At 63.4% G+C, this 40,802-nt stretch carries 27 protein-coding genes; 9 read left to right on the top strand and 18 right to left on the bottom strand.

Going from position 1 to position 40,802, the window contains the following annotated elements; genetic code table 11:
* The 11 genes from RCH91_RS10325 to RCH91_RS10275 all read right to left on the bottom strand — a co-directional run.
* Positions 1-342, bottom strand: a 342-nt coding sequence (locus RCH91_RS10325) for a response regulator (protein ID WP_306534797.1), incomplete at its 3' end; no start/stop codon positions are given.
* Between the two features lie 17 nt (positions 343-359).
* On the bottom strand, positions 360-1,007 hold the full coding sequence (cheD, locus tag RCH91_RS10320) for a chemoreceptor glutamine deamidase CheD (RefSeq protein ID WP_306534795.1): 648 nt from the start codon (positions 1,005-1,007) through the stop codon (positions 360-362).
* A 2-nt stretch (positions 1,008-1,009) separates the two neighbouring features.
* Positions 1,010-1,879 carry a CheR family methyltransferase gene (locus RCH91_RS10315; protein ID WP_306534793.1) on the bottom strand — a complete coding sequence of 290 codons (870 nt, stop codon included), beginning with the start codon at positions 1,877-1,879 and terminating at the stop codon, positions 1,010-1,012.
* A 192-nt stretch (positions 1,880-2,071) separates the two neighbouring features.
* Positions 2,072-3,832, bottom strand: coding sequence for a methyl-accepting chemotaxis protein (locus RCH91_RS10310; protein ID WP_306534791.1), 1,761 nt, complete (start codon positions 3,830-3,832; stop codon positions 2,072-2,074).
* Between the two features lie 86 nt (positions 3,833-3,918).
* Positions 3,919-4,410, bottom strand: a complete 492-nt coding sequence (locus tag RCH91_RS10305; RefSeq protein WP_306534789.1) for a chemotaxis protein CheW — start codon at positions 4,408-4,410, stop codon at positions 3,919-3,921.
* A gap of 72 nt (positions 4,411-4,482) precedes the next feature.
* On the bottom strand, positions 4,483-6,561 hold the full coding sequence (locus RCH91_RS10300; protein ID WP_306534787.1) for a chemotaxis protein CheW: 2,079 nt from the start codon (positions 6,559-6,561) through the stop codon (positions 4,483-4,485).
* Positions 6,558-6,908, bottom strand: coding sequence for a lipid asymmetry maintenance protein MlaB (locus RCH91_RS10295; RefSeq protein ID WP_306534785.1), 351 nt, complete (start codon positions 6,906-6,908; stop codon positions 6,558-6,560). The genes RCH91_RS10300 and RCH91_RS10295 overlap by 4 nt, the downstream gene beginning before the upstream one ends.
* Before the next feature lie 315 nt (positions 6,909-7,223).
* A complete protein-coding gene (locus tag RCH91_RS10290) occupies positions 7,224-8,651 on the bottom strand; it encodes a sigma-54 dependent transcriptional regulator (protein ID WP_306534783.1) in 1,428 nt (475 codons plus the stop codon).
* Positions 8,644-11,604, bottom strand: coding sequence for a PAS domain S-box protein (locus RCH91_RS10285; RefSeq protein WP_306534781.1), 2,961 nt, complete (start codon positions 11,602-11,604; stop codon positions 8,644-8,646). The genes RCH91_RS10290 and RCH91_RS10285 overlap by 8 nt, the downstream gene beginning before the upstream one ends.
* A 110-nt stretch (positions 11,605-11,714) precedes the next feature.
* Entirely contained in the window at positions 11,715-13,085 is a 1,371-nt protein-coding gene (locus RCH91_RS10280) for a sigma-54 dependent transcriptional regulator (protein ID WP_306534779.1), read from the bottom strand.
* A gap of 9 nt (positions 13,086-13,094) precedes the next feature.
* Positions 13,095-13,988: a selenium metabolism-associated LysR family transcriptional regulator gene (locus RCH91_RS10275; RefSeq protein ID WP_306534777.1), complete on the bottom strand. Its 894-nt coding sequence runs from the start codon at positions 13,986-13,988 to the stop codon at positions 13,095-13,097.
* A 142-nt stretch (positions 13,989-14,130) separates the two neighbouring features.
* Between RCH91_RS10275 and yedF the strand changes: the two genes are divergently transcribed.
* The 4 genes from yedF to RCH91_RS10255 all read left to right on the top strand — a co-directional run bounded on the left by yedF (position 14,131) and on the right by RCH91_RS10255 (position 17,799).
* On the top strand, positions 14,131-14,721 hold the full coding sequence (gene yedF, locus RCH91_RS10270; protein WP_306534775.1) for a sulfurtransferase-like selenium metabolism protein YedF: 591 nt from the start codon (positions 14,131-14,133) through the stop codon (positions 14,719-14,721).
* Positions 14,722-14,803: 82 nt separating this feature from the next.
* Positions 14,804-15,565, top strand: a complete 762-nt coding sequence (locus RCH91_RS10265; RefSeq protein ID WP_306534773.1) for an acyl-CoA dehydratase activase — start codon at positions 14,804-14,806, stop codon at positions 15,563-15,565.
* A 29-nt stretch (positions 15,566-15,594) separates the two neighbouring features.
* The gene (locus RCH91_RS10260; RefSeq protein WP_373694381.1) at positions 15,595-16,761 is read left to right on the top strand and encodes a double-cubane-cluster-containing anaerobic reductase; all 1,167 of its coding nucleotides are present in this window, start codon (positions 15,595-15,597) and stop codon (positions 16,759-16,761) included.
* A 27-nt stretch (positions 16,762-16,788) separates the two neighbouring features.
* A complete protein-coding gene (locus RCH91_RS10255; protein WP_306534769.1) occupies positions 16,789-17,799 on the top strand; it encodes a transglutaminase family protein in 1,011 nt (336 codons plus the stop codon).
* Positions 17,800-17,884: 85 nt separating this feature from the next.
* On the opposite strand, the gene RCH91_RS10250 is transcribed toward RCH91_RS10255, so the two are convergent.
* A complete protein-coding gene (locus RCH91_RS10250) occupies positions 17,885-18,328 on the bottom strand; it encodes a c-type cytochrome (RefSeq protein ID WP_306534767.1) in 444 nt (147 codons plus the stop codon).
* Positions 18,329-18,963: 635 nt separating this feature from the next.
* On the opposite strand from RCH91_RS10250, the gene RCH91_RS10245 reads away from it, so the two are divergent.
* The 3 genes from RCH91_RS10245 to RCH91_RS10235 are packed head-to-tail and all read left to right on the top strand — an operon-like array spanning position 18,964 to position 30,631.
* Positions 18,964-23,694, top strand: coding sequence for a CxxxxCH/CxxCH domain-containing protein (locus RCH91_RS10245; protein WP_306534765.1), 4,731 nt, complete (start codon positions 18,964-18,966; stop codon positions 23,692-23,694).
* Between the two features lie 32 nt (positions 23,695-23,726).
* Entirely contained in the window at positions 23,727-29,765 is a 6,039-nt protein-coding gene (locus RCH91_RS10240) for a fibronectin type III domain-containing protein (RefSeq protein ID WP_306534763.1), read from the top strand.
* 44 nt (positions 29,766-29,809) lie between these two features.
* Positions 29,810-30,631, top strand: a complete 822-nt coding sequence (locus tag RCH91_RS10235) for a carboxypeptidase-like regulatory domain-containing protein (protein WP_306534761.1) — start codon at positions 29,810-29,812, stop codon at positions 30,629-30,631.
* Positions 30,632-30,715: 84 nt separating this feature from the next.
* Here RCH91_RS10235 and RCH91_RS10230 read toward each other — a convergent pair whose 3' ends face one another.
* From RCH91_RS10230 to RCH91_RS10205, 6 genes are all read right to left on the bottom strand, one after another.
* On the bottom strand, positions 30,716-31,393 hold the full coding sequence (locus RCH91_RS10230; protein ID WP_306534759.1) for a hypothetical protein: 678 nt from the start codon (positions 31,391-31,393) through the stop codon (positions 30,716-30,718).
* Positions 31,390-32,439 (bottom strand): ExeA family protein, encoded by a 1,050-nt coding sequence (locus tag RCH91_RS10225; protein ID WP_306534757.1) that lies wholly within the window; start codon positions 32,437-32,439, stop codon positions 31,390-31,392. Before RCH91_RS10225 ends, RCH91_RS10230 begins: the two co-directional genes overlap by 4 nt.
* A gap of 12 nt (positions 32,440-32,451) precedes the next feature.
* Positions 32,452-34,950: a PAS domain-containing sensor histidine kinase gene (locus tag RCH91_RS10220; RefSeq protein ID WP_306534755.1), complete on the bottom strand. Its 2,499-nt coding sequence runs from the start codon at positions 34,948-34,950 to the stop codon at positions 32,452-32,454.
* Positions 34,947-35,162 (bottom strand): hypothetical protein, encoded by a 216-nt coding sequence (locus RCH91_RS10215; RefSeq protein ID WP_306534754.1) that lies wholly within the window; start codon positions 35,160-35,162, stop codon positions 34,947-34,949. Before RCH91_RS10215 ends, RCH91_RS10220 begins: the two co-directional genes overlap by 4 nt.
* A 228-nt stretch (positions 35,163-35,390) precedes the next feature.
* A complete protein-coding gene (locus tag RCH91_RS10210) occupies positions 35,391-36,764 on the bottom strand; it encodes an OFA family MFS transporter (protein ID WP_306534752.1) in 1,374 nt (457 codons plus the stop codon).
* A gap of 393 nt (positions 36,765-37,157) precedes the next feature.
* A complete protein-coding gene (locus tag RCH91_RS10205; protein ID WP_306534750.1) occupies positions 37,158-38,546 on the bottom strand; it encodes a TatD family hydrolase in 1,389 nt (462 codons plus the stop codon).
* Between the two features lie 304 nt (positions 38,547-38,850).
* Between RCH91_RS10205 and RCH91_RS10200 the strand changes: the two genes are divergently transcribed.
* On the top strand, positions 38,851-40,239 hold the full coding sequence (locus RCH91_RS10200) for a L,D-transpeptidase family protein (RefSeq protein ID WP_306534748.1): 1,389 nt from the start codon (positions 38,851-38,853) through the stop codon (positions 40,237-40,239).
* Between the two features lie 371 nt (positions 40,240-40,610).
* Positions 40,611-40,802, top strand: a 192-nt coding sequence (locus RCH91_RS10195; protein ID WP_306534746.1) for a hypothetical protein, incomplete at its 3' end; no start/stop codon positions are given.

Raw genomic sequence — 40,802 nt, 5'->3', positions numbered from 1 at the left:
GCCGATGCGCGGCTTGGCCACGAAGTCGACCGCCCCGAGTTCCAGCGCGCGCAGCGTCACTTCGGCGCCGCGCTCGGTCTGGGTGCTGACCATCACCACCGGAGTCGGACGCAGCCGCATCAGACGCGCCAGGAAGTCGATGCCATCCATGCGCGGCATCTCGACGTCGAGCGTGATCACGTCGGGGTTGGCGGCGCGGATCAGTTCGCGCGCGGCCAGCGGATCGGACGCCGTGCCGACGCACTGCATGTCGTGCTGCCGATCGATGATCTCGGCCAGCAGCTTGCGCACCAGCGCCGAGTCGTCGACCACCACCACGCGGATCGGGGCTCTGCTGTCCATGCCTGTGGCTTCGGCCGTCAGAACAGATCGACCGTGCCGCCGCGGCGGGCGTGCGGCGCGGCCCTCTCGGCGGCTTCGCGCTCCTGTGCGGCGAGCGCGGCGGGGTTGGCCGGCGTCAGCCGCTTGACCAGCGCCTTGCCGCTGGCTGCCAGCAGGCAGACCTTGCGCACGCAACGGTCGAGCACGTCCTTGCTGACCAGCGGGATGCGCTCGGCGCTCAGGTAGTCGAACACGAACCGCGTGTTGCGCTCGCCGACGTTGAGGCTGGCCATCTCGGCGATCACCGCGCCGCCGCCGAACACCTTGGCCTCGAGGGTGGCGCGCGTCGCACCGCGCTTGAGCAGACTGTTGATCAGCATTTCCATCGCGTACGAGCCGTAGCGGCCGCCGTCGCCATCGGGCAGCATGAAGTGGTTCATGCCGCCGATGCGGCGCTCGCGGTCCCACAGGCACGCGGCGATGCACGAGCCGAGCGTGGTCACGATCAGCATGTCGTGCTGCGAGACGAAGAACTCGCCGGGCAGCACGCGCACGGCGTCGCGGCCGAAGTTCGCGTCCCAGTAGAAGAACGAGGCCTCGCCCGGTGTGCGCGGCGCGGCCCGCAGCTGCGCGAGCCGCGAGCCGGGCGGCGGCGCGGGTGCGGGTGCGTTCGCGGGCGACGACATCCTCAGGCCTTCGCGTAGATCGTCTTGCCGCGCAGCCGGAACCACTGGCGTGCCTGCACGAAGCTCTCCGCATGACCGGCGTACAGCAATCCGCCGGCCGCCAGCACGCCGTGCAGCCGCTGCAGCACCGCCTGCCGCGTGGCGCCATCGAAGTAGATCATCACGTTGCGGCAGAAGATGGCGTCGAACCGCTCCCGCATGGGCCACTCCGGGTCCAGGAGGTTCAGCTGCCGGAAGGTGATGAGCTTCCGCAGCTCGGGCCTCACCCGGGCCAGGCCGGCGTTGTTACCGTCGCCCCTGAGGAAGAAGCGCCGCAGCTGCTCCCGGGGGAGCCGGTCGGTCCGGTCGAGGCGGTAGACCCCCTGCCGGGCCCGGTCAAGGACGCTGGTGTCGATGTCCGTCGCCAAAATCCGCACCGGCGGGGTGAAGGTGTTGAACTGCTCCACCACGGTCATGGCGATGGAGTAGGGCTCTTCGCCGGTGGAGGCGGCGCAGCACCAGATGGAGAGGGGGCGCCGGCCGCCGAGCCCCTTCAGGTGATCCGCCAGGATCGGGAAGTGGTGGGGCTCCCGGAAGAAGGATGTGAGGTTCGTGGTGAGGGCGTTGACGAATTCCACCTGCTCCTGCCGGTCGCCGCTTTCCAGGATGCGGAGGTAGTCGGCGAAGGAGGAGAGCCCCCTGACCCGCAGGCGGCGGGCCAGGCGGCCGTAGACCAGGTCCCGCTTGACCGGGCTCAGGGCGATCCCCGCGGTGCGGTAGATGAGCTCCCGCACCCGGGCGAAGTCGCCGTCGGTGAAGCGGAACTCGCGGGTTTCCACGGTGGGGGAATCAGCGTCAGTTCCTGTCTGCTGGGCTGTGGCGTGGTCGGGCATGGGGGGCTCATTTCAGCTATTGCCGGTTCTTCTTTTGGATCTCTTATGTTTTTCCCCCTCCCTTGACGGGAGGGGGCCAGGGGGTGGGTGAAGTCGGAACTGCGGAGAATAGGTCAACTTCCCCCCCACCCCAGCCCTCCCCCGCAAGGGGGGAGGGAGAATTATGTCCTGTCGTATTGTGCCAATGAAGCCCTAGAATTCCTTCCAGTCATCGTCATACCCCACGGCCTTGGGAAGCTCGGCTTCGTGGTGCTCCGGGGGGGCCGGCTTGTGGTAGCCGTTGGCGGCCTTCACCTTGGTGGCGGGCTTTGTGGCCGGGGTGTTCCTGGCAATGGGGGCAACCTTGGCCGCGGGCTTCCGCTCCTTCTTCGGCGCGGGGGCGTCGGCGCGGCCGCCGTCGGCCAGCTTGAAACGGCTCACGGTGGAGACCATGGTGCGGGCCTGGTCCTCCAGGGCCTCGGCGGCCGCGGCGGCTTCCTCCACCAGGGCGGCGTTCTGCTGGGTCACGTCGTCCATCTGGGTGATGGCGGTGTTCACCTGCTCGATGCCGCTGGACTGCTCGATGGAGGCGGCGGAGATCTCGGCCATGATGTCGGCCACCCGCTTGATGCTGGTGACGATCTCCCGGGTGGTGTCGCCGGCCTCTTCCACCAGGCGGCTGCCATCCTCTACCTTGGTCACCGAGTCCTCGATGAGGCTCTTGATCTCCTTGGCCGCGGCTGCGCTCCGCTGGGCAAGGTTGCGCACCTCGCCGGCCACCACGGCGAAGCCGCGTCCCTGCTCGCCGGCCCGGGCCGCCTCCACCGCCGCGTTGAGGGCGAGGATGTTGGTCTGGAAGGCGATGCCGTCGATGACCCCGATGATGTCGGAAATCTTGCGGGAGCTCTGGGTGATGGCCCCCATGGTGTCCACCACCCGGCCGATGACGTCGCCGCCCCGCTCCGCCACTTCGCTGGCGGTCATGGCCAGCTTGTTGGCCTGCTGGGCGTTGTCGGCATTCTGCTTCACGGTGGAGGTGAGTTCCTCCATGCTGGATGCGGTCTCCTCCAGGGCCGAGGCCTGCTCCTCGGTCCGCTGAGAGAGGTCGGCGTTGCCGGCGGAGATCTGCTCGGTGGCGCTGGCGATGGAGTCGGCGCCGGTGCGGACTTCGGCCACGATGTGGGAGAGGCTGTCGTTCATCTCCCGCAGCGACCGGAGCAACTGGCCGGTCTCGTCCTCGCTGGCGACTTCGATGGCGCAGGTCAGGTCTCCGGCGGCGATATGCTCGGAGGCGGTGATGGCCTCACCCAGGGCCATCCTGATCCGGCGCGCCACGAAGTAGGCGAAGGCGAAGATCAGCAGGGCGCAGACCAGCGTGGCCGTGATGATCTGAATCTTCATGGCAATCATTTGTTTCTGCACGTCATCCACATAGATGCCGCTGCCGATGACCCATCCCCACTCCTTGACCAACTGGACACGGGAGATCTTGGGGCTCGGCGCCGTAGCTCCCGGTTTCGGCCACTGGTACTCAACATCCCCTTCGCCCTGGTCTCTGGCGACCTTCGCCATTTCCACAAAGAACGGCTTGCCTGTGGGGTCCTTGAGGTCGTCGAGTTTTTTCCCTTCCATTTCCGGCTTGATGGGGTGCATCACCATGACCGGATCGAGGGTGTTTATCCAGAAATATTCATTCCCCTGGTACCGGAGTTGGCGAATGTTGTCGATGGCCCGCTTCTTGGCCTCGGCTTCGGTCAGTTCCCCGCTCTTTACCCTCGCCAGGTACCCATCGATCAGGGTGGCGACGGTATCGACGGTGCTCCCCACGGTTTCCTTCTTTTCTGCCATGAGCTTCTTTTCCACCAGGGGGAGCACGTAGAACATGATGCCCGAGACGATGAGCGTGATGGTCACCACCGAGATGGTGAGTATCTTGGAGAGGATCTTCCAGTCTTTGAAGCCTTTGACTTTCATGGGTTTTCACCTTTCATTCGAGGATTGATTATGTGTACCTGTCGTAGGGGCGCGGTTGCCGCGCCCTGGGCGGGAAAACCCCGCCCCTACGCCGCGCTCTCCATGAGCTGCATCTCGTCGCTGCTCAGGAGTTTTTCTATGTCCATGAGGATGAGCATCTGGCCGTTCACGGTGCCGAGGCCGGTCAGGTAGCGGGTATCCAGGGCGGAGCCCAGTTCCGGGGCCGGCCTGATCTGTTCCGACTCCAGGGCCACCACGTCGGAGACGCCGTCCACCACCATGCCGATGACCCGGTTCAGCACGTTCATGATGATGACCACGGTGAACTCGTCGTAGTGGGGTGTGCCGAGGCGGAACCTGATCCGCATGTCCACGATGGGCACGATCACCCCCCGCAGGTTGATGACTCCCTTGAGGAATTCCGGCGCGTTGGCGATGCGGGTCACGGCGTCGTAGCCCCGGATCTCCTGTACCTTGAGGATGTCGATGCCGTACTCCTCTGCCCCGAGGGTGAAGGTGAGGTACTCATGGGGAGTGGTTGATATTCCATGTGCGGGTGGAACGTGGTGCATTTCCATGGCAGATGTCTCCTGTTGATGTTTCCGTAGGGGCACCGTTTCGGTGCCCTTTTGGGCGGGGAAACCCCGCCCCTACACAATTGGTGTCGTCGAACCGCCTGGCCTGTTCATTCGCATCACTGCGTGGACGTCCAGAATCAGAGCCACCCGCCCGTCCCCGAGGATCGTGGCGCCCGAGGTCCCCTCCACCTTGCGGTAGTTGGCCTCCAGGCTCTTGATGACCACCTGGTGCTCGTCCAGAAGGGCATCCACCAGAAGTGCCGCCTTCTCTCCCTCCACGTCCACCAGCACGACGATCCCCTCGTCGGCCCTCGTGACTGTCGTCTCCAGATTGAAGAGCGCGTGGAGCGGCAACAGGGGAAGGTACTCGCCCCGGACATGGACCACGCTCCTGCCGTTCACGGACTTGATTTCCTCTGGCTTTGGCTGGAGGGATTCGATGATGGCGTTCAGGGGGATGATGAACTTTTCTCCGCCAACTGCCACGGAGAGGCCGTCGAGGATCGCCAGGGTGAGGGGGAGGCTGATGGTTACCCGGGTCCCCGCGCCCGGCTCCGACGAGATATTCACCCTGCCGCTGAGGGCCTGCACGTTCCGCAGCACCACGTCCATGCCGACGCCGCGACCGGAGATGTCGGTGACGGTCTCGGCGGTGGAGAAACCGGGGGCGAAGATCAGCTGCCAAACTTCCTCGTCGGCCATGGCCGCGCTGGCCGGGATGCCCCGTTCGGCGGCCTTGCGGAGGATCTTCTCCCGGCTGAGCCCGGCGCCGTCGTCCATGACGTCGATGACGATCCTGCCCCCCGCCTGGGAGGCCCGCAGTGTGATGGTGCCGATGGGATCTTTGCCTGCGGCCATGCGCGCCTCGGGAGATTCCAGCCCGTGGTCGAGGCAGTTGCGCACCAGGTGGGTGAGGGGGTCGGCGATCTTCTCGATGAGCCCCTTGTCCAGTTCGGTGGCTTCTCCCAGGGTCCGCAACTCCACCTGCTTGCCGAGCTTGGCCGCCAGGTCGCGCACCAGGCGCGGGAAGCGGCTGAAGACGATGCTGATGGGCACCAGCCGGATCGACATGACGCTCTGCTGGAGGTCGCGGGTGTTGCGCTCCAGCTGCAGGAGCCCCCGGTGGATGTTCTCGAAGAGGACCGGGTCGAGTACCCCGGCCATCTGGGCAAGCATGGACTGGGTGATGACCAGTTCGCCCACCTGGTTGATGAGCTGGTCCACCTTGGTGACCCCCACCCTGATGGAAGACTCTGCCGCCTCGGGACCCCGGCGCCCGAAGGCCCCCGGCACCGTTTCGTCGCGGTCATAGGCGCGACGGCCCAGGGGGACGATGGCTGAGTCTGCCGGTGCGCTTGCGCTGTACGGCGCATCGTCCGTCATGGGTGCCGGCGCGGTTTCGTGCCCTTCTTTCGTGCTGATCGTCAGCTGTTCCCGCTCGGCCACGAACTCGAAGATCTCCCGGATCTCCTCCTCGCCGGCGGCGGTGTCGAGGGTGAAGATCCAACGGGCGTGACAGACCTCGGGATCAAACATTTCAAAAGGCGGCGCATCGGGAAGCTCGGCCTTCACTGAGAGTTCACCCAGGAGCGCCAGCTCGTTGAAGAGGTTCTCGAGCCGCACGCCCCGCTGAAAGATGTCGTTGTCGGGGCTGAAAAGGATCTCCAGCCGGCGGAAGGCGGGCGTGTTCTCGGGACCTGGAACGTGGCACTCGGGGGGATTTCCGGCAGGGGGGGCGCTTCCTTCAATCTGGTCCTGCAGCCGGCGGCAGACTTTCTCGATGACCGCCTGGTCCACGGGGGTGCCGTCCCGGTGTCCTGCCAACTGCATGGCGATGGCATCGCGGGCCTCCAGGAAGAGGTCTATCATTGACGCGGCGAGACGGATTTCGTTGCCGCGCACCCTGTCCAGCAGCGATTCAAGCTCGTGGGTCACCACGGTAAGGTCCGTGAAACCGAACAAACCGGCCCCCCCCTTGATGGAGTGGGCGGCGCGGAACAGGGCGTTCAGCTCCTCGCCGTCCGGATTCTCCGGGTCCAGGGCCACAAGAATTTGTTCCATTTCGGCCAGGTGCTCGCTGCACTCCTCGATGAAGACGCCGTTGAAACGCCCCAGATCGATGGTGGTGTTCTGGTGAGGAGAGACGGTCATGCGTGTCCCTTGCTGACGTCCCGCATCGTCTCGAACTCGTGGCCGAAACCGAGTAGCTCGATGCTGCCGCGGAATTCGTCAGGGATATTGGTCAGGACCGGAGTGAAACCAAGCAGTCTCAGATGGCGAATAACTATCGTCAGGAGCTGACAACCGCAGGCATCGAACAGGGCAACGTCTGCAAGGTCGATGACCGGCTGAGCCTCCACGGTGTCCGACTCCTGCGGAAGAGCGCGGGAGAGTGCCGCCAGATGTTCCGTCAGGGGTAAGAGCTGCTGTGTGACGCCGGTCATGGACCAGTCGCCGGTCAGCTTTATCGTCTGCTTCTCTGGTGCGTTCTCTGGCATGGGGGCCTCCATTGCATCGATGGCCGGCTGAAAAGGTGCCGGTTACGCAGAGGCTTATTGCAGACGGAATGCCAGAGTGTATACAGAAAATATTCAGCAATTACAGTGTGTTGCCGATGGCGTTGAATGCGGGGGGTGCGACGAAAGTTGCAGCTGGCGAGACGGCGAAGGGAAGATGGGCGGCTGGCGTGGGCTTGCGGAGTATGTGCGCCGTTAGTTGACGGTGCAAAAAATGTCGCAGGGGATTTTACGGGGGTAGCTAACCATTCAAACCCTGATGTAGGGGCGGGGTTCCCCCGCCCCGGATTGGGCGAGTCATGCCTCGCCCCTACCTTCATGTTTCCGGCTCAAACGCTTGTTGAGGGCCTGGCGGGTTATCCCCAGATGGGCTGAAGCTATCCCCTGGTTGCCGTTGGCCATCCGCAGGGCATGGGTGATAAGGGCGTCCTCCGCTTCCTTCAGGGTCGGCATGCGGCCGGCGTGTCCCGACTCTTCGCCCAGGCCTCCGAGGAAGGGAAGGGGAGACGTTTCCGCCGGGGAGCGAGGGGGGCCGATCACTTCCCGGAAGCTGGCCAGGGAGAGCACCCCCTTGTCGTGGCGCGCCATGGCATCGAAGACCATGGCCCGCAGCTCCCGGATGTTGCCCGGGAACGCGTAGATGCCGAGGTATCCGGCCAACTCCGCAGGGATGGTAGGCTTCTGCCGGGAGAGAGCGGTTGCCGCTTCTTCGAAAAAGTGCTCCACCAGGAGCGGGATATCCTCGCGCCGGTCCCGCAGGGGAGGGATCAGAACCTGATGGGCGCTCAGACGGTAGTAGAGATCTTTCCGGAAACTCCCTTCCGCCATCATTGCTTTCAGGTCCCGGTTCGTGGCGACCACGATCCGCGCGGTGGCCCGGGACGGTGTGTCGGCCCCGAGAGGGTAATACTCCTGCTCCTGAAGGAGCCTGAGCAGCTTTACCTGGGATGACGGCTGCAGGTCGCCGATTTCATCGAGAAAGAGGGTGCCTTTGGCCGCCTTGGCGATGAGTCCCTCCCGCGGCTGGTCGGCGCCGGTGAAGGCCCCCTTGCGGTGGCCGAAGAGGGTGTCGGAGAAGACCATGTCGTCGAGCCCGGCGATGTTGACCGCCACGAAGGGGCCGGTGCGTCCGCTTATGTCGTGAACGGTGCGGGCCACAAGCTCCTTGCCCACCCCTGTCTCGCCGGTGACCAGGAGCGGCTGGTCGCTGCCGGCTACCGCCTCCAGATACTGAAAGATGGCCCGCATCTTCTGGCTGCGGGTGATGATCGGGGCAAACACCCCTTCGTTATCGAGTCCGCCGGAGAGGAGGCGGCTGCTCAGGGAACTCACCTGGGAGCGGAGACAGTGCATCTCCAGCGCCCTCCTGACCGTTGCCAGAAGCCGTGGCTGCTCCACCGGCTTGACGAAATAGTCGAACGCCCCCGCCTTCATGCACTCCACGGCCATTTCCACTTCGTTTGCCGCCGTCAGCACGATGACCGGAATCTGCGGATGGTTCGCGGTGATCTTTTTCAGGAGCTCGTACCCTGGAAGATGGGGCATGTAGAGGTCCAGGAGGACGAGGGCCACCTCCTGCCGGGAAAGAATTTCCATGACCCTGCGGCTGTCGCTTTCCGTCAGCACCCGGGAAAAGCCGGCACTGCGCAGGGCGATGCTGGTTGTGAAGAGGATCTCCTCCTCATCGTCCACCAGCAGGATGGGGAAGGTATGTTTGTCAGTCATTGCTTCGCTCTCCCACGTGATAGGCGATCGGCAGGGTCACCGTGGCAGTGCTCCCCGTGCCGGGAGTCGATTCGAATTTCAGCGTGCCGTTGTGCTCCCTGATGATGGCGGCGGAGATGGAGAGCCCGAGGCCGGTGCCTCCCCGTTCCAGTTTGGTGGAGAAGAAGGGTTCCGTGAGGCGCTCCATCACCTCCCGCGACATCCCTTCCCCTTCGTCGCGGACGGTGATGGTGATGACGGATGCGGCGAGATCGGCGTCCGTGGAGACGGTGACGCCCGCCTCTTTGCCTGGCAACGCCTGCAGGGCATTCATGATCAGGTTGATGATCACCTGTTCGATCTGCTGGGATTTCCCCTGGCCAAACGGGAGGTTCTCTGCCAGCTCCACGCGGAAATGGTCGGTGTAGCGGTGAATCTGGTAGCTGAGGATGAGTTTCGCATCCTCCACGATCCGGTTGACGCTGATCGGCATGAAGGTCTTGGCGGTGTCTTCCCGGGCAAAGTCCCTGAGGTTGTTGACAATGGCGCTGATGCGGCGCGATCCCTCCTTGACTCCGTGGAGAAGGCGGGGAACGATCCGCTCCACCTCACCGATCGGCAGCCCCCCCAGGATAAAATCGCCATTCTCGGCGCGATGGCCGTCAAGGATCGGCACGGTGTCCGACCAGACATTCTCGATGAGTGCCGCGTTCCCCTGGATGAAGGTGTTGGGGTTGTTTATCTCGTGGGCGATGCCGGAGACGAGGACGCCGAGTGACGTCATCTTGTTGGTGTGGATGAGGCGGGACTGGGTGATCTGTGCCTCCTCTTCCATGCGTATCCTCTGGGTTATGTCGCGGATGGAGCAGTAGACCACCTCCGTGTCCCGCAGCCTGATGATCTTGCCCCAGATCGAGGTGATGAGGTGGGTTCCGTCGGATCGGACAGCGCCGATGCGGTCCAGGTGGAAGGGGGTCGTATCCCCGGAGGGGGGTATGGCCTCGATGAACGAGGTGTAGTCGTTGGGAGCGATGAACGAACAGGGGCCGAGCCAGTTGAGTGATTCCCGGTCACGACCGATCAGTGCTTCCATGGCTCTGTTGGCATCGATGATGTCCAGGGTTTTCCGCGCCAGCAGGATGATGGCGTCCTCGTTCTGTTCGAAGAGTTCCCTGAAACGGGCCTCGCTCTCCTGCAGTGCTTTCACGGCGAGGGTGCTCACCGTGATATCCTTGACGACCCCCTGCATCCGCACCGGAACTCCTTCCGTATTGAACTCCACTTCTCCCTGCTCCTGCACATGCCTGATCTCCCCGTCAGGACAGACGACGCGATGCGTTATGTCGTAGGGCGCCTGATTCTTCAGGGCAGCAGTGATGGCATCATCCACGGGTTGCCGGTCGTCGGGATGGACTGCGTTCAGGAATGCTTCGTACGTCATGCCGAATTGGTCTGGGGAGATACGGAAAATGCGGTAGATCTCCTTGGACCAGAGAACCGTGTTGTCGAGAATATCCCAGTCCCAGTTCCCCACGTGGGCAATCTGCTGGGCCTTTGCGAGGCGGGCCTCGTTCTCCCGCAGTCTCAGTTCGACCTCCCGCCGTTCCGAAATGTCCCTGGCAATGCCGGTGGTGCCGATGACCGTCCCCGATTCATCGAAGATGGGCATTTTTATGGTTTCGATCCATTTTCTGTTCCCATGGGCGTCAACGAGCGGTTCCTCGGTGCGGATCTGTTTTCCTGCCTTCATGACTCGGGCGTCGTCTTCTCGATAGAGCGTGGCAAGGTCAGTTGGCCATACGTCCAGGTCCGTTTTTCCGGGAAGGTCGGCGGGGAGGAAGCCGCATGCCTGGGCAAATGCCCCGTTGGCGGCGATAAATCTGCTTTCGGCATCCTTGAGCCAGACCAGATCGGGAATGTTGTCGAGCATGGCCTGCTGCTGCAGGCGGATCAGGCGCAGAGATTCCTCGGTCTGCTTCCGTTCCGTGACGTCCCGCACCACCGCCTGGAGCACCGCACGACCCTGGATGGTCAGTGACTTCAGGGAGACTTCGGTGTTTACCGTGGTGCCGTCCTGCCGCAGGTGCTGCCAGGGAAAGAAATGGGCTTCGCCGGCAAGGGCAGTGTCGATCAGCTTGCAGGCCCTGTCGGCGGACGGTGTGCCGTCGGGCTGGAGATCTGGCGAGAAGTGAAGGGGTGATCTCCCGATGATTTCACTGCGGCTGCTGCCAAACAGTCGACACACCTGTTCGTTGCAGTCAAAAATTATGTCGTCGAGAAGGAGAATTCCCTCGGCGGAACTCTCGAAGAGGGTCCGATACTTGGTTTCGTTCTCCTGGAGCGCCTCCAGATGGCGCTTCCTGTCTCTCAGCATGACAACGGCCAGCACGGAGAAAATCGTAGAAATGATCGCTGCGCCGGAGATGACGTTTGTCTTGTAGTGCTCGTACCGCGAATAGAATTCGTTTTTCCTGGCACCCACATAGAGAACGCCGATGATTTCGCCCCGGCTGTTCCTGATGGGGTCGTAGGCGGTGAAATACGGGATGCCGAGAATCATGGCCTCGCCGCGGTACGGAGTGTTGTGTCTGAAGATTGCGTTGTACGCAGTTTCGTTCAGTTTTGTACCGACCGCCCGGGTCCCGTCTTCCTTGCGGATGGTGGTGGAAACCCGGATGTCCCCCATGAAGACCGTCGCGGTGCCGCCGAAGATGGACTGGATCGTGTCAGGCAGCTCGACATTGCCGTTCAGGACGTAATCTCCCGCCATCAGTTTCCCGTCGGCGATCCTGAAATCCGTTCCCTTGGCCCTGAGCAGCCGCCAGAAGGTCTGAATCCCCTGTTCCTGCTCCACCTGCGCCAGCCGCTCCGATTCGCCACGGATTGCCGCCAGGAAGAGGAGCGTGGATATTATGGTTGCTCCGACCACGAAGAGTATGTTCAGGGCTATGACATTGACGGTGATTTTTCGCATGGGGCGTTGTCGCGGAATGTCCTGAATAATATTAGATAATTGAGTGCGTTGGAGGGGTCTGCAAGAGAAGTACCAAGAGGGTCGTACAGACCCGGAGGCTGAGGGGGGGATTACAGGCCGTGCCGCGCCATTTTGTAGCGCAGCGTGCCCCGGGGGATCATGAGGATCTGGGCCGCCTGGAGGACGTTGTTGTCGGTCATGTCAAGGGCCGCCTGGATGAGTTCCTTCTCGTAGCGGTCGGTGGCGGCCTCCAGTCCCAGGGGGAGATCGGCCATGACCGCCGCTGACTTGGCCTTCTCGGCCATGTCGAGGGGGTTGATCTCGCGGGGGAGGTGTTCGGGGAGGAGCGCAGGGCCGTCGTGCATGATGCAGGTCCGCTCGATGACGTTCTTCAGTTCGCGGATGTTGCCGGGCCACTGGTAGGCTTCCAGCATCCGCAGGGCCTCGGGAGAGATTTCCTGGAAGCTTCTGGAGAAGGCGCGGCTGAAGCGGTCCAGGTAGAATTTGGCCAGGACCGGGATGTCCTCGCGCCGCTCCCGCAGGGCCGGCAGGTGGATCGGCAGGACGTTGAGGCGGTAGTAGAGGTCTTCGCGGAAGGCTCCGTCGCTGATTGCATCGCGCAGATTCCGGTTGGTGGCGGCCACCACCCGCACGTCGATCTCGATGTTCCGGGTGCCGCCCACCCGGCGGATCTTCCGGTCCTCCAGCACCCGCAGCAGTTTTGCCTGGATGGTGAAGTCCATCTCGCCGATCTCGTCCAGGAAGATGGTCCCCTTGTTGGCTTCCTCGAAGAGGCCGGGCTTGCGTTGTCTGGCGTCGGTGAAGGCCCCTTTCTCATGGCCGAAGAGCTCGCTTTCCAGGAGATTCACCGGCATGGAGGCGCAGTTGATCTCGATGAAGGGGGCCTCGCGGCGCTCCGACAGGTGATGGATAATGCGGGCCACCAGCTCCTTGCCGGTCCCCGATTCGCCGGTGAGAAGCACCGTGGAGACCGGGTACTTCACGATCTCCTTCACCTGCCGGATGATCTCCTTGAGCCCCGAGCCGGCCCCCACCAGCGGCACCTTCTCGAAGAGCTCCAGATCCCCCTTGCGGAGGTTGCGGACCTCGCGCTTGAGGGTCTGAGTCTGGAGTGCCAGCTTCACGATGACCCGCAGGGCGTCGGCCTTGAAGGGCTTCTTCATGTAGTGGAAGGCCCCCAGCTTCAGGGCGTCCACGGCGCTCTCCACTGACCCGAAGCCGGTGATGATGATGACGAGAAGTTCCGGGTCGATCTTCTTGAGGGACTTGAGCACCTCTATGCCGTCCTCGGTCCCCAGGTTCAGGTCCAGGAGGACCAGGTCCACATCCTCCTCCGAGACTATTTCCAGCGCTTCCTTCCCGCCTGCGGCCGGGAGAACCTGGTATCCCTCGTCTCCCAGGACCCGCTCCACGTTCTCGCGGATGAATGCTTCGTCGTCTATGATGAGGATCTTTTCCATGGCTGCCCCCTACCGGTACTGCTCCATCATCAGGTCGGCGAAGGCGCAGGCCGCCGGGGAGAGCTCCCGTCCGTCCCGCTGCACAAGGTAAAACGTGCGGGAAACCTTCAGTCCGTCGACCGCAATCTCCACAAGGTCGCCGCGGGCCAGTTCTTTTCTCACCGAAATTTCCGACAGAAACGACAGTCCCAACCCGCTGGCCACGGCGTGCTTGACCGCCTCGTTGCTGCCAAGACTCGCCCGCACGGTGAGGGTGGCCGGTGCGACGCCGGCGCTGGTCAGGGCTTGCGCGACGGTCCGGGCCGTGCCGGAACCCGGTTCGCGCATGATGAATTCCTGGCTTGCCAAGGCGTCGAGGCTGATAGCTCCAGTGCCGGCCAGGGGGTGGGTGCTCCCGGCGATGAGCCTGATCTCGTCACGCCCCAAGGGGGAGAAGGAGATCCCCTCGTCGTCGAAGCGGCTCCCGACAATGCCAATCTCCACCTCTTCTCGCGCCACCTTGTCCAGAATTTCCCGGCTGTCTCCCTGGAGAAGCGTCAGCCGAACGCCGGGATGGCGCGCCAGGAAGAGGGGCAGCGCTTCGGGGACCATGTAGTCGCCGGGAATGTTGCTCCCCCCGATACGAAGCTCCGCCTCCTCCAGCCCCCGGAAGCGCCGCATGGCCGGCTCGATCTCGCGGGCGCCAGCCACCACCCGCCGGGCATGCTCCAGCAGGAGCTTTCCCCCCTCGGTCAGGAGCGCTCCCCGGCCCGTGCGGTCCAGGAGCTTAACCCCCAGCTCGTTTTCCAGGGCCGCGATGTGCTGGCTCACCGTTGACTGGGTGATGAAGGTGGCCTCGGCTCCCCGGGAGAAGCTGCCGCTTTCGGCCACGGCGAGAAATACTTCCAGTTGTTTGAGGTTCATGGGAATCTCTTGTTATTGAAATAAACGATAGGCGTAATTTGATTCATCAAAAATATCAATTTGACCTTACTCTGTCAAATGCTCAATAATCCGAAAAGTGGTATAAGAATACCTTAAATAGCTATGGATAGAGGAGGGTGTCGTGAAGGTCATCGACTGCAGAAATATGGCCTGTCCCGCGCCGGTGGTGACCACCAAGCGGGCGCTGGAGGAGGCGGGGGGCGAGACGGTGCAGGTGCTCGTGGACCAAGGAGCCCCACGGGAGAACGTGACCCGCTTTGCCGAAAACCGGGGTTTTGCCGTGAGCGAGGCCGAGACGGACGGGGGTTTTGCCCTCACCATCACCGCGTCGGGCAGCGCCGTGGCTGAGCCGGTGCGGACCGTGGCAGGGGAGGGGGGGAAGACAGTCATGCTCGTGGCCTCCGACCGACTCGGCGATGGCCCCGAGGAACTGGGGCGGCTCCTCATGAAGAACTTCATCATAACCCTCCTGGACCTTAAGGAGATTCCGGACCGGATGCTCTTCGTCAATACCGGGGTCCTTCTCACGACGGAAGGTTCCGATGTGCTGCAGGCCCTGGAGCAGCTGGGCAACCGCGGGGTGGAGGTCCTCTCCTGCGGTGTCTGTCTCGACTTCTTCCACCGCAAGGAGAAGCTTGTGGCCGGCACGGTCACCAACATGTTCACCATCGCCGAGAGCCTCATGGGGACAGGGTCGGTGGTCAGACTCTAAATCCACCGGGCTGGAGTGATGGACAGAATGACACACCGGGGTGCTTCCGTTGCCCCGGATTTTTTATTAATGGACGTAAAACATGATTGCTGCGGGTATCGATATCGGTTCAACGGCCACCAAGGCCGTTATCTTTGACGGCGAGGTGCGGGGGACCGCGGTGGTGCCGACCGGATGGGAGCCGCGGGAGGCGGGGCTCAGTGCCCTGCGCCAGGCGCTCGCTGCCGGCAGGGTGAGCGAAGGGCGCCTGGAGCGGGTCATCGGCACCGGTTACGGGCGGATTTCGCTTCCGATCTTCGACCGGAAAGTGACGGAGATTACCTGTCACGCCCGGGGCGCCCACCACCTGAACGGCGCGACGCGCACCGTCATCGACATCGGGGGACAGGACAGCAAGGTGATCGCCCTGGATGCCGCCGGGGGGGTGTCCGATTTCATCATGAACGACAAGTGCGCCGCCGGCACCGGCCGCTTCCTGCAGGTCATGGCCGGGATCCTCGACGTGACCCTCGACGGGCTGGGTGAGTTGGCTGCCTCCGCCGCGCCGGCCCCCCTGTCGAGCATGTGCACGGTCTTTGCCGAGTCGGAGATCATCGGCCTTCTGGCCCAGGGGGTTCCCAAGGGGGCCATTGCTGCCGGCATCCTCGACTCCATCGCCCGGCGGGTACAGGGCCTGGCCGGCCGTCTCCCCCTCACGGGTGTGGTGACCTTCACGGGGGGCACGGCCCGCAATCGCGCCATCTGCCAGGCCATCGCGCAGCGGCTTGGGGTCTCGCTCCACGTTCCCCATGAGCCGCAGCTGGTGGGGGCCCTGGGTGCGGCGCTCATAGGCCGGGATTCCTGAACATAACGATAGAGAAAGAGACCATGGAAATGACGAAAGCGGAAACATTTAGCGAGATTGCCACGTTGCGGGAGCGGAACGCTCTCGCCCTCAAGGATGCGAAGGAGGCGGGGGCGCGGGTGGTGGGGACCTACTGTCTCTATTCGCCGGCGGAACTGGTCGTTGCGGCCGGGGCGATTCCGGTTTCCCTCTGCGGCACGAGCCCGAACCCGATCCCTGCTGCGGAGAAGGTCCTTCCCCGTAACCTCTGCCCCCTCATCAAATCGAGTTACGGCTTCGCTGCAACCGACACCTGCCCCTATTTCCACTTCGCCGACCTCCTCATTGCCGAGACCACCTGCGACGGCAAGAAGAAGATGTATGAGCTCCTGAGCGAGTTCAAACCGCTGCACCTGATGCAACTCCCCCAGGTGCAGGACGGGGCCGCCCTCGACTACTGGCTCGGGGAGCTGAAGCGCCTCGCGGCGCGGTTGGAGCAGGAGTTCGGCGGGGAGTTGACTACGGAGCGGCTCCGGGATGCTATCCGCCTCTGTAACGACGAGCGGCGCTCGCTCCAGGCCCTTCAGGATATCTGCCGAGTGAAGCCGACACCCATCAGCGGCCTTGACCTGTTGACGGTACTCCACAACCGGGGCTTTTCCGTGGACAAGCAAGAGGCCATTGCCCTTGTGGACCGGCTCACGGCGGAGCTCTGGGAGATGGCCGGCGCGGGAATGTCTCCCTTTACGGAAGAGACCCCCCGTGTCCTCCTGACCGGTGTGCCGGTGGGAATCGGTTCCGACAAGGTGGTGCGGCTCGTGGAGGAGTGCGGCGGGAGCGTGGTCTGCTTCGAGAGTTGCGGCGCCTACAAGAAGGTGGAGCCGGTGACCGAGGATGCCGGCGATCCCCTCCGGGCCATTGCCGAGCGTTACCTGCGCATCCCGTGCTCGTGCATGTCCCCCAACCAGGGGCGCTTCGAGCTGGTGGAGCGCCTTGCCCGCGAGTTCCAGGCCGACGGGGTCATCGACCTCACCTGGCAGGGGTGCCACACCTACAACATCGAGTCTTACAGCCTCAAGAAGTACCTCCAGGAGCGGACCGCCATCCCCTTCCTCCAGATCGAGACCGACTATTCCGAGTCGGACACAGAGCAGCTGAAGGTGCGGATCGAGGCGTTTCTGGAGATCCTCCAGCGGGCGCGGGGCAGCGCCCAGTAACCATATTTCACCAACAGGGGAGAATTCATGAAGAAGCTGTTATTTGCGGCAACGCTTATCATCGTCAGCGCCGCAACCGCCTTCGGCGCGGCGAGCCGTGCCGGGGTCGTCACCGTCAATGTGGATCTGTCGGCCCAGGAGCAGGGGAAAGAGGTGAAACTCTGGCTCCCCTATCCGGTCACCGACGCTAACCAGTCCATCACCGGCATCAGCGTATCCGGGGACTACGCCGAGTCCGGCGTCTATACCGACAAGGCCAACGGGACGCCGATCCTCTATGCCCGGTGGGGAAACGACGCCACCAGCCGTAAGCTCTCCTTCACCGTTGCCGCCGAGCGGCAGGAGGTGATTCGCCGCAGCTTCCCCAAAAAGGAAGCGGCCTGGGACCCTGCCGACTACCGCAAGTATCTGGCCCCTACGAGCCTCGGCCCCATCGACGGCGAGGTGAAGAAGCTGGCCGACTCCATCACCACGGGGAAGAAGACCGTGCTGGAGAAGGCGCGGGCCATCTACGACTGGACCTGCGAGCATACCTACCGGGACCCCAACACCAAGGGGTGCGGCAAGGGTGACGTCTGTGTCCTGCTCGAGAAACCGGGCGGGAAGTGCACCGACATCTCCTCGGTATTCATCGCCCTTTCCCGCGCTGCCGGCGTGCCGGCCCGGGAAATCTTCGGCATCCGCCTCGGCAAGAAGGCCGAAGAGGATATCACTACCTGGCAGCACTGCTGGGCCGAGTTTTTCCTCCCCGGTTACGGGTGGGTTCCGGTGGACCCGGCCGATGTCCGCAAGGCGATGCTCGTGGAGAATCTGAAGCTGGAAGACACGAAAACGAAGGAGTATCGGGAGTATTTCTGGGGAGGAATCGACCCCTACCGCATCGCGCTGGCCGTGGGGCGCGACGTGATCCTCAACCCGCCTCAGGCAGGAGCGCCCCTGAACACCTTCGGCTATCCCTACGCCGAGGTTGGGGGGAAGGCGGTGGACTTTTACGATCCGAAGAGCTTCCGCTACACGATCACCTACCAGGAAAAGTAGAGCGCGGCCGGAATCATCCGCCAGTGCGATAAAAAAAGGGAGCCCCCGTGAAGGAGCTCCCTTTTTTCATCTCTGCACCATTCTTCTATTTCTTGAGACTCATCACATAGGCCACAAGAGTTTCCACCTCGATCTCCTGGAGGCTTGAGAAGGCTGGCATGCCGCCGGGGCGTCCCTTGGTGATGCTTTCCTTGATCGCCTCGGGGGTGCGGCCGTATTTGAATTCGGCCCGCTGGAGGGAGGGGCCGCTTCGGCTGCCGGCGCCGCTTCCTTCGCTGCCGTGGCAGCTGGCGCACTGTTTCTTGAAGATGGCGCCCCCCATGGCGGCTTTCTGCTGGTCGGACATGGGACCGCCCATGGTTGTCTGGGGGACTGTACCTTGGGCCGGCGTCTCGGCCGGTGCCTGGGCGGGCTTTTCCTGCTGGGGCTTGCAGCCGGCAGCAGCCAGGCAGCCGGCCAGGACAGCAGCAACGACGATGCTCCTGTGTCCCGAGCTCTTCAGTTTCGCCACAATGGATCTGTCATGCATTGTGCTACCTCCAATGGGAATGTTTTAGGGGAGTATAATGAAGCGCTGCTGTATGTCAAGGCGGAGATTCCAACCCTGCATCGTTGCTGGAATCATTAACGAATCCAACCGTAAAATGGCCGAAACGTGCGGGCCTTCGCTTTGAAAGGCCATCCCCCCGGTGCAGGGGAGGATTTTCCCCTTACTGGCTCCAATCCGCGTCAGTTCTCGCTTTAGCGCGTTCACCTGCTAATACCCGTAACAACTGTTCGGAATTAGGCCCGACTATTGCAGTGTTCTCATTCAAACATTCAAAGTCTCGATAAGATGCATATTAATTACAGGCAGTTGAGAATAGCCAGCATGTCGGTGCCGGTTAATTGGCAGAGGCCGGTGTCGATAAATTGTCCAGTAGGTAGCAGGGTATATCCAAGTTATTCATGGGTGTGCCAAGGCTTCTATGGCGTCGATGACGGTGCAGGGATGGGACAATCCCTGATCTGATCGTGACTTTCGGTTGTTTGGCGTTACATCTGATTTCCATTGTGTAGAGGGGGGCTGGAGTGATCGACGAGGGCACAGGGCGAAGAGTTGGCGTGTCGTTGACTCTTTTGTTGGTTATTGTCTTGTCTCTGGCCTGCGCGGCAGAAGGGGCAATGGAATGCTACAGCTGCCACGGCTCCCGGAGTCCGGTGGATTACCGGCCCGTTGACAGTGCGTACCGAAACATGAGCACGGGCGGCTTCCAGGGGAACCACCGGACTCACCTGGATTCGCAGGCGGCGCCCGCCAGCTGTTCCCTGTGCCATCCCGGCAGCTCCTCGTACACCGCTTCTCACCGCAACGGCAGCATCAGGATTTCCGGCCGCATAAACAATTCCCTCCTTGCCACAACGTTCCGCAACCATACCTCATCACTTCAAAGCGCCACACCCTCGCCCGGATCCTGCGCAAACGTCAACTGCCATTTCGAGGCCGAGACCCCGGTTTGGGGCTCTTCGCCCCTTGCCGTCCCGGCCGGCTGCTCTGCCTGCCACGGCGCTCCCCCCGCCGACGGGAACCATCCAGCCATATCAGGTCCCGGCAAGAAGCACGGCGACTACCTGGGGACCGGTACGGAGAGCTGTGCCACGTGCCACATTGACCACACCGCCGAGGCACGTCCCTTCGCCCACGCCACCAGCGTCGGCAAGCGCTCCCTCGCCGTCCGGTTCACCAAGGCGCCCAACAGCGGCGGCACCTACAGCGGCACCGTCACCTATCCCAACTATCTGCCGAGCCAGAGCCCTACCCGCGACGGCACCTGCACAAATCTCTACTGTCACAGCAATCCGTCGGGAGGCGAGCCGCTCACCGCGGCCCGGTGGGGGGACAGCGGCACCATGAAGTGCTTTTCCTGCCACAAGGGGCGCTCCTCCGACACCACCGCCGCCAACTGCGCCGAAGTCGGGGGGACGTGGGACGCCGCCAAGCAGCTCTGCACGCCGTTTCTCGATATGTCCTCCAGTGGCCACCACCGCCTGGTGGGGGCCCAGTGGATCCGGAAATATCCCTGCTCGTACTGTCACAGCAACACTGTTGACGCGGCGGGGAACATCACTGGCACCGCCATGCACGTCAACGGGGCCAAGGACGTGAAGATGGCGGTCCAGTGGAACATCGTGGGGCGCCCCGAGGCAAGCTACGACCCGGCGACGAAGGTGTGCGACAACGTCTACTGCCACAGCGACGGCACCACCGACCCGGAGCAGGTGCGCCCCTTCGCCTGGACCGAGCCGAAGACCGAATGCAACTCGTGCCACGGCCATCCCACTGGCAGCTGCGCCAATGCCGGCTGCCACGACGGGAGGACCGACGGCAACGGCAAGCTCTGGGTCCTGAAGACCGGCTGGCCCTCGGGGAGCGAATGGATGGGGTCCATGCCCATGTTCCCGAGCCAGGGGGCCGGCACGGCCCGGGCCAACTCCCACGGCCGCCACGCCCAGACCAATTTCACCTGCGACCAGTGCCACGCGGCCACGGTCGCCAACGGCTCATGCACCACCTGCCACGTGGACGGCATCCCCCCCGGCGGCATGGGGGAGGTTGCCCACATCAACGCCGACTACCACGTGAACAAGTCCAAGGACGTGGTCTTCAGGGACGGCGGCTCCTACAACGTGGTCACCAAGGCCTGCTCCAACACCGCGTGCCATACGAGCGGCACCGACCCGGTCTGGGGCGCCTCCGTGAACAGCTCCGTCACCTGCCTCAGCTGCCACGGCACGTCCGGTGCGGACCAGGACGACTACAACGCCTTCAACGGCACCCAGGCGCGCATCAGCCTCCCCGAATGGACCACCGTGGGGCACGGCCGGTATTCCACCGCCGGCCGCTATCCGGTTTCCAACAACCCGGCGGCCAACTTCCCCGGCAACCCCTGCTGGTACTGCCACGACAACAACGTCCTCCACAAGGACGCCGGCAATCCCTACCGGCTCCGGATGCACCACCAGTACGAGCGGCGCTTCGAGAAGGAGTGCGTCTACTGCCACATGGAGCGGACCGACGCCGAGTGCGTCGCCTGTCACGTGGGCCAGGCCGATTCCCTGGCACCCCAGGCAACGGGTGGCGGCATCGTGTTCAAGAAGCGGGACGGGTCGTCGGAAACCAGGCACCCGACCCACACCGACACGGCAACCTGCATTTCGGCGGGGTGCCACGACTCGGACGACGGCACCTTCCCCGACGGGACCCACAAGGGGCACAACGTCCATGCCGGGGTCTGGACCGCCGAGCAGAAGGCCGACGTCAAGAATCAGTACATGATGATGGGAGTCTGCCTCCAGTGCCACGACGACGACACCGGCGGCCAGTGCACGAGCTGCCACCTCCCGCCGCCGGAGAACCCCAGAAAATATGATCTCGGTTTCGACCCGGGCACCGGCTACATCAAGCCGAAACAGGCCCGGGCCTCGGCGGGGCACTTCGGCTACAAGCACTATCGGGCCTTCCTCAACTCGGGCGGCTGGACAAAGGACGCCAACGGCAACTTCATGGGGATCTGGAAGGGGGGGAAATTCTGCTGGGACTGCCACGACCCCCATGGCGATGCCAACATCTACATGGTTCACAAGAAGGTGGCCACCACCACCGACGGGAAGTTCGGCGAGCCCGTGACCCGCGCGGATGTCACCTTTACCGACAAGCTGAGCGGCACCAACTATGCGCGTAAGACGGCCCCCTTCGACGGCATCTGCAACGTCTGCCATTCGCCCAGCAGCAAGCACTTCACCAGCAACTCCGGCGACGGCCACAACCTGAGCCGTCCCTGCACCGGGTGCCACGAGCACCGCTTCGCCGACAGCCACGCCAACAAGCAGAGCTGCAATACCTGTCACGAGAACAGCAAGCCGATCCCGAAACACACGGCCTTCGGACTCCCCCGCGACTGCACCAAGTGCCACCTGGGGACCGTAGGCAAGCGGATGGATGTCATCGGACAGATGAAGTCCAACTCCCATCACGTGCAGCGGGCCAATGGCGAGATCAGGAACACCGACTGCTACCAGTGCCACTGGGAAGCCACCGATGAGGGGCTCATCGACGTCCAGTACCACACCGGCTACAACTACAAGAACTACACGTCGGTGAAAAACGATGTGGTCGATCTGGTGGTGTGGGGCCAGGGAGTCAGGCCTGCCGTCTACCGCGAGTACTCCACCGCCGACGGCAGGGCCACCGCCGCCAGGTTCCTGGCCACCAACATGGGGACCGGCCAGGAGCGGGCAGAGGTTTCGAAGGTTTCGAACCACTGCATCTCCTGCCACAGCGACCAGAACAACGACAGCGTCCCCTTCGATGACTGCAAGACGCCGCGCCAGTATGCCTGGGACAGCCAGAGCATCGCGGCCCGCTACTCCCAGGCCGGCACCGCCACCTGGGGCAAGTATGCCGGCACGGCCAACGCGGCCAAGAAGAACATCACCAAGGCCTTCTCGGCCCACGGCAACGCCGGGGTCAACAAGGGGGGCTTCGATGCCGCCACCGGCCTGGACGGGACCATTCCCGACCGGGGCGGGAGCGTCAGCGTCCAGTGCTTCGACTGCCACAACTCCCACGGCTCCAAGGTGGTGGGGGTCACCTCCAGCTACGTGACGTACAATGGCACCAACAACGGCGCCAACCTGAAGGAGACCAAGCAGAACATCGGCGGTTACACCTACGACTACAAGGCATCGTCCAACGCCTCGGGTGTGAACCCCTACGCTGCCGGCGCCGGCCAGTGCTTCGACTGCCACAACTCCGCCGCCGCCGGCACCGTGGTTCCCACCGGCAAGACCCCGTGGGGGTACAACTCCACCTTCGGCGTCAATTCGCCGGTCATGGGGTATCGTGATACGGCGCGCTTCGGCAACGGGACCAAGGCGTTCATCGCCAAGAACAACGGCAACGGCTGGATGGACAGCAGGAAAACCATTGCCGGCGGCCACCTGAAGGCCTCGGTCCCCACCGGCTCCCTGGCTGCCCTGGCCAAGGTGGAGGGGACCGCCACCGACGGCTCCGCAACGACCCTCGTGGACAGCGGCAAGGCCTGGACCGCCAATCAGTGGCGGAACCTCTACGTGCTGATGACCTCGGGGGCCAACAGCGGACAGATCAGCAAAATAACGGCGAACGACGGGACCACCCTCACGGTGGAGGGCTTCGGCGCCGCCGTTGCCGCCGGCGACGGCTACAAGGTCGTTCCCTACTCGGCCCAGGTCAACGGCCTCTGCACCCCCTGCCACGACCCCCACGGCGTCAGCCCCGTCCTGGGGAGCAAACAGGCCTACGCCGTTCCGCTCCTGAAGGGTACCTGGATGACGTCCCCCTACAAAGAGGACCTTCCGGAAGCGACCAAGACCGGCATGAGGCTCTCCCAGGCATCGCTGCCGTGGCGCACCGACCGCAGCACCTTCAACAATGCCAAGATAAACGAGGACGACACCACGTTTGCCGGTCTCTGCCTCAACTGCCACGGCAAGCCGACCCTGACCGACGGCACCAACAAGAATACCGCCTTCAAGACCGTGGACCGGATCCACGAATCGGTCAAGGGGTGGGGTGCCAACGACGAGCACGCCTTCACCTGCTCCAAGTGCCACCAGCCCCATAACTCGGGCCTGCCGCGCCTCATGCAGACCGACTGCCTGGCCTTCAAGCACCGCGGCAAGCAGGCCACCGGCGGAAGGGTCGACGTGGACTATGTGGGGTATACCCGCGACTGGCGCTACGGCCGGGCTCCGTGGGGTTACGGCGGCCTCCCCGCCGACTACAGCACCGCCATCTGCCACGGCAGGCCCACGGGCAACGGCTCGGGCGGCTGGCCCAACAACCAGATCTGGAACAATGTGACGTCATGGTAACGAACAAGCAAACCACCGTCGGAGATAGTCCCATGTCCCGAGAGAGTTTTTCGCATACAGCACAGCATACCCCGGCAAGGGTGTCAGGGGGACGCCGCACCGCGACCCGGTGGCTGTGTCTCGTGGTTGCGGCAGCCATTGCGGTTGCCGGCGCCTTCGCCACCGCCTTTGCCAAGGGGGGCGATTACGTGAGCCCCTTCCCCGTTGCCGACGCCGCGGCCGGAAAGCAGGAGGCGAAGGCCATGGCGGTGGATTCCGCCGGAAACATTATCGTCGCCGGGTACACCAACAGCGGCGGCATGAACAACGACTACCGGGTTGCGAAGTTCAAGGCCGACGGGACCGGCCTGGCGTGGCCGGCCGTCACCTACGACAGGGCGAGCGGCGACGACACCGCCACGGCGGTGGCGGTGGACGGCAGCGGCGACATCATCGTGGCCGGCTATGCCTGGAACGGCTCCAACTACGATATTCACACCATCAAGTACGGCGGCACCGACGGTTCGGTCCTCTGGCAGCACACCTTCGCGGGGGCGGCAGGGGGGGGAGACTTCGCCACCGCCATTGTCGTGGACGCGTCCAACAACATCTACGTGGCGGGCTATTCGGCCAACGGCTCCGGCAATGACGACTTTCTCATCATCAAATATCCATCGGCCGGCTCGACTCCCACCTGGACCGAGATCCACGACGACGCCACCTACCACAACCACGACCGGATAACGGCCATTGCCGCTGGCTCCGACGGCATTGCCGTAACCGGTTACTCCTCCAAGGGGGGAGCGGACTTCGACATCCTTACGCGCAAGTATGGCTTCGACAAATCTTTTGTCAGGGAATGGCGCAAGTCGTCCGCGGGGAGTCTCGACGACCGGGGGGTAGCCGTGAGGCTGGATGGGGCGGGGGATGTGATCGTCGCGGGCTCCCTTTCCAACGTTGCCAATACCGACATCTGGAGCGCAAAGTACAACGCCGCGTCCGGCGCCACCACCTGGGAAAAGACCCATGACGGCGGCTATAATGACGAGCCCCGGGCCCTCTGGGTCGATGGTTCGGGCAATGCCTACGTCACCGGCTACACCTTTACTCTGAGTGGGCACGAGGATTTCTACACTGTCCGCTACAATGCCGCTGACGGAGCGAAGGGGTGGGATGCCGCCTACCACAGCGCCAAGGAGTACGACGACATCCCGGTCGGCATCGTGGCGAGCAACATGGCCGACGGTGGGGTGTTCGTGACCGGCTACACGGTGACGGATGTCAATGACAACATCACTACCCTCAAATATGCGAAAGACAGCGGCGTGCTGCTCTGGCAGCGGAGCTTTAACGGTGCGGGCAACAAGAACGACCGTCCCGTCGGGCTCGGGCTCGCCTCCCTCGGTTCGGCCAGCGACGTCTTTGTGGCGGGGTGGTCCGACGGGGCCACCTCCTACGACTACCAGGCAATCCGCTACGATTACGGCCCCCTCAACGCCCCGACGGGGCTCGAAGCCACGGCCACCTCAAACACCGCCGTCTCCCTCCAGTGGGGCGACAACTCTGTCAACGAGGATGGTTTCAAGGTGGAGCGCAAGCTTGGCGCCGCCGGAACCTTCGCCCAGATAGGCACCGTGGGGCCCGGCGTCACCACCTACAGCGATTCGGGGCTTGTGGCCAACAGCTACTATTACTACCGGGTTCGGGCTTACAACGCCGCCAACGGCGACTCGGACTACAGCAACGAGTCCCATGTGCTCACCAAGGTGGTGAGCTACGACGCGCCCGCCTGGAGCTACCTCTACAACAGCGCCGACAACCGGGAGGATGTGGCCACCGGCATCACCATCGGCTCCGACGACCATCCGATCGTCACCGGCTACAGCGACCTGACAGAGGAGGGGGTTGCCGGCTCTTACTCCTATGACTACCTGACCTTCAAGCTGGACCGGGCCGACACGTCGATCAAGTGGAAGGCCCGCTACGACAGCGGCGACGGCGGCACCGACATGGCCGCCGGGGTCGGCCTTGACAACGATGGTGACGCCATTGTCACCGGCACCGCCTATCTCATGGGAGCGTCCGACAAGAGCGACGACCTCTACACCATCAAGTACCAGACGGCCGGCTATGCCGATCCCAACACCAATCCGGCCATGGTGTGGGACCACCAGTACGGGACCCAGAGCGGCATCGACCTCGCCAAGGCGATCAGGACCGCCAGGGATGGCTCCGACAACAGCGTGGTCATCGGCTATGGTCTGAACGCCTCCAACAACTACGACATTTTCCTCATCAAATACAACGCCGACGGCACCCGCCCCTGGACTCCCGTGGTCTACGACAGCGGCCGGGACGATTTGCCCACGGCAGTTGCCTTTGACGCGTCCGGCAATATTTTCGTCACGGGGTACACAACAAACACCTCCGACGATTCCGACTGGATCACGGCCAAGTACAACGGCGCCACCGGTGCCCAGATATGGTCCCAGAGCTATGCCGGGGCCGGCACCCTCGACGACCAGGCCCTTGGGCTGGCGGTGGACGCTGCCGGCAACGTCTACGTCACCGGCTATGCCGTGAACGCCGCCGGGGATGAAGAGTGGGTCACCATCAAGTATGACGGAGCCGATGCCTCGTCCCAGCGGGAAATCTGGAAGAAGATCCACAACGGTCCGGCGACGCCGGCCAACGGCGATGACCGGGGCATTTCGGTCGCCATCGATCCCATCGATGGGGCGGTGGTGGTGGCCGGCACCAGCTACGTGAGCGCCACGGACAGCGACTTCCGCCTCATCCGGTACAACGCCGCCGACGGCGCCGTCATCTGGGAGCGGAATTTCGACCGTCCCACCAGCTACGACTACCTTACCGCCATGGCGGTGGACTCATCGGGCTACCTTTACGTCACCGGCACCACCCGCAGCGGGGTGGACACCGATCCGGCCTTCGACGGCAGTTCCGACATCATGTCGCTCATCTACAACCACGAGGGGACCTTCCTGGGCGCTGCGACCTACGACGGAACCGGCCGCGAGGACAAGGCGAGCGTCATCGCCACCAACTACCAGGGCGAGGCGTTCATGGCCGGCTTCTCCCGCAACGCCGCCAACCCCGACTACGTGGTCCTCAAGCAGAAGAATAACTACATCCTCGTCCCGGCCCCCCTGGCGCCGCTCCCCCAGGCCGACTCCGGCAAGATGAACGTGACCTGGAGGAACAACTCTCCCGGCACCAGTTTCCGGGTCGAACGGACCCTGGGGCCCGCGCTTCCCACGAGCACCTGGACTCCGGTGACCACCGCCGCCCCGGGGACCACCGGCTACCTCGACACGGGACTCACAGCCGGCACCACCTACTGCTACCGGGTCTATGCCTACTCGGGGAGCCTCACCTCGCGGACCATCGAAAGCTGTGCCACCACAACCCTTGGGGCACCGACCCTGAATGCACTCACCGTTGACTCCACTACCCAGATCACCCTCACCTGGAGCCAGGTGGCGGGGAACACCGGCTACAAAATCGAGCGGAAAATCGGTGCGGGAGCCTGGGCCGACCTGACCACGAAGGCCGCCGACGTGACGACCCACAGCGACACCGGCCTGGCCGCCGGCACCACCTACACCTACCGGGTGAGCGCCAACAGCGCCGCCGGCTACTCGCTCCCGAGCGGCGAGCAGACGGCCCCCACCAAGCCGGCAGCCCCCACGCTGAATGTGCCAAGCGGCATCACCGCCACCGATGTGACCCTGACCTGGACCAACGTCGCCGGTGAGACCGGCTACAAGATCGAGTACAAGATCGGCGCGGGGGGGACGTGGGGCGAGCTGGCCACCAAGGGGGTGGACGTCACGACCCACACCCATTCCGGCCTCACGGCAAATACCACCTACTACTACCGGGTGAAGGCCTACAATGCCGGGGGGGACTCGGCCTACAGCGGCGAGCAGGCTGCGTTGACCAGATTCGTCAGCACGACCCTCTCCAGCGCCATCGGAGCGGCTGTCGACAAAATCGACCTTGTCTGGGCAGACCTGACCGGCGAAACCGGCTACACCGTCCAGTACGTGGCCTGCAACCAGAACGGCGCCACGAACGGGGCCACGTACTGCACGAACACGGCCTACTACAGCACTACCTGGACCACCCTTGCCACCCTGGGGGCCGATGTAACGACCTACCAGGCAGCCTCTCTCACCGCCGGCTATGCCTACCGGTTCAGGATCATCGCCAACACCACCGGCAATACGTCTGATCCCAGCAACGACATCATCGCCTGGACCCGCCTGGCGGCACCGGTCGTTACCGTCACGCCCGCGTCGGAAACCTCCCTTACCCCATCGTGGCCCGACATCGCCGGCGAGACCAACTACACCCTGGAGCGCAAGCAGGGTGCCGGCGGAACCTGGGCCGAGGTGACGGGCGCCATCGGCATGGCCGTCAACACCACTTCCAAGACCGACACCGGCCTCTCCCTCTCCACGGAATACTGCTATCGGGTCAAGGCATACAGCACCAACGCCAACGGTCCCCCCCCCGTCTACAGCAACGAGCCGTGCCTCTTCACGCCGCTGGCTGCGCCGACCCTCAACGCGCCGACTGCCACGGCGACCCAGGTGGACCTCTCCTGGAACAACGTTGCGGGGAACACCGGCTACGAGGTGCAGATGCGCACCATGAGCACCTCCTACGCCCACTACCCCGCCTCTTACTGGAACCAGGAGTATGCCTGGGGGGCCTGGACCGCCGCGGCAACCCTGGCGACGAACACCACAACCCACTCGCAGACCGGCCTGACGGCCGGCTACACCTACCAGTTCCGGGTGCGGGACACCTATTCGGGGGGAACCTCCGCCTGGAGCGGCACCCAGTGGATCACCACCATTCCTCCCGCGCCGACCCTGAACCTGCCGACGGCCGCCTCAACAACCCAGCTCAACCTGGCCTGGAACAACAACTACGGCGAGACAGGCTTCAAGCTCGAATGGAAGGCCCGGAGCGGCGCCGATTGCACCGCCGGCGCCTGGAACGGCCCCATCAGCATCGCTCAGAATGTTGTCAGCTATAACCATACCGGCCTTACCGCCGGAACGTACTATTGCTACCAGATGTATGCCGTCGACGGCGCGGGGAACTCCCCCTACAGCTCGGTGCAGAGCCAGACGACCCTGGCCGTGGCGCCGACCCTCAACGCGCCGTCGGGCGTTACCGCGTCCCAGGCGGTCCTGACCTGGAACAACGTGACCGGCAACAGCGGCTACCGGATCGAGCGGAAGACGGGGGCCGGCGGCACCTGGGGCACCGTCACCACCACTGCCGCCGATGCCGTCACCTACACCAATACGGGGCTGGCGGCGGGCACTCTCTACTACTATCGGGTGAGCACCATGAACGGCGGGGGAGCCTCGGCAGCCAGCAACGAACAGTCGACCACCACTACGCCGATCGCCCCCACCGTGACGGCAACCACCATCTCCGCGGAGCGCATCGACCTCTCCTGGCCAGTGGTGCCCGGGGCCACCAACTACAAGGTCGAACGGAAAGAGGGGGCCGGGGCCTACGGCGAGATTGCCAACGTCTCGGCGGCCTATGTGGAAAAATACTGCGGCTACGACTATCCCACCGTCGGCTGCCCGTCGCTCTCGGCGGTTACGACCAGCTACCAGAGCGGCACCCTGACCGAGAACACCATCTACTGCTATCAGATCAAGGCCTGGAACAGCACCGGCGGCGATTCTCCGGCCAGCGTCGAGAAGTGCTCAACCACCTCGGCCATGGCGAATCAGAACGTGACCGCAACGGCCATCAATGCCTTCAAGGTCAGGGTCGATTGGACGACCCTCGCCTGTGCCCCTAATCCGTGCGACACTCCCCAGGGATTCGAGATCCAGAAGCTGGTGCGTGACGGCATCTGGGTGACGATAGCTACGGTTGACGGGGCTGATACCAGCTACACCGACAACCACGCCCTGGATCCCGGCAGGAAATACAGCTACCGGGTGCGGGCCTACAGCGGCGCCGACCGCTCACCCTTCAGCGAGGCGTCGGCCATTACCCTTCCGTACGTGGCCGGGGAAACGAACTGTAAGTGAATGGCCGTGACGTTGACGGCCTTCTGGAAAAAGGAGAGCAGTGAATGAAGCGGTTGATACTTTTCGCCTTGGCCGGCTCCATCTCTCTGGGGGTCGTCCTGGCCGCGGCTGAGGAACCGCGTGGAACCCTCACGGGCCGACTTCTCATGAAGGGGGGGAAGCCCATGGCCGGCGGCACGGTGTTCCTGTTCGCCGCCGAGGCCGGTCCTCCACTGGCGCCCGAGCGCTACTGGAGGGTTCCCGACGAGGTCATGACCCTTGACTCGGCCGGCCGCTTCACCATGGAGCTTGTCCCTGGCAGCTACCACGTGGGAGGGGTGAAGCGGGAAAAAGAGCAGGAGATCGGCCCACCGCGGGCCGGCGATCACTTCCTCACGAGCCGCGACGAACAGGGAGAGCCCCGGCCCTTCACCGTCAGGGGAGGGGAGACCACCGACATCGGCTCCCTGGGCGAGGCGGTCCCCTTTGATCCGGCGCTCACCAGGAAGCGCGAAGGCGCCACCGGCATCGAGGGAACAATTATCGACACAGCCGGCAAGCCCGTGGCAGGCGCTCTGGTCTTTGCCTACCCGAATCCGGACATGTCCGGCAAGCCGCTCTTCGTCTCCGATCGGACCGGCGCCGACGGCAGGTATCTGCTCCGGGTGAGCGAGGGGGGAAGGTATTTCCTCAAGGTGCGCGATGTGTACGGCGGCGGCCCGCCAGTGGAGGGGGCGGTCATGGGGGCCTACGGCGATGGGGATCCGCTGCCCCTTGCGGTGAAAACAGGGGTGGTGACGCCGGGAGGCGACATCCGGGTGATCCGGTTTACCCGGCACGGGCGCAAGACAGGGCCAGATCCCGTGGATCCTCCCGGAACGGAATGAAGAGTAGCAACGGCGTACAAAAGGCCGGACCATTGAGATAGTGGCCCGGCCTTTTGTCGTGGGGAAAGGTGTGGCGTGTCCGGCTCAGCGCCCCTGGAAGGGCGAGGCGAGCGATACGCTGATGGTCCGGCCCCCCTGGGAAAATTTCACGCGCCGCTCGCCGATCTCGACGACCCGGGCGCCGGCAACCTCGGCCCCTTCTCCCACAAGATTCCCGTTCACCACGGCGCGCCGAAGCCCCCGCTCCTCCTGCCAGGCGATGCCGGATACGGTGATGTCCGCGCCCGGATACTCGGAGGGTGCCGGCTGCTCCGCCACGGCGGGGCGCTGAACCGGTATCGGTGCCGGCGCAGCGGGTGGGTAAAGGCGGGGTAACGGCGGCGCCTGTCTCGTTGCACCGTGTGTCTGCCGTATCGCCTCCGGCGCTGAATACGGTTTGACCGATTTGGAGGACTCGACTGGCGGTGGAGGCGGCACCGTGACGGGGGAACTCTCCTCGGGAGTCACTTCGTTCTTTACCGTAATCTGTGCCTGTAACGGTACGCGTTCCGTCTGGTTTCCCGTCAGCACGATGCCTCCTCCCACTCCTGCCGCCAGGATGCCGATGCCGGCGGTGACAAGGATCAGCGGCTTTACCGATGATGGCCGGGGCCCATTGCCGCGCGGGGTGGCGAGGACCTCGGGGCGGAGGTCGACACTTCCCCCTTGCCGGGCCTTTCGTTCCTGTTCCATTTTCCTCAGTGCATCGAGTATGAGGCTCATCGGGTCAACTCCTTGTTCGATCGTTTCCGCGTTGATTTTTCGGTGGGGTCGTGCCCCGCGGTTGCGCGGGGCGGGGGAGTTTTGCCCGGCGCTGCCGGCCCGGTCAGGGAAGGGCTCACGGGGGGTGGGGAACTGTTGCCGCCGCGCGACCGGGCAAAGGTCACGATTGCCAGGGCTGCGGCAACGATCAGGACAGCAGCGGCCGTTCTGTGCCACGTTGTGACGGCGCGACGGTTCCCCGGGCGCACGTCGGCAATGGCGGTGGCTGCCATGGGGGGCGAAACCTCAGGTGCTTCCGTGGTGTAGGCAAGGAGAAGCGCCCGGTCGCAGGCGGCATTGATGAGCCGGGGAAGCCCCCCGGAAAAGCCGAAGATTTTCTTCACGGCGCCGGTGGAGAAGATTACCGGCTCCCGCCCCCCGGCGGCGATCCTGATCCGGTGGCGGATATAGTTTTGCGTGTCGTCGAGCCCCATGGGCTCCAGGTGGTAGCGGACCGTGATCCGCTGGTCCAGCTGGCGGAGTTCCTGACGGGCCAGAAGGCGTCTCAGTTCCGGCTGCCCCACGAGCACGATCTGGATCAGTTTGTCCCGCTCTGTCTCCAGGTTGGAGATGAGCCGGATCTGTTCGAGGACCTCGGGGGAGAGGTTCTGGGCCTCGTCGATGACCAGAACCACCGTGCGGCCGGCCCGGTTCTCGTCCAGGAGGAAGCGGTTGAGCGTTTCCAGGAGTTCGCTCTTCTCGGTGCTCCCGCAGGGGAGGCCGAACTCCCGGGTGATCCCCTGGAGGAGGCCCAGGGGTGAGACCGTCGGGTTGAAGATGAGGGCGGTCCGGTGGGTTTCGGGGTCGAGCTGGTTGAGGAAGGTCCGGATGACCGTGGTCTTGCCCGTTCCCACCTCCCCCGACAGCTCGATAAAGCCGGCGTGGGTGTCGATGCCGTAGAGGAGGTGGGCGAACGCCTCCTGGTGGCGGGTGCTGAGGAAGAGGAACGCCGGGTTCGGAGTGAGGGCGAAGGGTTTCTCGCTGAAGCCGTAATGGTTGCAGTACATGGGTTTCCTTTACTACCCCGCCATGGGCAGGTGGATGCTGAGGGTCGTCCCCTCGCCGCGGCGGCTTTCCACCGCGATGCGGCCGTGGTGTTCCTCAACGATACGCTGGGTGATGGAGAGACCAAGCCCCGTGCCTGCCCCCTTGCGGGTGAAGAAGGGTTCGAAGATGAGGGGGAGGTCGGCGTCGGCGATGCCGGGGCCGGTGTCGGCCACGGTGATGGAGGCGGTCCCGTTGGCCGCGGCGGTCCCCACGGTGATCCGTCCCCCCTTCGGCATTGCCTCCAGGGCGTTCTTGACCAGGTTCAGGAGAGCCTGCTTTATTTTATCGATGTCGAATCTGAAGGTGGTCAACTCGCCGGGGGTGAAGGAGAGCTCCACCCCCTGCCGCTCGCACTCCCGGCGCAGCAGCAGGAGCGTGTCGGAGACCACCCGGTTGAGGTCCCCCTGGCGAAACTCGGCCTTGGGAGGGGTGGAGAAGTTGAGGAGCGCGGCAATGAGGCGCTCGACCCGCTCGATCTCCTGGAGGGCCCGGCGCATGAGGGCCTGGTTATCCGGGTCGAGTCCGGCCCGGTCGTGGAGATCGTCCAGCAGCAGCGACACGCCGGTGAGGGGGTTGCGCACCTCGTGGGCAATGCCGGCGGCCAGTTTGCCCAGCGAAGCGAGGCGGTCGAGCCGCGTCATCTCCTCCCGCAGTTCCTCCTTCTCGGTCTCGTCCCGCATGGTGACGGTGATCCCCGCGGCGTCCGGTCCGGCATTGATCGGGAAGAAGCCCACCTCCAGATGGAGGGTTGTGCCGTTGCGCTCGATGGTGAGGGGCTCGCGGCCGTACCCCGTGTGGCCCGCCAGGATCTGCCTGACCCGCTCGGGCATGTCTCCCCACTGGCTGAACAGCTTTCTGTAGTGCATGCCGAGCCGGGCCCCGTCACCCAGCAGCCGTTTCCCCGTGCCGTTGATGGAGGTGAGGAGGCCGTCTGGGGACAGCGTCATGATGGCGCTGGAGATGCTCTCAAGGACGCTCTCCTTGAAGTTCCGCTCCTCCATGATGTGGCGTCGGGAGAGCTGGAGCTCTTCAAGGGTGCGGAGAAGGTTGCTCTTGCGAATCTCCAGTTCCGCGGCCATCCGGTTGAAGGAGTCGGCCAGTTCCCCCACCTCGTCCCGGGCGATTACTTCCACCCGGCTGTCGGTTTCACCGCCGGCGAGCCTCCGGACCCCCTCGGTGAGGAGCGCCAGGGGGCGCGTGACGCCCCGGGAGAGGAGCCAGGCGCAGATCACCACCAGGAGGCTCGTGGCTGCAAGAATGATGATGGAGAGGCGCAGGTGCGCCCTGAGTTGCTGGTTGATGAGTGCCGCGCCGGTGCGGGCGGTTTCGTGGAACTGGTCCACCTGGAAGCCGATGGTCACCCCGCCGAAGATGCCGTGCCGGCGGTAGTCGCCGGTGCCGTAGGGGATAGGCGCAAAGGCCATGACCTTCTTGGCTCCCCCCACGTTGGTGATGTCCACGTATCCCGACTTCCGCTCCCGGACCAGTTCGGCCACCCGCGGGTAATTGGGGTGAATGAAACCGGCGTAATCGAAATTGTAGGGGATGCGTCCCTTATCCACGTCCTCCCGGGAGGAGTCGGCCCTGTAGGGGGGAACGAGCTTCCCTTCGTTGTCGACCCCCCGTATGTCCCAGAACTTGGGGTGGGTGATGATCCACCCCTCGTCGTCAAAGAGAAAAGCGTAGTTGCCGCTTTTGTAGGAAGGGAAGACCACGAGCCGGTTCTGGCCGGGGCTGATGTGCTGGGAGAACTCCATCAGGTGCCGGTGGTCGAGGGAGAGGACCACAATGCCGTCAAACGCCCCATTCCCGTCGAACAGGGGAGTGGCGAAGCGGATCACCCCCCGGTATTCCCTGCCGCCGTAGGCTGTCTCCGGTTCCGTTGCCCCGGCCAGCTGGTCCTTCTTCCCCACATGGAACCCGGTGAGGCGGGAGACGTAGACCTCTCCCCGCTTGAGCCCCTTGGCCCGGAGGAAGTACTCCTCGCTCCGGAACTCGGTGTCAGCGGGGTTGGCAACGTTACGGAGGCCGTCCTTCTGAACGATGGCGCCGTCGCGGATGACGAAGGTCTCCTGTCCGGTGCGGTCGATGATGGCGAGGGACGAGTAGCGGGGAATCCACTCCCGCACCTCGCGGGGGGCAGTGGCGGTGCCGTCCCGGCGCCAGATCTCTCCCTTGCGGCTTTCGTAGAGGGCTTTGAGGATGGCCGGGGTACGGGGGAGGTTAGCGCAGAGGAGAAGGTCGGCCTCGCACTCTTCCAGGAAATTGGAGATGGATTCCGCCACCTGTTCCGCTCGCAGTCGAAGGCTCTCGGAAGCCTGACGGTCGGCCGTGGTGGCGATCCGGTCGGCCAGCATCTCCCGTACGGTCCCAAGGTTGAGGACTAGAATGGCCGAGGAGACCAGGAGCGGCACCAGCGACAGCACCAGCAGCGCGATAAGGATTTTCTGGAAGAGGGAGAGGCGCTTCATTTTATCTCCCCGGCCATGCGTGCCAATTCGGGGTAGCGCCGCAGCCACGCCATGAAGAGGGGGCCGGTGAGGGTTCCGAGCCCCGCGATGGCGAAGGCGATTCCCCATTCGCTCTTCAGCAGCGGAAGCACGGCCGAGTAGTTGATGAATACAAGCATGATGAAGATTTGCGCCGCACAGAGGAGGAGCAGCCAGCGGGTCTTGTCGGACATGAAGGATACCTGTACGCGGACCTCGATGGGATCGGATCAGAAGGAGTCTGAATCGGGGGAAGTGGAGCGAGTATAGCGGGTTTCCACCTTACGGGCAACGGCTTTGAATGATCTGTTACTTTTTTGTTTCTGGGTAATTGCGAGGAAATACCTGGACATATCTGATGGTTAACATAAAAGGCCCCGCCGGAGCGGGGCCTTGTGGTGAAGCGATGCGTGAGTCTGTTTCTAGCGGGAGACGCCGCGCTGCGTGGTGGGGGTGAAGCCGAGGAAGTCAGCCCAGCCGCGGATGAAGCTTTCCATGAAAACGCTGCGGGCCGAGGGGACGGCAACCGCGATCTCGACGGGTTTGGCCGCCTTGGCCGGCCGCAGTGCCAGGCTCAAGACCGCCCCGGCAATCAGGAGCGAACCGGCCAGGGTGAAGGATGTCGTGAAGCTGCCGGTTTGGGTGTTGAGCATCTCGGAGACGCGGCCCATCACAAAGCCACCCACGCCCCAGGCGGTGAACAGTACGCCGTAGTTGAGGCCGTAGTTCTTGAGTCCCCAGTAGTCCTTGCTGAAGGAGGGGAAGAGGGAGAGGTTCGCACCGTAGTTGAAGCCGATGAAGGTGGCGAGCAGCACGATGAGGGCTGCATTGGGGTGCCCGGCTCCGACGAGGGGGATCGCGGCGAACATGAGGGCTGCCTGGAATACGAACACGATGCAGAGGGTTGCCATGCGGCCGATCTTGTCGGAGAGGATGCCGGCCACAACCCGGCCGCCTGCGTTGCCCAGTGCCATGATGGCAACCGCCAGGAACGCCATGGGACCCATGCTCTTCTTGGCAATGCCGGCCACGCTGCCGATGACCATGAGGCCTGCGCCGGCGCCGATGAAATAGGTGATCCAGAGGACATAGAACTTGCCGGACTTGAGCATCTCGCTTGCCGTAGCGTTCACCGTCGGCTTGGCCGGAGCCGCCTTGACCGTGCCGTCACTGGTGGGGGCGTCGGCGGGAACATACCCGGCAGGGGGGTTCACCAGGAGGAAAGAGAGGCCGCAGACCACCACCGTGAAGGCGGCAGCCAGGACCAGCATGGAATTCTGGATGCCCATGGAGCCCAGGAGCCAGGTGGAAACCGGAGCGATGTAGACCGGTGCCAGGCCGAACCCGCCCACCACGATGCCGGCGATGAGGCCGGTCTTGCTGGAGGGGAACCACTTGAGGGCCGGCGGGGTTGCCGCCGAGTAGCCGAAGCCGAAGCCGGAGCCGGCCAGGACACCGAAGCCGAGGACCCACGCCATGTAGCTGTTGCTCTGGGAGAGGAGGACGAAGCCGGCGCCCACCAGGATGCCGCCGATGAGGGCCGTGCGGGCCGGGCCGATCTTGTCCTGGGCCTTGCCGGCTACGATCATGGAGAAGGCGAAGGCGAGGCAGCAGATTGCATACGGGTCGTTGATGGAGGCCGGATCCCAGTTGAATGCCCCGGGGCCCCCTTTTTCGATGGACGACTTGATCGCCCCCTTAAAGATACTCCACGCGTAGAGAACCCCCAGGGCCAGGTTGATGCCCGTCCCGGCAAGGGCAACTTGCCATCCCCTGTTCTTGACCGTGTCCGACATGTTTGATACCTCCTCTTATGGACGTTCGCAACATTTAGCGATTTTTCATACACGCTATCCTTCAGCAACTTGCATACCATTGTTATACGATTGCGTATATTTAATAAAATTACGATAAAACAACATGTTACTTCAGATGTCCCTTTTCGGTCACGCTGAACGGTGCGCCCTATGATTCGCAATCATGCAAAATTTGGTTATACGTTTTAGTGAGCTTTAAGGTGATGACAAGGCATGGGATGGCAGGAGTAATTAGTTAAATTAAATAGTTACGTGTGATGTTGGCGCAGGTGCGATTGATTCGCACAAATGCGAGGAGGATAGTTGCCGCAGTAAAACGAAAAAGGCCCGCGAAAAGCAGGCCTTTTTTAGTGAAAGTAAAAACAATCGGCGCTATCCCACCTCGGCATACTCCCGCTCCCGGAATTCCACGCCGAGGGACTCGGCAAGGGTGCGGACGGCGGCCACGTCGAGCCCGGGGACGGTGACGGCAGTGGCCACCACCTTCGGGATATGCTTGGTCGCTTCCGTGAGAAACCGGCAGATGCCGTCGAAGCCCGCCGGGCCGAAGGGGGTGTTGCAGAGGCGGGCGTAGGTTTCTGCGTCGGCGGCGTTGAGGCTTACGGAGACGCAGTCCACGAGGCCCGCCAGTTCCGGCAGGACGTTGCGGCCGTGGACCAGGTTCGCCTGGCCGTCGGTGTTGATCCGGATGCGGAGGCCCCGCTTTTTGAGTGCGGCGGCCACCTCCCGGATGAGGTCAATGCGGAGCATCGGCTCGCCGTATCCGCAGAAGACCACCTCGTCCACGGGCCCGGGATCGCCGATGGCGGCCATCACCTCGTCGAAGTTCGGTTCGTGGTCCAGCTGGAGATAGTGCCCCTTCACGGTGAAGTCGTCGAACTTGGCGCAGAAGGAGCAGCGGTTGGAGCAGCGGTTGGTGATGTTGAGGTAGAGGGAGTTCCTGATCCGGTACGCTATTCGGGCCGCCTGGTCCTTCTCGCCGATGTTGAAGAGGCGACGGGCGTTCAGGGACGTGATCCGCCCCACGTCCTCCAGGGTGAGCCCCTTCAGTTCTGCCACCTTTGCGGCGGTCAGCCGCACGAAGGCCGGTTCGTTTCGTTTCCCCCGGTGGGGAACCGGCGGGAGGTAAGGGCAGTCGGTTTCGACCAGAAGGTGCTCAGTCCTGATGCCGCGCACCACCTCGCGGAGCTGCTCGTTTGAGGGATAGGTGATGGTGCCGGGGATGGAGATGTAAAACCCCATCTCCACACATTCCCGCGCCATGGCCAGGTCGCCGGAGAAGCAGTGGAGGACGCCCCCCACTTCGGCAGCCTTCTCCTCCCGCAGGATCGCCATTACCCGCCCGTGGGCCTCCCGGTCGTGGACGATGATCGGCAGCGCCAGCTCCCGGGCGAGCCGGATGAAGCGCCGGAAGACCCGCTCCTGCTCGTCGCGGGGGGAGCGGTCCCGGTAGAAGTCGAGGCCGATCTCGCCGATGGCCACCACCTTCGGGTTTCCCCGGGCCAGGTCGCGGACCACCTCATAGCAACGTTCGTTCACCCGCGATGCGTCGTGGGGGTGGACACCGACGGTGCAGTAGATATGGTCGTATGCGCGGGCCAGCTCGCAGGCGGCCTGGCTCGATTCCAGATCGGCGCCGACGGTGACGATGTGGGAGAGTCCCGCCTCGGCGGCGCGACCGAGCATGTCGTCGAAATCGGTGGCAAAGTCGCGGCTGTCGATGTGGGCATGGGTGTCGATGAGGAATCCGCTCTCGTTCATGGTTAGTCCTTTTGGAGATAATGCAACAAAAGGCGGCATGGTTGATGCCGCCTCCTGAATGATATTCAATGACTATAGAACTATCACGAAAGCCTGTGCGCTGGCAAGGGCGCACCGCCACTGTTTTTCGGCCGTGAGGCTGCATCCCCCTGCAATTTCCGCAGTGATCGGAGAGCATCCCTTGTTCCCGGTTCATGTTACATGATATACGGTAGGGCATGATATGCATATGACGGGAGGTAGATGGATTTTGTCGGGGAAAACAGTACAGAAGGTCTCTTTGTTGTTCCGGGGTGGTGCCAGGATGGGGGGAGCCGTCTCCTTTTTGGCTGCAGCGGTTATTTTTACGGGTTGTTCGTCAACTTCAAAGGCCAAGAACCGCGCCCTGGCGGAGCTCAGCTCGTTGCGGCAGCGGCCTGTCGCAGGGGTCGAACGCAAGGACTACTGGAGCATCGAGGAAACCGTGGCCCGGGCGGAATCACATCTGGCCCGGGGTGAACGCAAGCGTGCCGAAGCCCTCTTCGAGCAGGCCGCCGGCAGGGCAAAGCGTCTTTCCGAGCGGATGAACAAGGCCCCGGCCCAGAAGAACGAGGCGCTGTCAAGCCCGACCCCGGTGCCGGAGCGAAGCACGGGCGCGGGGAAGCAACTCCCCCCTGCCGCCGCGAGCAGCGCCTCCGGGCTCCCGCACCATGCCCCGGAGAGACCTCAGGCGCCCCAGTCCCCTCATCGCCATCCCGAGATATCCGTCCCCGTACCGGAAAAATCGATGGAGCAACTGCAGCTGCCGGCCGGTGGCAGGGACGCCATAGAGCGGGTCGTGCGGGAGGAAGAGTCTGCCGCAGCGCCTGGAATCGCCCAGCCAGGGTATCCCGGGATCATCGGCGAAAAATTCTCCTATTCCGTCGGGAAGGGGGAGAGCCTCCGCTACATCGGCGCGAAATTTGGGGTCAGCTGGCGGTGGCTTGCGGAGCTTAACCGCATCGACCCCAAGAGATCCCTCAAGGCGGGCCAGGTGCTCCAGATAGATACCCGGAGGATCGTCCCGCGACAGATAGGCGACGGCATCGTCATCAATATCCCTGACCGTACCCTCTATCACTTCCGCAACGGAGAGGTCGACAGGATGTTCGCCGTTGCCGTGGGGAAACCGAAACCGCCCAACAATCCAGAAAAGCGCGCCTGGCACACGCCGACTGGCAGCTTCAGGATTGTCGGCAAGGTGAAGGATCCCACCTGGCGCGTACCGCTCTCCATCCAGAAGGAGATGGAAGAGCAGGGGAAGGAAGTGAAAACCGTCGTCCCTCCGGGAGCCAAGAACCCTCTTGGTAAATTCGCCCTGAAGACGTCCATTCCGGGAATCCTCATCCACAGCACCAACATACCCGAATCGGTCTACGGTTTCAGCAGCCACGGGTGCATCAGGGTCTTTCCCGAGTTCATGGAAGAACTCTTCAATGCCGTAACGAAAGACACCACCGGAGAGATAGTCTACGAGCCGGTGAAGATTTCGGTTCTGGACGGGGGGCGGATATTTCTCGAAGTGCATCGCGACATCTACAACCGGTACGAGAACCTCGATGATCAGGTGAAGACCATTGTGCAGGAGCATCGCGTCGAGGACAGGATAGACTGGAACAAGGTCAGGCAGGTTTTGAAAAGGTTGAAAGGAATACCCGAAGACATTACGCTCTGACCTCGAACCGGAATCCGCCGGAGCCTGCTCAAGGCTATTATGTGATAACCAGACGGGATCCTAACCGCTTCGGTTTTTATCCTAAAAGGCGTATTCTTTTTTCAGGCACCCGGTTCAAGTGTGTACTATTCAATAATATCAATGTGTTGCATGAAATAGCCTCGCAGGAGGGTGGTTTCACCTCCTGCGTTAGTATGTCCTCCTTATACAATACCCTTCCCCACAACACACTTCCCGTCCACGGTCTCAAATAATTTCCCAGTTATTACAAGGTGTTACGGATTGATAATAATTTTTCATGCTCATGGCATAGCCGGTGCAATACTAATAACAAAAGCAACCGGCTACTACCGGAAAACAAGGAGGATGTCATGAAAGCCATAGCCAACGCACTGATCGTTACGATAGCAACCGCTTCTTCCGCCCTTGCCGCCAGCGGCGCAGCCGCCGACGAAGGCGGATTCCTCGCTCCGCTGTTCCTGGCCCTGGGCGCCGCCGTCATCGCCTTCCAGACCATCCCGGCAGTCATGCTGCTCGGCTCCATGGTGAAGGGGCTCTTCTCG

Source organism: Geobacter sp., assembly GCF_030834625.1.
GTDB lineage: Bacteria > Desulfobacterota > Desulfuromonadia > Geobacterales > Geobacteraceae > Geobacter.
The sequence above is the reverse complement of the archived record's forward strand: the minus strand, read 5'-3'. Positions and strand labels throughout refer to the sequence as shown.

What these genes read in the sequence shown, in the direction of transcription:
- RCH91_RS10280 (WP_306534779.1), bottom strand. Translation starts at nt 13,085, where the DNA reads ATGGAAAAGATCCTCATCATAGACGACGAAGCATTCATCCGCGAGAAC.
- RCH91_RS10285 (WP_306534781.1), bottom strand. Translation starts at nt 11,604, where the DNA reads ATGCGAAAAATCACCGTCAATGTCATAGCCCTGAACATACTCTTCGTG.
- RCH91_RS10240 (WP_306534763.1), top strand. Translation starts at nt 23,727, where the DNA reads ATGTCCCGAGAGAGTTTTTCGCATACAGCACAGCATACCCCGGCAAGG.
- RCH91_RS10315 (WP_306534793.1), bottom strand. Translation starts at nt 1,879, where the DNA reads ATGCCCGACCACGCCACAGCCCAGCAGACAGGAACTGACGCTGATTCC.
- RCH91_RS10255 (WP_306534769.1), top strand. Translation starts at nt 16,789, where the DNA reads ATGAAGAAGCTGTTATTTGCGGCAACGCTTATCATCGTCAGCGCCGCA.
- RCH91_RS10245 (WP_306534765.1), top strand. Translation starts at nt 18,964, where the DNA reads ATGGAATGCTACAGCTGCCACGGCTCCCGGAGTCCGGTGGATTACCGG.
- RCH91_RS10235 (WP_306534761.1), top strand. Translation starts at nt 29,810, where the DNA reads ATGAAGCGGTTGATACTTTTCGCCTTGGCCGGCTCCATCTCTCTGGGG.
- RCH91_RS10220 (WP_306534755.1), bottom strand. Translation starts at nt 34,950, where the DNA reads ATGAAGCGCCTCTCCCTCTTCCAGAAAATCCTTATCGCGCTGCTGGTG.
- RCH91_RS10265 (WP_306534773.1), top strand. Translation starts at nt 14,804, where the DNA reads ATGATTGCTGCGGGTATCGATATCGGTTCAACGGCCACCAAGGCCGTT.
- RCH91_RS10290 (WP_306534783.1), bottom strand. Translation starts at nt 8,651, where the DNA reads ATGACTGACAAACATACCTTCCCCATCCTGCTGGTGGACGATGAGGAG.
- RCH91_RS10230 (WP_306534759.1), bottom strand. Translation starts at nt 31,393, where the DNA reads ATGAGCCTCATACTCGATGCACTGAGGAAAATGGAACAGGAACGAAAG.
- RCH91_RS10260 (WP_373694381.1), top strand. Translation starts at nt 15,595, where the DNA reads ATGACGAAAGCGGAAACATTTAGCGAGATTGCCACGTTGCGGGAGCGG.
- RCH91_RS10205 (WP_306534750.1), bottom strand. Translation starts at nt 38,546, where the DNA reads ATGAACGAGAGCGGATTCCTCATCGACACCCATGCCCACATCGACAGC.
- RCH91_RS10310 (WP_306534791.1), bottom strand. Translation starts at nt 3,832, where the DNA reads ATGAAAGTCAAAGGCTTCAAAGACTGGAAGATCCTCTCCAAGATACTC.
- RCH91_RS10250 (WP_306534767.1), bottom strand. Translation starts at nt 18,328, where the DNA reads ATGCATGACAGATCCATTGTGGCGAAACTGAAGAGCTCGGGACACAGG.
- RCH91_RS10225 (WP_306534757.1), bottom strand. Translation starts at nt 32,439, where the DNA reads ATGTACTGCAACCATTACGGCTTCAGCGAGAAACCCTTCGCCCTCACT.
- cheD (WP_306534795.1), bottom strand. Translation starts at nt 1,007, where the DNA reads ATGTCGTCGCCCGCGAACGCACCCGCACCCGCGCCGCCGCCCGGCTCG.
- RCH91_RS10300 (WP_306534787.1), bottom strand. Translation starts at nt 6,561, where the DNA reads ATGACCGTCTCTCCTCACCAGAACACCACCATCGATCTGGGGCGTTTC.
- RCH91_RS10210 (WP_306534752.1), bottom strand. Translation starts at nt 36,764, where the DNA reads ATGTCGGACACGGTCAAGAACAGGGGATGGCAAGTTGCCCTTGCCGGG.
- RCH91_RS10215 (WP_306534754.1), bottom strand. Translation starts at nt 35,162, where the DNA reads ATGTCCGACAAGACCCGCTGGCTGCTCCTCCTCTGTGCGGCGCAAATC.
- RCH91_RS10305 (WP_306534789.1), bottom strand. Translation starts at nt 4,410, where the DNA reads ATGGAAATGCACCACGTTCCACCCGCACATGGAATATCAACCACTCCC.
- RCH91_RS10200 (WP_306534748.1), top strand. Translation starts at nt 38,851, where the DNA reads ATGGGGGGAGCCGTCTCCTTTTTGGCTGCAGCGGTTATTTTTACGGGT.
- RCH91_RS10275 (WP_306534777.1), bottom strand. Translation starts at nt 13,988, where the DNA reads ATGAACCTCAAACAACTGGAAGTATTTCTCGCCGTGGCCGAAAGCGGC.
- RCH91_RS10295 (WP_306534785.1), bottom strand. Translation starts at nt 6,908, where the DNA reads ATGCCAGAGAACGCACCAGAGAAGCAGACGATAAAGCTGACCGGCGAC.